Origin of the sequence: Streptomyces sp. NPDC006512, from assembly GCF_040611935.1 — a bacterium.
In the GTDB taxonomy this organism is placed as follows: domain Bacteria; phylum Actinomycetota; class Actinomycetes; order Streptomycetales; family Streptomycetaceae; genus Streptomyces.
In genome coordinates this window covers 1-55646 of sequence record NZ_JBEXPG010000023.1, presented here as the reverse complement: position 1 = coordinate 55646, position 55646 = coordinate 1, and the positions used below count along the sequence as shown (strand labels likewise).

The window sequence follows — 55646 nt, the reverse complement described above, 5'->3', positions numbered from 1 at the left end:
GGACTCGGCCTGATGGGAATGAGCGCCCACTACGGCGCCACCGACGACACCGAGTCGCTCGCCACCATCGACCGGGCCCTGGAACTGGGCGTCACCCTGATGGACACCGCCGAGGGCTACGGCCCCTTCCTCAACGAACAGCTGCTCGGCAGGGCCCTCGCGGGCCGCAGGGAATCCGCTGTCGTCGCCACGAAGACGGGCGTCGAGTTCACCGACGAAGGTTCCTTCCGCGGCCACAACGCCACCCCGGAGTACATCCGCAGCTCGGCCGACCGGTCCCTGCGCCACCTGGGCACCGACCACATCGACCTCTACTACCTCCACCGCATCGACCCGCAGGTCCCCGTGGAGGAGAGCGTCGGGGCCATGGCGGAGCTCGTCGCCGCCGGCAAGGTCCGCCACATCGGTCTGTGCGAGGCCGCGCCGGCGACCATCCGCCGCGCCCACGCCGTGCACCCCCTCGCCGCCGTGCAGACGGAGTACAGCCTCTTCGAGCGCGGCATCGAGCAGGACGGCGTCCGCGCCGCCCTCGACGAGCTGGGCATCGGCCTCGTCGCCTACTCGCCGCTCGGCCGCGGCTTCCTCTCCGGCGCCGTCACCAGCCCCGAGGACTTCGCGGCCGACGACTTCCGCCGCACGGACCCCCGCTTCCAGGGTGAGAACTTCGACCGCAACCTGGCCGTTGTCGACCTGCTCCGCAGCCTCGCCGCCGAGAAGGGCGTCACCCCCTCGCAGCTCGCCCTGGCCTGGACGCTGCGCCAGGGCGCGGTGCCCATCCCGGGCACCAAGCGCCGCCGGTACCTGGAGGAGAACGTCGCCGCCACCGCCGTGGAGCTCTCCGACGCGGACCTCGCCCGCATCGACGCCGTGGCCCCGCTGGGCGTGGCCTCCGGCGACCGCTACGCCCCCGAGCTGATGAAGGGCCTGAACGGCTGACGGGTCCCGGGCGCACGGCGCGGACCGTACGGCCGATCAGGGGCGGAGCGGCACTCCTTCGAGGGAACCGCCCGCTCCGGGAGGGGCGGTGCGGCCGCATGCTGCCGATGAGAGGGAGACGGCCCCGGCTCGGGGCCGTGCGGCGCACCGGTGCGCCGTCACGGCAGTTGCGAGGAGATGTACGCGTGATGCGAGTGTGGAAGAGTGCGGGTCTCGCCCTGGTGGTCGGCATGGCGGTCCTGGGCGGTGCGTCGGCGGCGTCGGCCGACGCCAAGGCCGAGGGGATCGCGGCGGGCTCGCCCGGCGTCCTGTCGGGCAACCTGATCCAGATCCCGGTCCACGTACCGATCAACATCTGCGGCAACAGCGTGAACGTGATCGGCGCGCTGAACCCGGCGGCCGGCAACATCTGCTTCAACAGCTGAGACCCCCCGGCCCCGGCTCCTCCCGTCCGCCCCCGTCCGGGCGGGTCCGGGAGGAGCCGGGGCCTCCTCATGCCGTCACCCTTCCGTCATCCGGCCCGCCCGTAGCGGACGTTATTGCTCCAAATGCGTTCCAGTCGTACGCGGGTGCCCGGACGGGGCGCGTGCCAGATCTTGTCGTGGCCTGCGTAAATGCCCACGTGTTCCACGGTGGAGCCCTGCGGGAAGAACACCAGATCACCCAATGCGCGTTTGTCGCGGGAAACGTGTGAGGTGTGCTCGTACTGCTGCTCCGCGGTGCGTGGCAGCTTCTTTCCGGCTTTCCGGAAGGAATACAGCATCAGGCCCGAGCAGTCGAACCTTTTCGGTCCCGTCGCGCCGCGCGCATAAGGGGCACCTTCCTTGGAGGCGGCCACGGCCACGGCTTTCACGCCGTACGACGTGGCCGCTCCGGCCGGTGACACCGGGCCGGCGAGGGTGCCCGCGGTCAGCAGGCACAGGAGCAGAAAAAGGCGAGGGGGACGGAATCCGGCGGTGCGTCGGACAACTCGGAGAGCCTGTCGGGCTTTACGGGAGTCGTTCCTGCAGACGGACATCGTGATACCTCCGCGTTCGGATGGACTGACGGTCGATCGGATACCTGGGAAGGTCCTGCTTTCTCGGATGTGGATCCTGGCGCGCAACGGCCGACAGTTTTCTCCGAAGCCGTCCGGAATTCAGGTCCGGACATGGGTACAGATGTATCGGTTCTGCAACAAATTCGCGAACATATGGAAAAACAACTGGTGGCGGCTGTCATTCAGCCGCGCCGCGGCGGGGGAGCGGCGGGGCTTCGACGGCCGCTCGGCCGGGCCCGGACGGGGGTCTCGGCGACGCTCCGGGCGGCCCCGCCCGCCCCGCCCGACCCGCCCGCCCCGGCCCGGTCGACGTGCCCCGCCCTGCCCGATCCCGCATCCTTCTCGGGGAAGGTGCGGCCGCCCGGGACGAGCGCCCGCGCCCGGAAGGAGCCGCCACCGTGCCCGGACCGCGCTTCTCGGCCCGCCGCTTCGTGGTGCCGGGCTGGATGCGCACCTACACGCCGTTCCTCGGGCGGGTCCTGGAACAGTTCGCGCGGGTCAACGTCCTGGACTGCGCCACCCGGCTGGCCGCCCAGGCCTTCCTCGGGGCCATCCCCGCCCTCTTCGTCATCGGCGCGCTCGCCCCCGACTGGATGCGCCAGGAACTGATCAAGACGATCAGCACGACCCTGGGCATGACCGACACCGCCCTCGACCAGATCCGCGCGGTGTACGCCGCCGGCGACACGGCGGCCGTCGCCAGCACCGGCGGGATCGGGATCGTCGTCACGCTGCTGTCCGCCACCGCCTGCAGCCGCGCCCTGCAGACCACCTGCGAGCGGTCCTGGCACCTGCCCAAGGCCGGAGCGCGCCTCGCCGCCTGGCGGTGGCTCGCCTGGCTCGCGGTGTGGCTGACCGCCCTGCTCTTCCAGGGGCCGGTCCAGGAGGCGTTCGGCGCGGGCCGTGTCGTCGGCGCGCTCGTCGCCGTGATCAGCGGCACCCTGCTGTGGTGGTGGACCCAGCACCTGCTGCTCGGCGGCAGGGTGCCGTGGCTGCCCCTGCTGCCCGGCGCGGTCCTGGTCGGCGTCGCGGAGCAGATCGTCACCTGGGGATCGCGGTTCTACATGCCCCGCGCCATCGACCGCAGTCTGGAGCAGTTCGGCGGCCTGGGGCTGGTCTTCGCCATGCTGTCGTGGCTGATCGGGTTCTTCGTCGTCGTCACCGTCTGCATCGCCCTGGGCTACGTACTGGCCCACGAACGGGGCCCCGCCCGCAGGCTCGGAACCCCGGAAGACCCCCGGGGCGGAGCCGGGACCAGGCCCGGCCCCGCCCCGGGGGCCCGATGACGAGGGAAGGGTGCGAAGTCGTCAGTGCTTCCGGTGGCGGAAGATGTCCTTCATCTTCTCCTTGGCCTGACGGGCGTCGCCCTTCACCTGGTCCCTGCGGCCTTCCGCCGCCAGCCTGTCGTTGCCCACCGCACGGCCCGCCGCTTCCTTGAGCTTGCCGAGGGCCTGCTCGGCCTTGGCCCGGCTCTTCTGGTTGTCCGACACAGCTGATCACTCCCTAAGGGGGTGGGAACCACGTACGCCCCCTCGTGTGGCCAGGATCCCGGACCTCAAACCCCGCTGGAACCCGGAGGCCCCGCCGGTTGCGGCGGGGCCGTACGGGGGTACAGGGCGGATGGGTACAGGACCGGCCGGAGGAGGAACCGTGGAACGGGACGTCCAGGTGAGGCAGATCGTGGCCAGACGCAGCGGATGGGCGGCGGAGCGCCTGCGGCCCCAGACCGAGCTGGGGGAGGACCTCGGGCTCGACGACGCCGCCGTCATCGGCGTCCTCGCGGACCTGAAGGCCGCCGGGTTCCGCGTCCAGGAAGGGGTGGACCTCGGCAGCCTCACGACCGTGCAGGCACTGACCGACGCGGTGACCCGCGTGCCGTGACCCGTACGGGGTGATCCGTACGCGGTGACCGCGCACCGTGGTTCGCCCGCCGTGGTCCACGGGCCGCCGCAGCCCGCTCCGCGGGGGCGGGCCGGCGGACTCAGGTGATGTGATCATCGGGCCGCCGAAATATGATGAAGGCTGTTTTCGCGCCAGAGCCCTGGAGGCGGACGTACCCCGGAGCGGTCCATGACCCCCCATCGGTCCCCGCGGTCGGCGACCGCCGACGATTTGCTGACGAGGCTCGGGCGCCTGACGGCCCAGGCCCGGGAAGGGGCCGAACTCCAGCAGGCGCGGGTGGAACTGGCCGAGGCGCTCCAGCGCGAGATCCTCCCGGCCTCCCTCCCCGCCGTCCCCGGGCTGCGCACCGCCGCCCGGTACACGCCCGCCCGCCACGGTCTGAGCGTCGGCGGTGACTGGTACGACGGGTTCGCGCTGCCCGGGGGAGCCCTGGGGTTCTCCATCGGCGACGTGGAGGGCCACGACGTGGAGGCGGCCGCCTTCATGGGGCAGGTCCGCATCGCCGTACGGGCCGTCGCAGCGGCCGCCGCCGACCCGGGCGAGGTCCTCAGCCGGGCCAACGACCTGCTGCTCTCGGTGGACTGCGATCTGTTCGCGACCTGCACCTTCCTCCGCTTCGACCCGGTCACCTGGGAGATCCAGACGGCCCGCGCCGGCCACGTGCCCGGGGTGTGGGCCACCGTCGACGGCCGGTACGGAGTCGTGGAGGACGAGGGGGGCCCGCCGCTCGGCATGCTGCCCGACGCCGAGTACCCCGTCACCCGGCGCCGGCTGACGACGGCGGGCTCGTACGTCCTGGTCACCGACGGGGTCGTCGAAGGACCCTCCTTCCCGATGGACGACGGACTCGCGCGGGTCGCCGGGGCCGCCCTGGCCGGTGCGGGCAGCGCCCCGGGGGACCTGGCCGCCGAGGTGATGAAGGTCGCCGACTCGACGGGCCACGAGGACGACGCCGCCGTCCTCGTCCTGCGTCACGAGGCCTTCGGAGCCGCCTCGGGCCACGACTCGCGCGGCCCCTAGGGCGGCAGGGTCCTCTCTGCCCGGCGGGGTCCGGCACGCGACGCGACTTTGTGGACGCTTTCCAGCGCGTGTCACGCTCCGCCGACGGCTCCGGCTGTTGTCTGATGCAGTGATGCGCACCGAGGGCTTCCGACGTCCGTTCCTCGCCGTGCTCCGGATCCTCGCCGTCGCCGCCGCCTATTTCGCGGGCGGACGGATCGGGCTGCTCCAGCAGGTGGTGATCGACGGTGCGGTGGTCACCCCGCTGTGGCCGCCCACGGGCATCGCCCTCGCCTGCCTGATCTGGATGGGGCTCCGGGTCTGGCCCGGCATCGCGCTCGGCGCGTTCCTCGTCATCCAGTCGCTCAGCCCCTTCTCCGCGGTCGGGCTCGTGATCGTCGCGGGCAACACCCTCGCCCCCGTCCTCGCGGTCCTGATGCTCCGCCAGGTCGGATTCCGCCGGGAACTGGACCGGCTCCGCGACGGCGTGGCCCTGGTCGTCCTGGGCGGACTGGCACCGATGCTGATCAGCGCGACCGCCGGAACCTGGCTGCTGACCCTCACCGGCAGCCTGCCGGACAGCGGGTTCTGGACGGTGTGGTGGACGTGGTGGGCCGGCGACGCGATGGGCGTGCTCGTCCTGACGCCGCTGCTGCTGATCGTGCACAAGGTCCACGTGTCCCAGGACCCCTACCGGTGGGCCGAGGCCGCCGCCCTGCTGGTCGCGGCCGTCGCCGTGACCCTCCTGGCGACCAGGACCCACCTGGCCCTGCTCTTCCTCGTGTTCCCGCTCCTCATCTGGGCGGCACTGCGCTTCCAGCTGGCCGGGAGCGCGCCCTGCATGCTGCTCGTGTCCGTACTGGCGAACGCGGCGGCGATCGCCCAGGCCGGCCCCTTCGCCGGCCTCAGCATCGTCGAGGGCATGGTCAACCTCCAGGCGCTCAACGGCAGCGCGGCCCTGACCTCGCTGCTGCTGTCGGCGCTCGTCACCGAGCAGAACACCATCCGCCTGCGCATCGAACAGGCCTGCCTGGAACTGGCCGAGGTCGTGGACCAGCTCTCCTCCGGCAAGACGGCCCCCCGCTGGCCCGCCCCCGGCGCGGACGGATCCCGCGCGGACGGTCCGTAGCCCCGGCCCGTCCAAGGGCCTGGCCAAGGGCCCGGCCGGGAACGGCCCGGAACACGTTCAGAGCCCCCCGCCCAGTCGGGCGGGGGGCTCTGAACGTGAGAACGGTGCCCACGTGGAGGGTCCGGACCGGGGGATCCGGGGGTGGTACAAGCCGGGGCCCCGTGGGCACTCGCGCAGGCGTCGGAGGCCCCGGCTCGAAGATGGGGACCGGGTCAGCTGTTGGCCGACACGTTGCCCGAGAGGACCGGGATGTTGCTGAGGATGTGCGAGAGCGGCTCGTCACCCTTGGCCTGGGTGGAGTTCTCGGCGCACTGCTGGTTCTGCGGGTTGGCCAGGACATTGATGTCCTGGACACCGACGTTCAGCGCGGCGACGAGCGACTGGGCGTTGATCTTGGCCGGCAGGCCGATGCAGGGCTTGTTCAGCGTGCCCTGGACGAGGCCGAGCTGCGGGCTCTGGTCGCCGTGGGTCGCCTGGTTGCCGTAGATCTGGGAGGCACCGTTGCCGTTGACGGTGTTGATCCCGTTGTCGTTGCCGATGGCCATGGCCGGAGCGGCAACGGCGGCGCCCGCGCCGACGATGGATGCGGTGGCGGCGGCGGTGGCCATCATCTTCTTGATCATCATGGTCCTTCTGTTGCACGAGTGCACGGTGGTGAGCGCACTGATCAACGTCCGGACCTGCGGCAGGTTCCGGGGCTTCACCCGATCGGCCGCAGACCTCCCGCCGCGCCCCGGCCCGTACCGGAACCCGTACTCAAGCCGCCGGGACGACCGAAGCCCGTATCGCCGCGGCCCACTCCTCCAGCAGCGCCGCGTGGCGCACCCGCTCGTCGTCACGGAGGCGGCCCTCGGCGCGGGCGAACAGGCAGCGGATGTCCGCGTTGATCGCGGAGAGGGGGCGTCCAGGTGTCGCGGAGTCAGGGGTCGGGCTCATGTGATCAAGAGTAGGCGGGGGGTACGACAGCCGACGCCCGTGTCCGTCATGCGGACGCTCCCGTCCGGCCCGGTGATCCCCTTCCGGGCCGTGGCGCCCCGGGGCCGGGGCGCCACGGCCGCCGTCGGGCCTCCCGGCGCGCCGCGCCCGCGCCCGTACGCTGGGCCCATGAAGATCGTCGACCTCGAACCCGGCGACCCGCGGCTGACGCGGGACCTGCTGCCGGTCCTGCTCGAACTGCGGCCCCACCTCACCGAGGACCTGTTCCTGGCGGTCCTCGCCGAGGGGCGGGGCCAGGGGCTGCGCTTCACCGCCGCGTACGACGAGGACGGGGCGTGCGTGGGCGCGGCCGGCTGGCGGACCGTCGCCAACACCCACCTGATCCGCAAGCTCTACGTGGACGACCTCGTCACCGCCTCCGCCGCCCGCTCCACCGGGGTGGGCCACGCGCTCCTCGCCCACCTGGAGGAGCACGCGCGGGCCGCCTCCTGCACCGCGCTCACCCTCGACTCCGGCACCCAGCGGACCGACGCCCACCGCTTCTACTTCCGCGAGCGGCTGGCCGTGACCGCCTTCAGCTTCGAGAAGACGCTGCGCTGAGGTCCCCGCGGACTCCAGGGCCACCGGCCACCGGATCGGCCCCGAACCGGCTGAAAACCGTCAGCGCCGGGAGAGCGCGGGCGGGGAACCGGCGGGTTCCGCGCATCCCGACCCATCCGAATCCGGCCCGGCGGCGAAGCACAGGGTGACAGGCCGCGGCCGGGCGGCGCGACACCGCACACCGGCCGCGCACGCCCCAGCGACCGGAAGGCGCCACTCCGTGACCCTCTCGACGCCCCGTGCCACGCGTGAGGACCAAGCCGTCCCCGGCCCCCGCATCCCGGCCGACCCCGAGGCGTGGCCCGACGTGGCGCGCAGCCCCGACACCCCGGCCGCCCACACCGCCGTCGCACGCCACCTCCTCCGGCGCGCCTTCCCCCGCCTCCCGCTGCGCGTACGCCTCGGCGACCAGGCGCCGGCCGGCCACGGCCCCGGACTGACCGTGCACGACCCGGACGCCTTCTTCCGCCGGATCGCGGCGGACGGCCTCATCGGCTTCGGCGAGTCCTACATGGCCGGCGAATGGGACAGCGACGACCTGCCCGGCCTCCTGACCGTCCTCGCCGCCCACGTGGACGAGCTCGTCCCCGCCCCGCTGCGGCGCCTGCGCGCCGCCTGGGTGCGGCGCAGGCCCGACGCGCAGCTGGGCACCCCGGAAGGCGCCCGGGAGAACGTCCACCGCCACTACGACCTGTCGAACGAGCTCTTCGCCCTCTTCCTCGACCCGTCCATGACCTACTCCTCGGCCGTCTTCACCGCCTTCCCCGCCCGCCACGAATCCCTGGAGACCGCCCAGCACCGCAAGATCGACCGGCTCCTCGACCTGGCCGGCGTCGGTCCGGACCGGCGGGTCCTGGAGATCGGCACGGGCTGGGGCGAACTCGCCCTGCGCGCCGCCGCCCGGGGCGCCGAGGTGGTGACGCTCACCCTCTCCGCCGAACAACGGGACCTGGCCGAGCGGCGGATCGCCGAAGCCGGACTGGCCGACCGGGTCACCGTCCGGCTCCAGGACTACCGGGAGGCGGAGGGCACGTACGACGCCGTCGTCAGCGTGGAGATGGTCGAGGCGGTCGGCGCCGACTACTGGCCGGTCTACTTCCGCTCGCTGCGCGACGCCCTCGCACCGGGCGGACGCATCGCCCTCCAGGCCATCACCATGCCGCACACCCGGATGCTCCTCACCGCCCGCACCCACACCTGGATCAGCAAGTACGTCTTCCCCGGCGGCCTGATCCCCTCCCGGCGCGCCCTCACCGAACACGCCGCCCGCGCGGGCCTCGACACCGTCTCCGACGAGGGCTACGGCGAGCACTACGCGGAAACGCTCCGCCTGTGGCGCGAACGGTTCACCTCCCGCGCCGACCAGGTGGCCGCCCTCGGCTTCGACCGAACCTTCCGCCGCATGTGGGAGCTCTACCTCGCCTACTCCGAAGCCGGGTTCCGCGCCCACTACCTCGACGTACGCCAGCTGCTCCTCATCGAAGGAGCCCGGTGAGCCCCGTGACCGGCAGCCCGGCCGGTCACACCCCGGGCACCCTCGGCGGCCGGCGCCGCCCGGCCGCCGCCGGCGGCACCCCGGCCGCGCTGCGCGTCCGGCGGGCACCGCCCCGGCCCGCCTGCGCGGTCCTCCTCCTCCACGGCGGCCGGGCGGACGGCATGGCGCCGCCCCCGCGCTTCGGCCTGCCGCGGCTGCGCATGCGGCCCTTCGGCACCGCCGTCCTGCGCGCCGCCCCCGCCGGCCGGATCCTGGTGGCCGACGTGCGCTACCGCCACCAGGGGTGGAACGGGGACCGGGCGGACCCCGTCCGGGACGCCCGGCGGGCCCTGCGGGAGCTGCGGCGCGCCGCCGGGCCCGTACCCGTCGTCCTGATCGGGCACTCCATGGGCGCCCGCGCCGCGCTCCGGGTCGCGGACGAGCCGCACGTCCGGGGCGTCGTCGCCCTCGCCCCGTGGTGTCCGCCGGGCGAACCGGTGGTCCACCTCCAGGACACCCGGATCGTCCTGCTCCACGACGAGCGGGACCGCGTCACCCGCGCCGAGGACACCTGGGAGTACCTGCGCCGCGCCCGCGCGTACGGCGTCAGGGCCGAGGGCGTCGCCATGTCCGGCGGAGGGCACGCCATGCTCCGCGGCGCCCGCGCCTGGCACCGCACCGCCACCACCGCGGCCCTCGCGTTCCTCGGCCCGGACGCCGCGCCGGGCACCGGCCGGTGACGGGCCCCGCCCATCCGTCCGGCGGTCAGGGCCGGATGCGTCCGGGCGGATCCGGCCCGGGCGCATCCGGTCGGCGGGCCAGCGCGGAAGTAGGGGCGGAAGCAGCCGTGCGGGCGGTCCCGCCGGAGGGACGGCGGAGCGGACGGAAGGACGGCGGCGCATGCGCGGAAACCGTGGAGGAAGCCGCTCCGTGATCGTGGTCGGCGCGGGGGCGGCGGGCCTCGCCTGCGCCGCGGACCTCGTCCGCGCCGGAGCCGAGGTGTCCGTGCTGGAGGCCTCCGACCGGGTCGGGGGCCGGATGCGCACCGACGTACGCGGCGGGTTCCTCCTGGACCGCGGCTTCCAGGTGTTCAACACCTCCTACCCCCAGGTGAAGCGCCGGCTCCGGCTCCGCGACCTGCGGCTGAGGCCGTTCACCCCCGGCGTGCTGGTCCACACCGGCACGGGACGCATCCGCTTCGGCGACCCGACCAGGCGGCCCGGCGAAGCCCTCGCCCTGCTGCGGGACGGCCGGCTGTCCCCGGCCGGCGCGGCCGCCGCGGGTGCGCTCGGCGCAGCCGGCCTGCTGCTGCCGGCCCGTCTCCTCAAGAGGCTCCCGGAGACCGGCACGCGCGCGGCCCTGCGCTCCTGGGGACTGCCCGACGGCCTGGTCGAAGAGGTACTGCGTCCGTTCCTCGCCGGGGTGTTCCTCGAAGACGGCCTGGAGACGTCGAGCCGGGTCTTCCAGCTGACCTGGCGAAGCTTCCTGCGCGGCACCCAGGCCCTTCCCGCCGCGGGCATCGGCGCCGTTCCGCGCCAACTCGCCGAGGCCGTCCCGGCGGACAGCCTGGAACTGGGCACCGCCGTCGCCCGGCTCGCCGAGGGCGGGGTGGTCCTCGCCGACGGCTCGTCGCGCGAGGCGGACGCCGTCGTCGTCGCCACCGACGCCGCCACCGCCGCGACCCTGCTGCCCGGGCACCCGGTGGCCCCGACCCGCACCGTGACCACGTACTACCACGCCACGCCCGCCTCCCCGCTGCGGGAACCGACCCTGCTGCTCGACGCGCGGCGCAGGTTCCTCAACAGCTGCGTCCTGACCGAGGTCGCCCCGTCCTACGCGAGCGACGGCCGCGCGCTGGTGTCCACCTCCGTCCTCGGTACGGGCGCCTCCGAGACCCCCGCGGACCTGCTGGCGGCCCTGACGGAGGCCTACGGCACCGACGCGGGCGCCTGGGAGCCCGTCGCCGCGGTCACGGTGGCGGGAGCGCTGCCCGTCATGCTCCCGCCGTGGCCCCTCAGCCGGCCGACCCGCGTCGCCGACGGGCTCCACCTGTGCGGTGACCACCGCGCGACCGGTTCGCTCCAGGGGGCCCTGGCGTCGGGCGCGCGCGCCGCCCGCGAAGTGCTCCGGGGCGCCTGACCCGTTCCGCCCGGATCCCGCCCCGCGCGACGGGCCGCACCCGGCGGGGGCAACGGGGCCCCGGCCCATCCTGGGCGTCGTGCGGGGTCGTGTCCATCCGTCATGACACCCATATCCCCGGCCTGTTCGCAGGTGGCAACATGAGGTCGCGCCGTGCCGGATCACCTGCCTGAATCCGCCGCGTGCCACACCGCCATCGCAAAGAACGAGAAGAAGGGGGACGGGTTGTGCCCGCTCCACGGATGCGCACGACGCCACTGCCCGGCATCGGCGTGCAGTACGACCTCACCACACGGGAACACCGCCACCTGTCGGTGATCGCGCACCGGGACGGAACCCGGACGGTGAACGTCTACCGGGCGGACGACCCGGACGCGTGCGCCCAGTCGCTGCACCTGACCGGAGCGGAGACGACCTCGCTGATCGACGCCCTCATGCCCGCGCACCACAGCCCGAACCTGCTGCACACCACCGACCTGGGCCTGGTCGCCGAACGCATCGAGCTGTCGGCGCACTCGTACTGGAACGGCCGCGTGCTCGGCGAGACCCGGATGCGCACCGAGACCGGGGTGTCGGTGGTGGCCGTCCTGCGCCGGGCCGAGGCCCGGCCCTCGCCCGCGCCCGACTTCCGCCTCGCCGGCGGGGACACCCTCATCGTGATCGGCACCCGCGAGGGCGTCGACGCGGCCGCCTCGATACTCGGACGGGAGTGATCCGCGCGTGCATTCCGCAGTTTTCCTGATCGAATTCGGTGCGATCATCCTCGGCCTGGGCCTGCTCGGCAGGCTCGCCGGCCGTTTCCACTTCTCGCCGATACCCCTGTACCTCCTGGCGGGCCTCGCCTTCGGCACCGGCGGACTGCTGCCGCTGGGAGCGAGCGAGGAGTTCGTCGCCATCGGCGCCGAGATCGGCGTCATCCTGCTCCTGCTGATGCTGGGCCTCGAGTACACCGCCAGCGATCTGGTGTCGAACCTCAAGACCCAGTACCCCGCCGGTCTCGTCGACTTCACCCTCAACGCCGTTCCCGGCGCGCTCGCCGCGCTGCTGATGGGCTGGGGCCCCGTCGCCGCCGTCGTGCTGGCCGGAGTCACCTGGATCTCCTCCTCCGGAGTCATCGCCAAGGTCATGGGGGACCTGGGCCGGCTCGGCAACCGCGAGACCCCGGTGATCCTCAGCATCCTGGTCCTCGAGGACCTGGCCATGGCCGTCTACCTGCCGATCGTCACCGCGCTCCTCGCGGGCGTCGGCCTCGCCGCCGGAAGCCTCACCCTGGCGATCGCCCTCGGCGTCGCGGGCGCGGTGCTGTTCGTCGCGGTCCGCTACGGCCGCCTGATCTCCCGCTTCGTCTCCAGCGACGACCCGGAGAAGCTCCTCCTCGTCGTCCTCGGCCTGACCCTGCTGGTCGCCGGCCTCGCCCAACAGCTCCAGGTCTCCGCCGCCGTCGGGGCGTTCCTGGTGGGCATCGCCCTGTCCGGTGAGGTCGCCGAGGGGACGCACACCCTGCTCAGTCCGCTGCGCGACCTCTTCGCCGCCGTGTTCTTCGTCTTCTTCGGCCTGCACACCGACCCCGCCAGCATCCCGCCCGTGCTGCTGCCGGCGCTCGCACTCGCCCTGGTGACCGCGCTCACGAAGATCGCCACCGGTTACTGGGCGGCGAAGCGCGCCGGGGTCGGGGTCAAGGGCCGGTGGCGGGCCGGCGGCACGCTCGTCGCCCGCGGCGAGTTCTCCATCGTCATCGCGGGCCTCGCCGTCACCGCCGGGATCGAGCCGGCCCTGGGGCCGCTCGCCACCGCGTACGTCCTGATCCTCGTCGTGGTGGGACCGCTCACCGCCCGCTACACGCAGCCCCTGGCCGCCTGGATCACGGGACTCCGCACGCCGCGTGCGCGCGTACTGGCCGCGGTGCCCTCCCCGGCGAAGTCCCCGGAACCGGCGCGGGACGGGGAGGCGCTGACGGACCGGGAGGTGGCGGTGGACCAGGACCCGGCCGGGCGGGCCTGAGTCCGGCGGTCCCGGGGCAGGATGGGGCATGACCGTCTTCCGATGCGCCGGCTGCGGTACGGACGTGACCGCCGACGTGCGCGAGGTGCCCCTGCCGCGCACCCCGGGCCCGCTGCCCTACGAGGCCGAGGGCGAGTGCCCGCCCCGCATCGCGCCGGGCGCCTTCGCCCGCGACCCGGAGCCCTCGGCCTTCGCCCGGACGCCCGACCCCTCGCGGACCTCGTACGGCCCGCCGGCCGGCGGGCCGCGCGGCGGCATCGTCATCGGCCACGGCGACGCCCGCGGGATGGTTCCCATCGCCGACCTCGGGCGCCGCGGCGGCTGTTGCGGCCCCGACGGCCTGGGCGGAGCGAACCTCGCCTGCGGGGGCTGCGCGGCGGAGCTGGCCATCGAGTCCGCCGACTGCTGGACGGTCCGGCAGATCGTCCTCGACCCGCGCCGCGTGATCGCCGGCCCCTGAGCCCCCGAACTCCGAGCCCGGGCACCGCGTACTGGTCCCGGGGCGTACTGGTCCCCGGGCATCGAGGTTAAGAATGCTTGACATCGTGTCGCGACTCCTTGACACTCCGGGTGTCTGGTTTTCTTGACATGGGGTGGTGGTGTGCGGTGGCGGTGGAAGAGAAACGCGCCTGGATCATGCTGGTGACCGCGGTGGCGTCGTACGCGGTCTACCTGGCGGTCGTCCTGGACCGGCCGGCGGGGGCGGCCCTGGCGCAAGCGCCCTACGCGGCGGCCCTGTTGTGGACGGTCGGCCTGTCCATCGCCGCCTCCGTAGCGGGGCACGTCACGGTGGCCGCCCTCGCGTCGGCGGAGGACGGCACCAAGGACCAGCGCGACCGGGAGATCCACCGCTTCGGCGAGTACGTCGGCCAGTCGTTCGTCGTCATCGGCGCGGTGGCCGGACTCCTGCTGGCCCTGGCCGGGGCCGCGCCCTTCTGGATCGCCAACGCGATCTACCTGGCCTTCGTCCTGTCGTCGGCCCTCGGTTCGACGGTCAAGATCGTCTCCTACCGGTTCGGCTTCCACCCGTGGTGAGGCCGACGCGGGTCACCAACACCATCCGCGCCCAGCGCTTCGCCCACGGCGAGATGACCCAGGCCGAACTCGCGCGCCGCATCGGCGTCAGCCGGCAGACGGTCATCGCCATCGAACAGGGCCGCTACTCGCCCTCCCTGGAGATGGCCTTCCAGATCGCCGCGGTCTTCGGCGTCCCGCTCGACAGCGTCTTCCAGTACGCGGGCGGCGCGGCCGGTCCGGCCGCCCCCGCCGCCGTCGCCCCCGCCACCCCAGCCCCTTCGGGCACCGAGGGAGAATCACCGTGAGAGCGATCGTCCACGACGTCTACGGGCCGCCCGGGGTACTGCGCCTCGACGACGTGCCCACGCCCGTGCCCGGCCCGGGCGAGGTGCTGCTGCGGGTCCACGCGGCCGGAGTCGACCAGGGGGTCTGGCACCTCATGGCGGGCCGGCCCTACCTGATCCGCGCGGCCGGCTTCGGCCTGCGGGCACCCAAGGACCGGATCAGGGGCCTCGACGTGGCCGGGCGGGTCGAGGCCGTCGGCCCCGGAGCCACCCGCTTCGCACCGGGTGACGAGGTGTACGGCATCTGCGCCGGCTCGTTCGCGGAGTACGCCTGCGCCAAGGAGGACCGCCTCGCCCACCGGCCCGCCGCCCTCACCGCCGAACAGGCGGCCGCCGTCCCGGTCTCCGCCGTCTCCGCCCTTCAGGCCCTGCGCGGAACCGGCCGGCTGCGCCCGGGTCAGAGCGTCCTGGTCATCGGGGCGGCGGGCGGCGTCGGGACGTACGCCGTCCAGCTCGCCAAGGCCCTCGGGGCCGCCCGCGTCACGGGCGTGTGCAGCGCCGCCAAGGCCGACCTCGTCCGCTCCCTCGGCGCCGACGAAACCGTCGACTACGCCACCGCCGACCCCGTGGACGGCACCCGGCGCTACGACCTGGTCCTCGACATCGCCGGGAACCGCCCCCTGCGGAGCCTGCGCCGGGCCCTCACTCCGCGCGGCACCCTCGTCATCGTCGGGGGCGAGAGCGAGGGCCGCTGGATCGGCGGCAACGACCGCCAGCTGCGGGCCCTGCTGCTGTCCCCCTTCGTCCGGCACCGCCTGCGGGCACTGGCCTCCGCCGTCCGCGCCGACGACCTCCTCGCCCTCGCCGAGTTCATCGACTCCGGGGCGCTCGTCCCGGCCCTGGACCGGACCTACACCCTGGCCGAAGTCCCGGACGCCATACGCCGGCTGAGGGAAGGCCGGGTCCGCGGCAAGGCCGTCGTCCGGCTCTGAGCCTTCCCGTTTGCCATTCCTAGGACCCCTAGGTTATATCTAGGGGTCCTAGGAACATGGGAGGGTGCATGGCGAGGGCCGGGCTGACGGCGGAACGGGTGACGATCGAGGGCGCCGCGCTGGCGGACGAGGTCGGGTTCGACCGGGTGACCATGTCGCAGGTGGCGCAGCGGCTCGGCGTGAAGGACGCGAGCCTCTACGCGCACGTCCGCAATCTGGAGGACCTGCGCGGACGGATCGCGCTGCTGGCGGCGGACGAGAAGACGATCCGCATCGCCGAGGCGACCGCCGGGCGGGCGGGCAAGGACGCGCTGGTCGCGTTCGCCGACGCCTGGCGGGAGTACGCCCACGCGCATCCGGGCCGCTACGCGGCGACGCAGACGGCGGTCCGGATCGACCCCGAGCTGGCCGCGAAGGCGGCCGGACCGCGGCGCGCGGTCGAGCTGACCTACGGCATGCTGCGCGGCTACGGACTGGCCGAACCCGACCTGACCGACGCCGTCCGGCTGCTGCGCAGCACGTTCCACGGGTTCGTCGCCCTGGAGGCCGCGGGCGGCTTCGCACACGAGCGCTCACCGCAACTGTCCTGGCTCCGCGCCCTGGACGCCCTGCACGCCCTCCTGGAGCGCTGGCCCCCGTCCCGAGAAGGAGACTCCTCATGACCGGTCCGACCATCGGCAGCCTGCGCGTGAACGGCGCGACCCTGCACTACGAAGTACGCGGCCACGGCCCGCTCCTGCTGCTGATCCCCGGCGGGGCGGGCGGTGCGGCCTCCTTCGACGGCATCGCCGACGACCTGGCCGCCGCGTACACCGTCGCGACCTACGACCCGCGCGGCATGTCCCGGAGCACGCTGGACGACCCCGAGGCCGAGCAGCACGTGGCGGAGCACGCCGACGACGCGTTCCGGATGCTGGAACTGTTGTCGCCCGGCGAGCCCGCCCGGGTGTTCGGCGCCAGCTCGGGCGCGATCGCCGCCCTGCACCTGCTCACCGCCCATCCCGACCGCGTGGAACGCGTCGTGGCGCACGAGCCGCCGGTGGTGGAGGTCCTTCCGGACGCCTCCGAACACCGCGCGTTCGTCGCGCGCGTGCGGGAGACCTTCCGGGCGCAGGGGCTCATGCCGGCGATGGCCGTGTTCGCCGACGGTCTGAAGAAGGACGGCGACACCACCGGGCCGAAGGCCGGGACGGCACTTCCGCCGCAGGCGGCGGCGCGGGCCGGGCGGACCATGGCCAACCTGCCGTACTTCGTCGGGCGCATCGTGCCCGGCTTCATGTCCTACGCCCCGGACGTCCGCCGGCTGGAGGCGCTGTCGGACCGGCTCGTGCTCGCCTGCGGCCAGGAGTCGCGGGGCGAGCTGCCCTACCGCCCGGCCGCCTTCCTGGCCGAGCGCCTCGGTACGGAACTCCTGCACTTCCCCGGCGGACACACCGGCCTGACCACGCATCCCGCCGAGTACGGCGAAATCCTCCGGAAGGCCTTCCGGGTCTGAGCGGCCCGGCACCGGGCCAAACCGGGAGCTGTGGGGGCGTGGGGTGCTTTCGGGACAACCTTCGCGGGATTCCGGTCACGTTGGGATATCGCCCGATCGCACAGGGTAGTGCCGCGGTTGTCGTGGGGGCCCGCCCCACGGCTGCCCCGCGAGCCGATGAGGACGAAGGAGTCACGTGCCCAGCCAGACCCAGCAAGTGGAAACGGCCTACGGAACGGTCGCCGGTCAGGTCGAGGACGGCATCGCCCGTTTCCTCGGCATCCCCTACGCCGCCGCCCCCGTCGGCACCCTCAGGTTCGCCGCCCCCGCCCCGCCGGAGCCTTGGGAGGGCGTGCGGGACGCCTTCGCCTTCGGCCCGACGCCTCCCAAGCCCTCCATCGAGGGCCAGTTGGGCGAGCTGATGCCCGACCCGTCCGTACCGGGCGACGAGTGGCTCAACCTCAACGTGTGGAGCCCCGACCTCGACCCCGACGCCGGACTCCCCGTCATGGTGTGGATCCACGGCGGCGCCTTCACCACCGGATCATCGGCGGTCACCGCCTACGACGGGGCGACCTTCGCCCGGGACGGGGTCGTCTGCGTCACCCTCAACTACCGCCTGGGCGTGGACGGTTTCGGGTACATCCCCGACGCCCCGCTCCCGGCCAACCGCGGACTGCACGACCAGATCTTCGCCCTGCGCTGGGTCCGGGACAACATCGCCCGCTTCGGCGGGAACCCCGGCGACGTCACCGTCTTCGGCGAGTCCGCGGGCGCCATGAGCGTGCTCACCCTGCTCGCGCTCGACCTCGGCCTCTTCCACAAGGCCATCGCGCAGAGCGGCACCGCGCACATCACCCAGACCCCGCACGACGCCGCGCTGGTCCTGAACGCCATCGCCGCCGAGGCGGGCGTCCAGCCCACCGCCGAGGCCCTCGCCGCCCTGCCGCTCGCCAACCTCGTCGCCGCCCAGAAGGCGGTCGGCGCCGACATCACCAACTCCGCGAACCCGGTGAAGTACGGGGAGACGACCATCGCCTCCTGCGGCATGTCGCTGATGCCCGTCATCGACGGAGAGCTGATCACGCAGCGCCCGATCGACGCGATCGCGGCCGGGAAGGGCGGCGACGTGCCCCTCCTCGCGGGCACCAACACCGAGGAGTTCAGGCTCTTCGTCGTGCCCACCCCGATGGTCTACTGGCTGGTTCCCCAGCAGTTCAAGAACCGCGTCGAGGCCTACGGCGTCCCCGCCGACTTCTACGACCAGTACAAGGCCAACAGCACGAGCGCCTACCCGCGCAACGCGCCCTCCGGGATCGCCGCGGCCGTCCTCACCGACCGGATGTTCCGGATCCCGACCTACCGGGTCGCCGAGGCCCGCGCCCAGTCGGGCGCCGCCACCTACCTGTACGAGTTCGGCTGGCGCTCGCCGGTCACGCCCAACACCATCCAGGTGAAACTGGGCGCGTGTCACAGCCTCGAGCTCCCCTTCGTGTGGAAGACCCTCGACGTCCCGGACACCCGCCCCATCACCGGCCCGAACCCGCCGCGGGACCTCGCCGAGGTGATGCACCGGCAGTGGGTCCAGTTCGCCGTGACCGGCCTGCCCGGCTGGGCCGCCTACGACACGGGCACCCGCCCGGTCATGACCTTCCGCCACGACAACGGAGAGGCCGACCGGGTCGTGGCCGACCCGCGCGAGGCCGAACGCAAACTGTGGGAGGGCGAACTCTCCGCCGGCTGACCCCGGCCGGGCTCCCCGGGCCTACGGCTGATCGAGCAGGCGGGCCGCCACCGCGCGCATCTCGACCTTGCGGATCTTCCCGGTCACGGTCATGGGGAACTCGTCCACGACGTGGACGTAGCGCGGGATCTTGAAGTGGGCGAGCCGTCCGTGGCAGTACGCGCGGACGGCTTCCGCGCTGAGCGGCTCGGCGCCCTCGCGCATCCGCACCCACGCCATCAGCTCCTCCCCGTACTTGGGATCGGGCACGCCGATGACCTGGACGTCCAGGACGTCGGGGTGGGAGTGGAGGAACTCCTCGATCTCGCGCGGGTACAGGTTCTCGCCGCCCCGGATCACCATGTCCTTGATCCGGCCGGTGATGGCGAGGTACCCCTCCCCGTCCATGACCGCCAGGTCGCCGGTGTGCATCCAGCCCTCCGGGTCGACGGCCTCCGCGGTCTTCTCCGGCTCCCCCCAGTAGCCGAGCATCACCGAGTAGCCCCGGGTGCACAGCTCGCCCGGGGTGCCGCGCGGCACGGTCCGGCCGGTCTCCGGATCGACCACCTTGACCTCCAGGTGCGGGCCCACCCGGCCCACCGTGGAGACCCTGCGCTCCACCGGATCGTCCGCACGGGTCTGCGTCGACACCGGAGAGGTCTCCGTCATGCCGTAGCAGATCGACACCTCCGTCATGCCCATGCGCCCGATGACCTCGTTCATCACCTCGACCGGGCACGGCGAACCGGCCATGATCCCGGTCCGCAGGCTCGACAGGTCGTACTCCTCGAAACCGGGTGCGGCCAGCTCGGCGATGAACATGGTGGGCACCCCGTACAGGGAGGTGCACCGCTGTGCCTCGACGGCCGCGAGGGTGGCCACCGGGTCGAAGGCGGGCGCCGGGATGACCATCGCGGCGCCGTGGCTGGTGCAGGCGAGGTTGCCCATGACCATGCCGAAGCAGTGGTAGAAGGGCACCGGGACGCACACCCGGTCCCGCTCCGTGTATCCGCACAACTCGCCCACGAAGAAGCCGTTGTTGAGGATGTTGCGGTGCGAAAGGGTGGCGCCCTTCGGGAAGCCCGTGGTGCCCGAGGTGTACTGGATGTTGATCGGCTCGTCCGGACTCAGGGCCGCCTGCGCCCGGACCAGCGCGGCGGGATCGGCCGCGCGCCCCCGGACGAACAGCGAGGTCCACAGCGGCCCGTCCAGCAGGGCGACGAACTCCAGCCCGGCGCAGCGCGGCCGGACCTCCTCGATCATCGCGGCGTAGTCGGAGGTCTTGAAGCGCTCCGCCGCGACGAGCAGCCGGATCCCGGACTGGCCCAGCACGTACTCCAGCTCGTGCGAACGGTAGGCCGGGTTGACGGTGACGAGGACGGCCCCGATCTTCGCGGTGGCGTACTGCACCAGCGTCCACTCGGCCCGGTTGGGGGCCCAGATCCCGACCCGGTCGCCCTTGACGATGCCGAGGTCCAGCAGCCCGAGCGCCAGGGCGTCCACGTCGGCCGCGAGCTCCGCGTACGTCCACGTGCGGCCCGCGGCCACGTCCACGAGGGCGTCGCGGTCCGGGAACCGCCGCACCGTACGGTCGAGGTCGTCCCCGATCGTGTCGTCCAGCAGCGGAACCTCCACGTTCCCGGACGCATAACTCGACGCGACGGACACACGTACCTCCTGGACTCGCTGCCGGCGTGCGCCCATGATCCTCTCCCGGACGCCCCGGGCCAACCCCCCGGTCCGCCGCGATCCCCTACAGGCCGAACCGGGCCGCGTAGGCCGCCGCTCCCGTCGCCGTGCCGCCCGCCCAGCCCACGTAGCCGTCGGGGCGGACGAGGAACACCCCGTCCCCGTAGGCCCCGTACGACGGGAACCGGACGGTGCGGACGCCGGGCAGCTCCGGCAGGGCGGCGCCGGCGCCGGCGCCGACGGCCAGCAGCGTCCACTGCGGGCCCCGGAACGCGTCGAAGAGCCGGACGCCGTCGCGCGAGCCGTCCGGGGCCCGGTCGCCGGCGCGCAGGGCGTCCTCGGGCAGCCCGGTGCGCGTCTCCACCGCCAGCGACGAGTCCCGGTAGCCGAGGCCGAGCTGACGGGTGGCCTCGCCGCGCCGGGCCTCGCCGCGGTGGATCCGGGTGGACAGGCCGAGCATTCCGGCCGCGACGGGCAGGCGTTCCTCCTCGTACGAGTCGAGCAGCGAAGCGGGCGCGCCGTCCCGCAGGACGGCGCCCAGCTTCCAGCCCAGGTTGTACGCGTCCTGGACGCTGGTGTTGAGGCCCTGGCCGCCCGCCGGGGAGTGGACGTGCGCGGCGTCGCCGGCGAGGAAGACGCGGCCGGCGCGGAACCGGTCGGCCATCGCGGCCCGCGGCCTGAAGTCGGAGGCCCAGCGCACCTCGGTCACCTGGGCGGGCGCGAGGTGCGAGCGGGCGGCGACCGCCTCGCGGATGCCGGCGGGGGAGAGGTCGACCTCGGCGGCCTCCGGGAACTGCGCCACCACCTGGAAGAGGTCCGTACCGGGCAGCGGGCAGACCGCGAGGTAGCCCCCGCCGTCGGCCGGCGGGAAGAGGTGCCAGTGGTCGCGGTCGAGCCCGGTGACGCGGACGTCCGCCACCAGCACGGGGTGGGGGTCGACGGTCTCACCGGTCATGCCGATGCCCAGGGAGCGCCGCACCGTGGACCTGCCGCCGTCCGCGGCGACGGCGTACCGGGCGCGGACGGGCGCTCCGGAGGCGAACGTGGCCGTCACCCCGTCCGGGTCCTGCGTGAGAGAGGTGAGCTCCCGGCCGAACGCGACCCCGCCGCCCAGCTCCACGAGGCGGGCGAAGAGGACCTCCTGCGTCCGCCACTGGGGCACCAGCCAGGGAGCGCCGTACGGCGCGCCCTCGTCGGGCTCGGCCTCGTCGAACATCCGGTGCTCGCCCTGACGGACACCGTCCTGCCAGACCATGCCGACCGGGTACGGGGCGCCGGCGGCCCGTACCGCGTCGTGCAGGCCGAGGTCGTCGAGCACCTCCAGGGTGCGGGGCTGGAGGCCCTTGCCGCGCGAGCCGGGGAAGAGGCCGCCGGCCCGCTCCACGACGAGGGCGCGGACCCCCCGCCGGGCGAGGTCGACGGCGAGTGCGAGCCCGGTGGGCCCGGCTCCGACGACGAGTACGTCCGTGTCCTGCCGCATGAAAATCTCCTTAACGCTGTTAAGTGCGATGCCCTCCGAGCGTGCACTTAACGGTGTTAAGCTGTCAAGCGTGGCAACGAGGAGAACCCCCAAGCTGGACAAGAGGCAGGCCGTCGACACGGCGCTGCGGCTGCTGAACGAGGTCGGCCTCGACGGCCTGACCCTGCGCGCGATCGCCAAGGAGCTGGACGTCCAGGCGCCCGCCCTCTACTGGCACTTCAAGAACAAGCAGGAACTGCTCGACGAGATGGCCACGGAGATGTACCGCCGGATGGCCGCCGGGCAGCAGCCCTCCCCGGACGCCACCTGGCAGGAGCGGCTCACGGCCTCCGGGCTGGGCCTGCGCGCCGCCCTGACCGGCTACCGGGACGGGGCGAAGGTCTACAGCGGCTCCCGCTTCACCGGCACCGAGCACGCCGTGCGGATGGAGGAGCACCTCCGCGCCTTCGTCGACGCGGGGTTCACCCCGTCCCAGGCCGTCCGGGCCCTCACGACGGCCTACTTCTTCACCCTCGGCTTCGTCGCGGAGGAACAGGGCGTCGTCCCCCTGCCCGGTGAACGCCGCGAGGGCTACGACGTCGACGAACGCGCGGCCCGCATGGCCGCGTTCCCCCTCGCGGCGGCGGCCGGCGCCGAACTCTTCGAGGACTACGATGCGGGGTTCGAGGAGGGCCTGCGCCTGCTGGTGGCGGGCATCGAGGCCCGCTACGGCGTCGCCTGACCCCGCCGTGCGTCAGACGGCCCGGTCCGCGTCGGCCTCGCGGTGCATGCCCGTGCACAGGGCCCAGATGATCAGCAGGTTGACGGCGATCAGCACCAGCGCCCACAGCGGGTAGTAGGGGAGCCAGAGGAAGTTGGCGATCGCGCCCAGGCCGGCGATGGCCACACCGAAGTACCGTGCCCACAGGGCTCCGGTGAGCACGGCGCAGCCCGCGACGACCAGGATGACGCCCAGGATCAGGTGGATCCAGCCCCAGGCCGTGAGGCTGAGCTCGAACACGTAGTGGCGCGTCATGAGGAACAGGCCGTCGCTGGCGATCGCCGAGATGCCCTCCAGGACGGCCATGATCCCGCCGAAGATCATCAGGGCTGCCGCGAGCACGGTCGTTCCGGAGACGGGCGCGTGCGTGGCGCTCGTGTGCGCGCGGCTTGCTTGGGGCCGGGTGGCGTCACTGGCCATATCGATCTCCTCGGGTGGCAGGGCCGGCCGAGCAGCCGGGACTGGCATGACCCCCCGATTCAGCGTTGCACAGGGGCTTTGCGTCGGCATTCCGGCCGGAAGGGGGCCCGCACCCGCACAGGTAATCGCGCAGATGTTCGATAGCGGGGGTATCCTGAGGACATGCACGCGCTCCAGGGATCCCTCTTCGACCAGACCGACGAGATCCGGCTCGGCCCGCTCGCCGGAGTGCGGCGCACGCACCTGGGGGCCGGGGCCTGGGTGGACCGGCTGCCCGGCTGGCTCACCGGGGCCGACGCCCTCTTCGAACGGCTCGCCGCCGAAGTGCCCTGGCACGCCGAACGGCGCCAGATGTACGACCGCGAGGTCGAAGTGCCCCGGCTGCTCGCCTTCTACGGGGACGGCGAGACCCTGCCCCACCCCGTCCTCACCGAAGCCCGCACCGCCCTCGGCCGGCACTACGCCGCCGAACTCGGCGAGCCCTTCGTCACCGCCGGACTGTGCCTCTACCGCGACGGCCGCGACAGCGTCGCCTGGCACGGCGACCGCACCGGCCGCTCCTCCAGCGAGGACACCATGGTCGCGATCCTCTCCGTCGGCGACCCGCGCGACCTCGTGCTGCGCTCCCGCGACGGAGGCGCCACCCTGCTCCGGCTGCCGCTCGGCCACGGCGACCTCGTCGTGATGGGCGGCTCCTGCCAGCGCACCATGGAGCACGCCGTCCCCAAGTCGGCTCGCGCCGTCGGCCCCCGGATCAGCGTCCAGTTCCGTACCCGAGGCGTCATGTGAGGACGCGGCGCGCCGCCCCGGGGGCCCCGCCGAGCTGAGGTGTCATGGGCGTGCGTCCGAACCGGCACCCCTCGAAGCGGAGGAACATGAGCCCCGTACCCGTCCGCGGCTGGTGGGCCGGACTCACGCCCGCCGCCGGGGCCGCCGTCATGGCCGCCGGCATCCTCTCCGTCGGCCTGGACCTCGTCGGCCGCACCTGGTTCTCCCTCGGCGTGCTGGCCGTCGCCGTCGTGCTGTGGCTCCTGCTGGCCGCCGACTTCGCGGTGCGGCTCGTCGCCGACCGGGGCCGCTTCAAAGCCGAGGCGTACACCCCGCCCGCCCTCACCGCCGTCGCCGCGACCGCCGTCATCGGCACCCGCGTCGCCCAACTCGGCCGGCCGGGCGCCGCCACCGCCCTGCTGGTGCTCGCCGCCGTCCTGTGGCCCGTACTGCTCTACACCGTCGTACGGCACTGGCGCCGGCGGATGCCCGGGGCCGCCTTCCTCGCCTGCGTCGCCACCCAGGGACTCGCCGTACTCGCCGCCAGCCTGGCCGCCGAACAGCGCCTCGCCTGGCTCGCCCGGGCCGCCCTGGCCTGCTTCTGCCTCGGGCTGCTGCTCTACGCCCTCGCCCTGCCCCGCTTCGACTTCCGGGAGGTCGTCAGCGGGGCGGGCGACCACTGGGTGGCCGGCGGAGCCCTGTCCATCACCGCCCTCGCGGGGACGAAACTCACCGCCTCGCCCGTCTGGACCGGCCCCGCGCACACCGCCCTGCGCACGCTCACCCTGGCCTGCCTCGCCGTCTCCCTCGTCTGGTACGCCGTCCTCCTCGCCGCCGAAGTGCGCAGCCCCCGCCCGCACTACGACACCCGCCGCTGGTCCACCGTCTTCCCGCTCGGCATGACCGCCACCGCCTGCCTGTCCGCCGCGACCGCGACCGGCGTCGGCTGGCTGCGCCCCCTGGGGGAGGTCCTGCTGTGGATCGCGCTCGGCGCCTGCGCCCTCACCTGCGCGGCCTTCCTCCTGTCCCGCCGGCCGGGCCGCCCCCGCCCGCCCCACGGCTCCGGCCCGCCGCGGGACTCCGGTACGGCGGGCCGGTGACGCCGCACGGCGCTTCCGGTGGCGGGCGGAGGGACCAGTCAGTAGGGTCCCCGGCATGGCGTACACGTTCCAGGTGGTCATCGACTCCAACGACCCGCACCCCCTCGCCGACTGGTGGGCGGACGCCCTCGGCTGGGAAGTGGAGCCCAGCGACGAACAGTTCATCCGCGGCATGATCGCGGCGGGCCACGCGACCGACGACGACACCACCACCCACCGCGGCACGCTCGTCTGGAAGATCGGAGCCGCGATCCGCCACCCCGAGGGACTGGAGCGGGCGCCCCGCCTCCTGTTCCAGCTGGTGCCCGAGGCCAAGACCGTGAAGAACCGGGTCCACCTGGACGTCCGCATCGGCGAGGACGACCCGCAGACCGTGATCGAACGCTTCCTCGCCAAGGGGGCCACCCGGCTCCACGAGGCCCACCAGGGCCCGTTCAACTGGACCACCCTCGCCGACCCCCAAGGCAACGAGCTCTGCGTCACGTACTGACGGGCACGTAAGCTGCCCGGCGTGAACGTCATCCTCTTCGGCGGAACCGGAATGATCGGGCGGGGCGTCCTGCGCGAGTGCCTGCGGGACGACGCCGTCACCGGCGTCCTGGCCGTCGGGCGCACCCCGCTGGGCGTCAGCCACCCCAAACTCCGCGAATCCGTCCAGCCGGACCCCACCGACCTGTCCGCCCTCGCCGCCGAGCTCCCCGGCTACGACGCCTGCTTCTTCTGCCTCGGTGTCTCCTCCGTCGGCATGAAGGAGGAGGCCTACCGCCGCGTCACCCACGACCTGACGCTCGCCGCGGCCCGCCCGCTCGCCGCGGCGAACCCCCGGCTCACCTTCGTCTACGTCTCCGGCGAAGGCACCGACAGCACCGAGCAGGGGCGCTCCATGTGGGCCCGGGTCAAGGGCAAGACCGAGAACGACCTGCTGGAACTCCCCTTCCAGGCCTACATGTTCCGCCCCGGCATCGTCCAGCCCGTACGCGGCGTCCCCTCCAAGACCCGCCTCTACCGCACCCTGTACGCCGTCACCGGGCCGCTGATCACGCTGCTCCGGCTGATCGCGCCGAACCTCGTCACCACCACCGAGGACCTCGGCCGCGCGATGATCGCCGTCGCCACCCCCGGCACCGAACACCCCGGCCGCATCCTGCGCCCCCAGGACATCAACCGCCTCGGCGCCGCGACGACCAGGCATAATTGACTACCGGGCATCCCCTCCCGCACCCGAGAATGAACCATCTCAAACCGGGAGGAACCCATGAGCCAGGACCACCTGACTCTGCATGACCTGGTGCCCGCTCAGGCACTGGCCGAGTCGATCGCAGCCGGGTACGTGACCCGCAAGCCGCACCCCGAGCTGCCGCTGTCGATCTACACCTACACGCGGTCGGCCCAGTACGAGGGCGTCTGGGACCAGGTCACCACGCGCTGCCGCGGACTCGTCGCCGACGACACCACCGGCGCGGTCGTCGCCCTGCCGCTGCCGAAGTTCTTCAACGTCGGCGAGCACGAGGCGGGCATGCCGTACGCGCCCGCCCTCCCGGACGAGCCGTTCGAGGTGTACGACAAGGTCGACGGCAGCCTCGCCGTGGTCTTCCACTACGCGGACCGCTGGCGCGTCGCCTCCAAGGGTTCCTTCGTCAGCACCCAGGCCACCTGGGCCCAGCACCGCCTCGACGGCAAGGACACCTCCGCGCTGCGCCCGGGCGTCACCTACCTCGCGGAGATCCTCTACCCGCAGAACCGCATCGTCGTGAACTACGGCGACCGCCGCGACCTCGTCCTCCTCGCCGCCTTCGGCCCGGACGGCACCGAGGTCCCGCTCGCCGAGGCCGCGCCCGACTGGGAGGGGATCGGCTCCGTCGTCACGGTGTGGCCCGCCATGCCCCTCGACGAGCTGATCGCGCTGACCGAGTCCAACACCATGCCCGGCGGCGCCGCGGCGACGGGCACCGACGCGGAGGGCTTCGTCCTGCGCTTCGCCTCCGGCGTGCGCGCCAAGGCCAAGCTGTCCGAGTACGTACGGCTCCACCGGGTGCTCACCGGCGTCAACGAGCGCGACATCTGGCGCAGCCACGGCATCCAGCGGTTCGCCGGCCTGCCCGTCAACCGGCTCGCCCAGGGCCTCAACTGCACCGCCGCCGAGGTCGAGGCCTCCGGCGGCAAGCCGCTGGACGCGCTGCTGGAGCAGGTGCCCGACGAGTTCGACGCCTGGGTGCGCGAGGTCATCGCACGCCTGGAGGAGCGGGCCGCGGCACACGAACGCGCCATCGACGAGGCCTACGCGGGCCTCGCGCACCTGGCCGGCGACCGAGGAGCCTTCGCCCGCGCGGTGAAGGAACTGCCGGACCGGGAAGTCCGCCCGGCCATGTTCCTGCGGCTCGACGGCCGGCCGACCGAACTCACCACCTGGCGCCGGGTCCGGCCGGAGGTGGCCGACTCGTACGCCACCGACGAGGAGGGCGCGGACGAGCCCACGGGCACCCGCCGACCCGCGCCCGCACCGCGCCCCGCCGCACCGGCCGCGGTCCGCCCGGCGGCGCCCGTCGTACGGCAGTCCGCCGCCCGCGAGACCGGTCCCGGGGACGCCGGGGACGGGGCGCCGGAGGCCGCGCTGCCCGTCGTACACGTCATGACGGGACTGCCCGCCTCCGGCAAGACGACCGCCGCGCGCGCCCTCCAGGCGCGGTCCGGCGGCCGCATGCGCCGGGTCAACCTGGACGACCTGCGGGCCATGCTCGACCTGCCGGACCCCGGGCGCCGTTCCCACGCGCACGAGCAGACCGTGCTGGAGATCCAGGACGCGGCGGTCCGCGCCGCCGTCGAGGGCGGCTTCGACGTGGTCGTCGACAACACCCACCTCACCAAGAACATCCCCAAGCGGCTCAAGGCGGCCGTCGGCGGCCTCGCCACCTTCGTCGTGCACGACTTCACCGACGTACCCCTGGAGGAGTGCCTGCGCCGGGACGCCGCCCGGGAACGCCAGGTCGGCGAGGAGATCATCCGGATCCTCGCGGACAAGCACCAGAAGGCCCGCAAGGGCGGCTGGCGGCTCACGGCGGAGTGGATGAACGGCGGCTCCGACGGCGCGGCCGTACCCGCCGTACGGACGTACGTCCCCGACCCGGCGCTGCCCCCGGCCGTGCTCTGCGACATCGACGGCACCCTCGCGCTGCTCGGCAACCGGGGCCCGTACGACTTCTCGCGCTGCGAACTCGACCTGATCAACGAGTCGGTACGGCACGCGCTGGACGCCTTCCGGCGCGCCGACGGCGACGCGATCGTGCTGCTGTCGGGGCGCAGCGAGGAGCACCGCCCGCAGACGGAATCCTGGCTGCGGACGCACCGGGTGCCCTACGACGAGCTGTGGATGCGGGCCGCCGGGGACTCGCGCCGCGACGACATCGTGAAGGCGGAGCTCTTCGACGCGCACGTCCGCGACCGCTACGCGGTCCGGATGTCGCTCGACGACCGGGACCGGGTGGTGGCGGTCTGGCGCCGGATGGGCCTGCCGACCTGGCAGGTCAACTACGGCGAGTTCTGACGGGTGACGAAGCGATGACGGTCCTGATCGTGGACGCCGCGAACGTCGTGGGGTCGGTGCCGGACGGCTGGTGGCGGGACCGGCGCGGCGCCGCCGAGCGGCTGCGCGACCAACTCGCGCTGCGGGACCGGGGCGAGGAGATCATCCTCGTGGTCGAGGGCGCCGCCCGCGGCGTCCCGTCCGTGCCCGGCGTACGGGTGGACGAGGCGCCCGGGAGCGGGGACGACCGGATCGTCGAGCTGGCCGCGGCCCATGCGGGCCGCGGCTGCGTCGTCGTCACGGCGGACCGGGAACTGCGCGAGCGGGTGCGGGCCCACGGCGCGGAGTGCGCCGGGCCCCGCAGCGTACGCCCGGAGGCGTGATCCGGAGGGTGCTCCGGACGTCCCGGAGGGTCAGAGGCGGCACCACTTCACGGGGGTGATGTCCTTGACGTACCGGGCGGAGACCCAGGCCCGCTTGCGCTCGGCGCGGACCCCGTCGCCGCTCGCCGAGTCGTCGCCGCCGTCGACGCCCTCGAGTCCGTCGTCGCCGTTGACGGGCTCGTTGCCGTTCATGTCCTCCTTGCGGTCCTTGCCGTCGAGGAGGTACCAGAGGTCGTTCCCGTCGACCTTCTCACCGCGCAGCTTGCACGCGAGCGCCAGCTTCTGGTTCGGGTACACCTTGCCCAGCTCGTACCCGCGCGTGCTCGGCTTGCTGCGCACCTTCAGCGGGCCGCGGGAGACGACCTTGCCCAGGGCGTGCCGCGGCTTGGGGTAGACGACGGGACCGTTGAGCTCCGCGTCGTCGTGGACCACGTGCTCCTGTGCGGGCCCGTCGGCGACCGGACCCTCGTCCGCGACGGCGGCGCCCGCACCGACCAGGCCGAGCACCAGGCTTCCGGCGGCGAGGGCGAGGACGGTCCTGGGGGGCTTCAGCATGAGCCGGCTCCTCTACGAAGACTTCCGCCCGGCCGCGACGCGCGGCCCGGGGCGGCAACCATGCGGCTGCCAGGGACGACTATGGCGAGGCGACCGCTCCGGGCCCCGCCGACGCACCGCCCTTTAGCCCGATATGCCCAATCCGCGCCCGCCGCCGTAGGGGCGGGGTCCGGTGGACCACCTCCTCCGCCCACCGGACAACTGGCCCTCCTACTCAGGTGATTGGGCTCACGTACTCAGGAAACCCGGCCCCCCGGTGGCTACCGTGTGAGCGACAGGGGGAACCACGGCGGTTCAGGGGGCGGACATGCGGCGTGCGCGGGCGATGACGGGGGCACTGGGCGGGACGCTGGCCGCGTCACTGTTCCTGGCCGGATGCGGCACGGACGCCGGCGGGACGGGACCGGGGCCCGGCCCCTCGGGGACGGCCGCCACCGCCCCGCCCGCCACGACGCCGGCACCGGCGCCCTCCGGGTCGACGCCTCCCGGGACGCTGCCCACGGCGTACGCCTTCACCCCCGACCCGGCGCGCGTCCCGCGCACCGCCGAGGAGGCGCGGCGGTTCACCCGTGCGGCGGCACTGGACCCCGACTCCTGGTCGGCCGGCATGGTCCGGCACGAACCGTACGAGGGCGGCGGCGACTGGCCCGTCCTGTCCGCGGACTGCGCCTGGTCGCGCGGATCCCTGCCCGACGGCGTGCTCGACACCTACACCCGGAAGACCGACGTGCCCGCCAAGGACGGCAAGGGCCGCGTCCTCGGCTCGGTGACCCTCACCGTGCACCGCGACGCCGACGCCGCGGACCGCGACATGCAGGACACGGTGCAGCAGAGCTTCCGCTGCCCCGACCAGAACCTGGGCGGCGGCCAGAACCTCCGCGGCCTGATGTCCATGCACCAGCCCAAGGAGTCGGTCCTGAACGCCGACGCCTCGATGTTCGAGTCCGGGAAGTTCACCTCGGAGGAAGCGGGCGGCGCCGGCGCACCGCAGGGCTACGTGTGGACCAAGTCCCGGATCGGGCCGGTGGTGATGGCGCTCTCCGTCAAGGGCGCCCAGGGCTACGAGATCCGCGACCTCCTCCTGCTGGCCGCCGAGGGCGGAGCCAAGGCCCTGTACCGCATCGAACTGGAGCTGAAGTGAGCACCGCCGACGCACGGGTCGGGAGCGCCCGCTGATGCAGCCGCTGCACGCCGCCGATCCCGCCCGGATCGGCGGCTACCGCATCCTCGGCCGCCTCGGCGCGGGCGGCATGGGCGTCGTCCTGCTCGGCCGCACCGCGGGCGGGGCCCTCGCCGCCGTCAAACTCGTCCGCGCCGAGTACGCCGACGACCCTGCCTTCCGCGTCCGCTTCCGCCGCGAGGTGGCCATCGCCCGCCGGGTGCGCAGCCCGTGGGCCGTACCGGTCGTCGACGCCGATACCGAGGCCCCGGCGCCCTGGCTGGCCACGGAGTTCGTGCCGGGGCCGCCGCTCAGCGACGCCGTCGCCCGGGCCGGCGGGCTGCCGCCCGACAGCGTGCGCTTCCTCGGAGCCCGGCTCGCGGAGGCCCTCGGCGCCGTCCACGGAGCCGGACTGGTGCACCGCGACGTCAAACCGGCGAACGTCCTGCTCGCCACCGACGGACCCCGGCTCATCGACTTCGGCATCGCCCGGGCCCTGGACGACACCGTGCTGACCGCCACCGACGTGGTCATCGGCTCCCCGGGCTTCCTGTCCCCGGAACAGGCCCAGGGGGGCCACATCGGTCCGCCCAGCGACGTCTTCGCGCTGGGCTGCGTCCTGGCGTACGCGGCCACCGGGCGGCGGCCGTTCGGATCCGGCCCGGTCGAGGCCATGCTCTTCCGCACCGTCCACGACACCGCCGACACCACCGGGATCCCGCACGACCTGCTGCCCGTCATCGCCGCCTGCCTGGCCAAGGCCCCCGGCGACCGGCCCACGGCCGACGGACTCCGCCAGGCCCTGACCGGGGACGCTCCCGGACCCTGGCTGCCCGCGCCCCTGCTCCAGCTGATCGCGGAACGCTCGGCGCGGATGCTGCAGCTGCCCGACATCGAACCGACCCGGCAGACGGCCCCCGTGACCGCGCCGGGAACCGCCCCCGAGCCCCCGGCGGCGCCCGGGGGCGGGGCCCCGCCGGGAACCGCCCCCGCGGACCGCTCCCCGCGCCGCCGGGCCGTCCTCGGGGCCGCCGCCCTGACCCTGACGGCCGGCGGCGGCGCGGCGGCCTGGCTCGTACGCCGCCGCTCCGACCCTCCCGAAGGGCGGGGCGCCCACCCCGAGCGGCCCGTCCTGGCCATCGGCCTCCAGGCCGACCTGAGCGGCCCCGGCCGGGCCGTCGGCGAGGCCCAGCGCGACGGCGCCCGGCTGGCCGTGGCGGAACTCACCGCCCGCACCGAACTGCCCTTCGCCTTCCGGCTGTCGGAGGCCGACGACCGGGGCGCGGCCGGGCCGGCCGCCGAGGCGGCCGCGGGCTTCGCCGCCGACGCGTCGGTGGTGGCCGTGCTGGCGGCCACCGGCGGTCCGGCCGTCGCCGCCGTGCTGACCCGCTACGACCAGGCGGGCCTGCCCCTCCTCAGCGCCTCCGACGGGGACACCACCCACATCAACCGCGTCTTCACCTGCCTGCGGCCCAACGACGCCTACCAGATGCGGCCCGTCGTGGAGTACCTGACCGGCCGCGACCGGGGCACCACGCTGATCGTGGACGACGGCACCCCGTACGGCTGGCAGACCACCCGCGCCCTCAGCGAGGCACTGCGCGCCGGCAAACGCCCCGTGACCCCGGCGACGGTGGCCGCCGACGCCGACCACGCGGCGCTCGCGCGCGACGCGGTCCGGGCCGGGCCCGGCGCGGTGCTCTACGGCGGCGGCCCCGCCGGCGCGGCCCGCCTCGCCCGCGCCCTCGCCGGGGCCGGGTACGAGGGCCGGGTGATCGGCACCCGGGCGGTGCACGACCCGCGGTTCCTGACGGAGGCGGCCGGGAGCGCCGAGGGCTGGCTGCTGGTCTCCACCGCCGTCGACCCCGCCGCCTCGCCCGCGGCCCGTGCCTTCGACGTCGCCTTCCGGGCCCGGCACGGCGGCCCGGCCCCGCTGCACGCGGCCGAGGCGTACGACGCGGTGCACCTCCTGGCCCGGTGCGCGCAGGGGCTGGGCCCGAGCCGGGTGGGCCGCGGGGACCTGCTCGCGACGGTGCGCGGGACGACGTACGAGGGGGTGTCGAAGAAGTACGCCTTCGAGGCGGCGAACGGCACCTTCACCGGGGAGGGCGGCCTGTACTTCTACGAGGTGGCCTCCGGGCGGTTCCGGCTGCTGGGCGACCGCCCGACGGTCTGGCCCGCGTGAGACGCCGGCCGGGGCGTGGAGTTCGAGCCGAAGCACGAGCACCCTTTCGGGGGACTCCCGTTCGCCCGGCGCGTGGCTAGCATTCTCGTAGGTGCTTGTCGTGCAATCCCATATGGGATTGCGTGATCATGCACGTCCGACGAGGAGGGGACGGACCATGCAGTTACGCAATGGGGTCGTGGCGAGCGAGATTCCCGACGTGACCTGGGTGAAGAGCAGCGCCAGCGTGGGCAATGGCAACTGCGTCGAAGTCGCCGCACTGGACGGCGGCGGCGTGGCCGTGCGGAATTCGCGTTTCCCCGACGGGCCGGCGCTGGTGTTCACGGCGGCCGAGATCGAGGCGTTCGTCGACGGAGTGAAACGGTCGGAATTCGATCAGCTGACTGGATGACGGCCAAATCCTAGGCCAAAGCTTGGAAGTGTGAGTGGCGAGACTCCATTCTGATGACCGGGACCTGTCTCAGTCGCATAGGAGTTCACATGCCCGCTCTCCCCGAGCCGCTGCCCGATCAGGTCGCTCCCGTACTGCCGTTGGGGAGAGAGCCGGGCCGGGCGGCGGCCGGCCGCGTACTGGGCCAGGCCCTCCGGGGGTTCCGTGAGGAGCGCGGCCTCACCCTGCGGGACGTGGCCCCGGTCATCCGCGGCTCCGTTTCGAAGATCAGCCGACTGGAGCGGGGCGAGAGTCCACCCAAACCCAGGGACGTCCTCGACCTGGCCCGGCACTACGGGCTGGACGCCGAGGAGACGCGCACGCTGGAGCGGCTCCTGGAATTCGCCCAGGACTGCGAGTGGTACGAGCAGTTCAGCGACGTGACACCCGGCTACCTCAGGCGCCTGATCCAGCTGGAAGGCGACGCCGAGGAGATCTGTCTCTACGAGAACCTCGTGGTCCCCGGCATCCTCCAGACCTCCGACTACGCGGCGCACATGGTCAGGGCCGTGATGCCGAGCGCCGCGCCCGAGGAGATCGTCCGCGTCGTGCAACTGCGGACCCAGCGCCGCCTGCGGCTCATGGAGGGCGACGTCCCGCGGCTGACCGTGCTCCTCGACCAGGGCGTGCTCAAGCGCCGCTGCGGCAACGCCGAGGTGATGCGCGAGCAGTTGACGTACCTGCTGAACGCCGGTGACACCGCCAAGGTCAACATCCGCATCCTGGACATGACCTCGGGCTACGTCGCCGCCCCGCCGTACCCGATCACCCACCTCAAGTTCCGGGACGGCGGCCCGGCCGAGCTCGCGTACGTCGAGCACATCAACGGCGCGAACTACGTGACCCGGCCGCGGGCCCTGGACGACCACCGCAACGCGCTGAGCAACCTGCGGGTCGCGGCGGCCTCCAGGGACCGGAGCCGGGAACTGATCGTCGAGGCGCTGGACGCCTTCCGCTGACCCGGGTCAGCGCAGGCGGCCCACTCCGCCCCACTCGACCCAGTCCTTCGGCCGGAGCCCGGCCGGGGGAGGGGTGCTGTCGGGACGCCAGTCGACCACGTCGACGAGGCGCGGTTCGAGGATGTCGAGACCGTCGAAGTACCGCTCCACCTCGTGGGTTTCACGTACCCGGCCCCAATGGCCGTGCGTGCTCACGTCCATGAGGCGGGTCACGTCCTCGCGCACGACGGGATCGTCACTGACGAGCTGGCAGATCACCATGAAGCTGCCCGGCGGCAGCATGGCCGCCGTCCGGCGCACGACCGCCGCGGGATCCCGCGCGTCGTCGGTGTCCGGGATGCAGTGCAGGACCGACACGAACAGGGCGGCGATCGGCGCCTGCCAGTCCAGGAACGGGTCCGTGAGCTGCCGGATCCGCTCGGTGTCGCGCATGTCCTGCGAGATGACGAGGGTGCCCGCGTTGTCGTGGAGGGTGGTCTGGGCGTGCGCGAGGACCATCGGGTCGTTGTCGACGTACGCGACCTTGCAGCCGGGGTCGACGCGCTGGGCCACCTCGTGGACGTTGTCCTGGGTGGGGAGGCCGGACCCGTGGTCGAGGAACTGCCGGATGCCGTAGTCCTCGACGAGGGTGCGCACGACCCGGGTGAGGAACGCCCGGTTGTTGCGGGCCAGGAGCTGGGTGCTGGGCGCGATCTCCAGCAGCTTGGCGCAGGCCGTGCGGTCGCTGTCGTAGTTCTCGACGCCGCCCAGGAGCCAGTCGTACATCCGCGCCACGCTCGGTGTGTGCATGTCGATCACGGGTGGCTGGGGGTTCTGCCCTAAGTCCATGTGCCCTCCTCGCGGCCCTCGCGGGCCTGTGCCGTGGAACCGGCCCATGGTAGGGAGCCCCCACCCCGCCTGCCAATCACCCGTGAAGACCCCCTCGGGACCGTATGACGTGCGCAAATCGAACGGACGTGCTGTGGGGGGTGGCGGGTCTGCGGATGCGCCGGGCCGACGACGGCGCCAGAGTGGGCGCATGGGTATCGAAGACTACGGCGGCGGGCCCGGAGCCCAGCAGACCGGTGTACTGGTGGTCACGACCAACGACGTTCCCGGCTACCGGGTCGAGCAGGTCATCGGGGAGGTGTTCGGGCTCACCGTGCGCTCCCGGCACCTGGGCAGCCAGATCGGCGCGGGCCTGAAGTCCATGATCGGCGGCGAGCTGAAGGGTCTGACCAAGACCCTCGTCGAAACCCGCAACCAGGCCATGGACCGGCTCATCGAGCAGGCCAAGGCGCGCGGCGGCAACGCGGTGCTGATGATGCGCTTCGACGTCACCGAAGCCGCCGACGTCGGCACCGAGGTGTGCGCCTACGGAACGGCCGTCGTCCTGGTGCCCGCCTCCTGACCCGCCCCGCACCCCGGGATCACCGTGGGTCCGGGAACCGGAAGTCCAGGACGGCGACGCGCTTTGTCCATGGGCCCCGGGCCGTGCGGTCCGCAAGCTGACAGGTCAGTGAGCGGACCGCACGGCTCCGGCAGTCGTGCGCGCCTCCGCGCCAGGTCGCCAGGTGGACGGGGCCTGGGAAGCGCCGACTCCCGGAGGCCCGATGCCCACCCCCCTCTGGCCGGCCGCAGCCGCGGTCGCCGGCCTCGTCGCCACCCTGCTCGTCTCCCCGCCCGTGGCGCCCGCCCCGCCCGCCGCCGGCCCGGTGACGATCACCTCGGCCGAGCTGTCCGTCACCGTCGACAGCGCCTTCCCCCGCGTCGTCGGCTACACGCGGCGCGCCACCGGGGACGTCCTGCACGGCAACGAGGACCCGCTGAGCACGCTCCTCGTCAACGGGACCGCCCACACCCCCACGGTCACCTCCACCCCCTCGGCCTCCGCCGTGGACTACGTGCTGACCTTCTCCGGAGTCACCGTCAGGTCCCGCCTCTCGGTGACCGGTCCGGTCGTCGAGTTCAAGGTCACCGCCATCGAGGACACCCCCGCCCTGCGCGTGCGCAGCCTCGCCGTCCCCGACCACACCCTGGTCAGCGTCCGCAGCGACCAGCCGGGCGCCGCGCTGTCCACGGCGACCATGCACACCGCCACCACCGGCACCGGGGACACGTTCACCCCGGTCACCGGATCCACGCCGGTGGACCCCGCCGCCACCACCGTCATGTACGGGATGCTCAACACCGGCCGGCTGGCCGCCGCCATCGACTCCAACTCCCTCTACGACCAGCCGTCGGGCGGCACCGCCCGCGAGAACGGCCGCATCGCCAAACGGGTCACCGACAAGGGCTCCTACCGCCGCGCCGGCCTGTGGAGCGGCGCCTGGCTCCACCGGGCCCAGGGCGCCGCCGACGGCGACACCGAGCCCCTCCCGTACGCCAGGATCGCGATCACCGCCGACCGCAACGCGGACGCCGCCGTCGACTGGCAGGACGCGGCCATCGCCTACCGCGACATCTGGACCCCGCCCACCGGCTGGCAGGACACCGCGCGGCGGGCCGTCCAGCGCATCCCCTTCAACTTCGCCTCCCAGGCCACCCACCCCTTCGCGCAGACCCTCGACGAGACCAAGCGCGTCGCTCTCGCCACCGACGGCCTGGGCCAGTTCGTCCTGCTGAAGGGCTACGCCTCCGAGGGCCACGACTCGGCGCACATGGACTACAAGGACATCGGCGCCAAACTCGGCGGCGCCGCCGGCCTGGGCGCCCTCACCACCGCCGGGCAGGCCTACAACGCCGACTTCGGCGTCCACGTCAACGCCACCGAGGAATACCCGGTCTCGGCGACCTTCGACCCCGCCCGCCACACCGGCGGCCTCGGCTGGGACTGGCTCGACCAGTCGTACTACGTCGACACCCGCGAGGACGGCCAGTCCGGCCGGCGCCTGGGGCGCCTGAAGGACCTCAAGGCGGCCGCGCCCGGACTCGACTTCCTCTACGTCGACGTCTGGTACGGCGACGGCTACGTCTCCCGCAAGCTCCAGCGCGAGATCTCCGGACTCGGCCTCCAGCTCGCCACCGAGTTCCCCCAGACCCTCACCGAACAGTCCCTCTGGCACCACTGGGCCACCGACGTCGACTACGGCGGCAGCGACCTGAAGGGCGTCAACTCCACCATCGCCCGGTTCGTCGCCAACCACGCCAAGGACGACTGGATCGCCCGCCACCCGCTGCTCGGCGGCGCCGAGATCACCGCCTACGAGGGCTGGCAGGGCGAGAAGGACTACCCCGCCTTCCTGAACACCACCTTCGGGGTGAACCTGCCGACCAAGTACCTCCAGGAGTCCCCGGTCGTGAGGTGGACCGCGGACAGCGTCACCCTGGCCAACGGCACCGTCGTGACCACCGCGGGCGGCAAGCGCCGGATCACCACCGGCGGCCGCACCGTCCTCAGCGGCTCCGCCTACCTCCTGCCGCGCGACGGCAAGCTCTACCACTGGAACGACGCCGGCGGCTCCACCACCTGGACCCTCCCGGCCGGCTGGAGCGCCCCCAAGCTCTACCGGCTCACCGACACCGGCCGTCAGCTGGTCGGCGACCTCACCGTGGGTGCCGGAAACCAGGTCACCGTCAACGCGGCCGCCCGCACCGCCTACGTGGTCACCGCGGGCGCCGCACCCGCCCAGCCCGCCCCGAACTGGGGCGAGGGCACCCCCGTCAAGGACCCCTCCTTCTACGCCGGCGACCTGAACGCCTGGACCGTCACCGGGACCGGCGCCTCCGTCGCCCGCAACGCCCACGGCCAGCAGGAGCTCACCTTCGCCGCCGGAGCCGCAGGCGCCGTCTCCCAGCGGCTCACCGGCCTCACCCCCGGCACCCACGCGGCCTCCGTGTGGGTCTCCACCCCCGCCGGGCGGGCCGCCACCCTCAGCGTCACCCCGGCCGGCGGCGGGTCCGCCGCCTCCGTGTACGCGGACTCCTCACCGCTCGTCAACACCCTGGGCGGCAGCGAGAAGAACGGTACGAGGATGCAGCGGATGAAGGTGTTCTTCGACGTCCCGGCCGGGCAGTCCACCGCCACCCTCGCCCTGTCCGCCGCCGCCGGATCCGGCACGGTGTACCTGGACGAGGTACGCGTGGTGCGTTCCGCGCGCACCCCGCTGAACGGCCACTGGTTCGCCGAGGACTTCGAGAACGTCGACGCCGGCTGGGGCCCCTTCGTCTTCGGCGGCGCCGGCGGTTCGGCCACCGATCCCCGCACGCACATCGCGCAGCGCAACACGCCCTACACGCAGGCGGGATGGAACGGGAAGCTCGTCGACGACGTGATCGGCGGCCGGAACTCCCTCAAGTCGCACGAGGAGCGGACCGGCCTGGTGTACCGCACCCTGCCGCAGACGCTCCGCCTCACCCAGGGGCGTGCGTACAAGGTGACGTTCACCTACGAGAACGGCTTCGCCGGCGACTACCAGTTCGTCACCGGCGCGGGCACGACCGAGAACGTCACCGCGCTCGGCCAGGCCCGCACCCCGACCACCTTCACCAGGACCTTCACGGCCGGGGCCGACGCCTGGATCGGCGTACGCAAGATCACCCCGGAAGGCTCCCACAACGAGGCCGACCTCGTCCTCGACGACCTGACCGTCGACGACCTCGGCCCGGCCGGCGGCGAACTCCTCCTCCCGCAGGGCCAGATGCGCGTCAGCTCCGTCGACAGCCAGGAGACGGCCGGAGAGGACGGCAGCGCCGCCCACGTCCTCGACGGCGACGCCGCCACCATCTGGCACACCCAGTGGTACGCGACGACCGCCCCGATGCCGCACGAGATCACCCTCGACCTCGGCGCCCCGTACAACGTCTCCGCGCTGCACTGCCTGCCCCGGCAGACGCAGAGCAACGGACGCATCGCCGACTACCAGGTGTTCACCTCCACCGACGGGGTGAACTGGGGAACGCCCGCGGCCTCCGGCACCTTCGCCGACGGCGCCGCCCAGCAGGACGTCACCTTCGCCCCGAGGACCGCGCGCCACGTCCGCCTCAAGGCCACGCGGGAGGTGGGCGGCAACCCCTGGACCTCCCTCGCCGAACTCAACGTCGGCCACCGGCCCTGAGGAAGGCCCCCGGCCGGCCCCCGCCCCCAGTACGGTGAACTCCCGACACGAGGAGGCGCCATGACCCGACGCGAGTCAGCGGCAGAGGTGTTCGACGCACTGGGGGAGCGGTACGAGGACCTGTTCGGACAGGTGCCCGGCCAGCTCGAAGCCCTCGACCGGCTCGTGGAGCGGCTTCCCGCCGGCGCCCGCGTCCTGGACGTCGGCAGCGGCACCGGCCGGCCCACCGCCGAGAGGCTCGCCCGGGCCGGCCACGCCGTGACCGGCATCGACGTCTCGGCGGCCATGGTCGAAACGGCCCGCGCCCGGGTCCCGGGGGCCCACTTCGAACAGGCCGACGTACGCACCTACGCGCCGGAGCCGGCCGGGTACGACGCCGTGTGCTCCTTCTTCCCGCTGCTGGTCATGGACCAGCCGGACGTCGCCGCCGCGCTCGGCCGCATGGCGTCGTGGGTCGCGCCGGGCGGGTACTTCGTGATGGCCACGGTGCCGGGGGACATCAGGGGCCTGGACATCGAGTGGATGGGCCATCCGGTCACCGTCAGCAGCCTCTCCACCGAAGAGCACCTCAGGCTCCTCGCGGAAGCGGGCCTGGAGGTACTGCGCCACCACACCGCGTCGTTCACACCCGCCGACCCCCTCGCGGGACCCGAGGAGCACCTGTTCTGCTTCGCCCGGCGGCCCGCCTGAGCGAGGGACCGTAGTGGTCAGGGAAGCGGGGGCCGGACGGACTGGGCGCGGAAGCGGACCGGCGCCATGCCGACGCGGCGGCTGAACAGGCGGCTGAAGTACGCGGGGTCCTCGTAGCCCACGCGCCGGGCGATGCCGGCCACCGGCAGGTCGGTGCGGGCCAGGAGTTCCTTCGCGCGGCTCAGCCGGATGCCGAGGAGGTACTCCTTGACCCCCTCGCCGGTGGTGCGGCGGACCGCCCCGCGCAGTTCGGGCAGGGAGATGCCCAGCCGCGCGGCGTGTTCCGCGACCGGGATCGGCAGCAGCGCGTCCCGGGTCAGGGCCTCCATCACCGCGTCACCGTGCCGCGACACCCCCGCGCTCGCGTATCGCAGGGCCACCAGCAGGGCGTGCACGGCCGCCGCGGCCTCCACCTCCAGCAGCGGCCCGCCGCGCCGGGCCGCCCGTACGATCCCGTCGACCACGTGACGCACCCCGGCCGTCCCGCTCAGCGGCACCAGCGGCCGGTCGGGGGTCACGTATCCGAGGTCGGTGTACGCCTCCACGCCGGGGCCCGCGAAGTCCACGAAGCACTCGTCCCAGCCGCCGCTGCCGGGGCCGTAGTGGTGCTCGACGCCCGGTACCAGCCAGAGCAGGGCGGGGGCGGTCACCGGCTGCGGCGGGCGACCGGCGTGCGCGAACCACCCCCGCCCGCGGGTGACGACGACGGCCACGTGATGGTCCAGCGCCCGGGGGCCCACCACCGGAAGCTCCCCCTCCTGCACCCCCACGCCGAGACAGACCAGGCCGAGCCGGCGATGGCCCGCGGTCGGCGAGAAGTACCGCATCCAACTGCTGTACGGGGGCGTCGGCATCTGCGGATTGTGATCCACGGGGCCGGTGTGCTCAAGGGGCACCCGGGCGCCTCCCCGCGTCCGGTCGGAGGGCTTCGCCCTGCCGGGCACGGTCCTGCGGGAGCTCCCGCACGGTCAGCCACATGATCATCGGCGTTGACAACGGCCGCCCGCCTGCGTGTAATGGGGGCCGGTGTCGCGTGACTCCGGCCAGAGAGCAGTGGGCCGGCCGGTGATCGGGCGAACACCCCCACCCCTGAGGAAGCGCCTTGAGTCAGAACTCCGCGCCCCGCAGCTGACGTCGTACGGCCGCACGCCGGCCCCACGTCACTCCCGCACACCTGCGCCCGGCACGCGCCGCGGCCCCGCCGCGCCGTCCGGTGCCACCCCCGCGTCTCTTCCGCACGCCCCGCCCCCGCCTCCGGCCGTCCCGCCGGGCCGGGCGGCGTGCCGTGCCCTGCCCCGAGAGGGAAACACAGTCGTGCCCACGTCGTTCAACCAGTCCGTCATCGAGGAGTTCCGCGCCCGCCGGGGGAAGGTGGGAGGCCCCTTCGAGGGCTCGGACCTGCTCCTGCTGACCACCACCGGAGCCCGGTCGGGAGCCGAACGGACCACCCCGCTCGGCTACGTCCGCCACGGAGACGGGCTGCTGGTCGTCGCCTCCAACCTCGGCGCCCCCCACCACCCCGACTGGTACCACAACCTCCTCGCCCACCCCCAGGTCCGGGTGGAGCTCGGCGCCGACACCTTCGAAGCCCTCGCGGTCCCGGCCGAGGGGGCCCGGCGCGACGAACTCTTCGCCCACGTCCTCGAAGCCGAACCCGGATACGGCGAGTACCGGGACCGGACCGACCGGACCCTGCCCGTCGTGGTCCTCGGCCCGGCCGACCCCGACGGGTGGCAGGCTCCCGGAGAGGTCCGCGACCTCGCGGGCAAGATCATGGAGGTCCACACCTGGCTGCGGGCCCAGCTGCGTCACGTGAGCGCCGAAACCGACGCCCACTTCGCCGCCCGGGCCTCGCACACCGGCCCGGGCGAACCGCCGCCGCCGGGGCTCGGCCTGCAGATCCGCCAGCGCTGCCTGGCGTTCTGCCGGGCCCTGGAGTTCCACCACGTCAGCGAGGACGACCACCTGTTCCCCGGGATGGCCCCCCACCACCCGCACCTGGCCGGCACGTTCGCACGCCTGCGGGAGGAACACCGGAAGCTCGCGGTCGTCCAGGGCGAGCTCGTGGGCCTGCTGGACGGCCTCCACATCGCGGAACCGGAGCGGTTCCGCGCCGAACTGGCCCGGATGACGGCCGAACTGACCGCGCACCTCGACCACGAGGAGGCGGAACTCGTCCCGCTGCTGGCCGAGGTCCCCTGGCCGCCGCAGCCGCCGGGCCGCGGCTGAACGGAGCCGGACGGGGAGCGGGGAACCCCTCGCGGGTCCGCGCGAAAAGTTTTTCGGAAACAGTGGCAACCGATCGCGCACTCGCGCGTCGTGCGGGGGTGAAGGGCGAAGTTCCGCGCCCTCGACCCGACCGTGGAGAACCACTGTGAAGAACCTCAAGCGCGTCCCCCTCTCCGCCCGCCGGGCGGCCCTCGTCGTCGCGGCCGCCACGGGCGCGGCCGTCGTCCTCGGCGGGCCGGCCGTCGCCGCGCAGGGGGCGGCCGTCGCCGCGGCGCCCGCCGCCACCGCGACGCCGAGCGCCGCGCCCAGCGCCCAGCCGACCGCTCCGTCGAGCGCCAAGCCGAGCCCGGCCCCGACCAGCCCGGCGGGCGCCAAGCCGAGCGCGGTCCCGGCGAGCCCGTCGACCGCCAAGCCGACCCCGGTCCCGTCGAGCCCGGCGGGCGCGAAGCCGACCCCGGTCCCGACGAGCCCGGCGGGCGCCCAGCCGAGCGCAGAGCCCTCCGCCGCCCCCGGCGGATCCGAGCTCGCGCATACTGGCTCCTCGGCGACCACCGTCGCCCTCGGCGCCGGCGCGGCCGGGCTCATCGCCGTCGGCGGGGGAGCCCTGTACGCCGTGCGGCGCCGCGCCGCCAACTGAGGACACCCGTGCTCGACCTCGCACCATCCATCAGCCCCCTCACGCCCGGGTTCGCCCGGGCGTGGCGGGGCTTGTGGTGGTGGCTCTCGCGCCGCGAGCGTTCCGCCCCGCCGGCGGGTCCCGGCACGCGCCCGTACGCGTACACGTACGGCGGCGCCCGGACCTTCGGCGACGACGGGACGCCCGGCGCGGAGGAGCCGCCGCCCCCGCCCACCGTCAGCGAGCTGTACCACGCGCACCGGCTGGGCATGGTCCGGCTGGCGGTGCTCCTCGTCGACGACCCGGCCACCGCCGAGGACGTGGTCCAGGACGCCTTCACCGCCCTGTACCGCCGGTACGGGGAACAGATCACGGAGGTGGACAACGCGCTGGGCTACCTGCGCACCGCCGTGGTGAACACCTCGCGCTCCGTGCTGCGCCGCAGGCGCACCGCCCGGGCCTGGGTGCCGCCGATGACGGCCGACGTGCCCTCCGCCGAGGCCTCCGTCGTGCTGGGCGAGGCGCACCGGGAGGTGCTGGCCGCGCTCGGCAAGCTGTCCCCGCGCCGCCGCCAGGTGCTGGTGCTGCGCTACTGGGCCGATCTGAGCGAGGCGGAGATCGCCACCACCCTCGGCATCAGCCGGGGAGCGGTGAAGTCGAACGCCAGCCGTGGTCTGGACGCGCTGGAGAAGGTTCTGGAGGGCCGGGTATGACGGGTACGACGGACGGGGAGCAGCGCCGCGGCGAACGTCCCGTGGAGCACCGCCTGCGACAGGCACTGGCCGCGCGGGCGGACGAGGTGACCGTCGTCGGGCTGCGGCCCGCCGATCCGCCGGGTCCGCACCTGCGGCGGCTGTCCGTGCGCGCGCTGTGGCGGCGCCGCTCGGTCTGGGCCTTCGCGGGGCTGTCCGGGCTGGCCGCGGCGGCCCTGGCCGGCTACCTCGTACTCGGACCCGACCAGCTGCCGCCCCGGCCGGTGCCGCCCGCGGCGCCCCCCGAGCTCACCACGCCGACGCCGACCCCGACTCCGACCCCTGCGCCGGGCCTGCCGTCGGGATCCCCCCTGCCGAGTCCGGCCCCGTCGAGCCCCGCGTCGCCCGCGGGGAACGCCACGCCGTCCAGGCCCCCGTCGACCGCCGCCGGGGTGCCCGCCCCCACGCCGACCCCGTCCCGGCCCCCCGCGACCACCCCGGTGAGGTCGGCGCCGCCCGCCGGCGCCACACCGCTGCCGGGTGGACCGTCGGCGGCCGTGAGCGCCCCGGCCCCGTGACCGGCTGAAACGGACGGAAACCGTCAGGCGCGGATCGTGCCCGTGTCCTCGATCGCCTTGACCAGCGGGGCCAGTTCGGGATGGCCGGCCGCCTCGTCCAGGGCCTCGCGCAGGGCCGCGTCGTTGGTCGGCCGGGCCCGGGCCAGCAGGGCCAGGCCCGCTTCGCTGACGTCGGTGTAGATGCCCCGGCGGTCGGTGTCGCAGATGTAGCGGTTGAGCAGCCCGCGGTCCTCCAGCCTGCTGACCAGCCGGGTCGTCGCGCTCTGGCTGAGCACGACCGAGTCCGCGACCTGGTGCATGCGCAGGTGCCCGCCGGGGCCGCTGTGCTGCCGGCTGAGCACGTCCAGCAGCGAGTACTCGCGCACGCTCAGCCCGTGGCCCGACTGGAGCGCCCGCTCGATGTGCGCCTCGATGCGGCCGTGGAGGAGGGAGAGGGCGCACCAGCCCTGGGCGAGGGCGGTCAGTGCGCTGTCCGTGGCCGTCATGGCTCCTCCGTCGTTGCCGGTGGCGTCGTCTCGTCGCCGCGTACCGCCAGGATAGGCCACCGACGCAATAGCCCGCGCTTGCAAATATCCCGCGTCTGCAATTAATGTGGACGAAGGCAAACGGCGAACGCAAGATCGACCGTCGTCCGCCGCCCCGCGCCACGAGCGCCCCGCCCCCACCCCCCACTCGAACCCTGAAGGGCACCTCCCTCATGCCTCTCGCGCTCCTCGCCCTCGCCATCGGGGCCTTCGGGATCGGCACCACCGAATTCGTGATCATGGGCCTGCTCCCCGAGGTCGCCGCCGGCTACGGCGTCACGATCCCCACCGCGGGCCTGCTGGTCACCGGCTACGCCCTCGGCGTCGTCCTCGGCGCCCCGCTGATGACCGTCCTCGGCACCCGCCTCCCCCGCAAGCGCATGCTGATGCTGCTCATGGGCCTGTTCGTCGTCGGCAACGTGCTCTCCGCCCTCGCCCCCGCCTTCGGCGTGATGCTCGCCGGGCGCGTGGTCGCCTCCCTGGCACACGGCGCCTTCTTCGGCATCGGCTCGGTGGTCGCCGCCGGACTCGTCGCCCCCGAGAAGAAGGCCGGCGCCATCGCCATGATGTTCACCGGCCTCACCGTCGCCAACGTCGTCGGCGTCCCCCTCGGCACCCTTGTCGGACAGCACCTCGGCTGGCGCGTCACCTTCCTGATCGTCGCCGCCCTCGGCGTGGTCGGCCTGCTCGGCATCGCCCGCCTCGTCCCCGAACTGCCGCGCCCCGAGGGCGTGCGGATCCGCCACGAACTGGCCGCGTTCCGCAACGTCCAGGTCCTGCTCGCCATGGCGATGACCGTCCTCGGCTTCGGCGGAGTCTTCGCCGCCATCACCTACATCACCCCGATGATGACGAACGTCGCCGGCTTCGCCGACACCTCCGTCACCTGGCTCCTCGTCCTCTTCGGCCTCGGCATGGTCGCCGGGAACCTCGTCGGCGGCCGCTTCGCCGACCGCGCGCTGATGCCGATGCTGTACGTGTCCCTGGGCGCACTGGCCGTCGTACTGGCCCTGTTCACCCTCACCGCCCACACCAAGGCGGGCGCCGCGGCCACCATCGTCCTCATCGGCGCCCTCGGCTTCGCGACCGTACCCCCGCTGCAGAAGCGGGTCCTGGACCAGGCCGCCGGCGCCCCCACCCTGGCCTCCGCCGTCAACATCGGCGCCTTCAACCTGGGCAACGCCCTCGCCGCCTGGCTCGGCGGGCTCGTCATCGCCGCGGGCCTCGGCTGGACCGCGCCCAACTGGGTCGGCGCCGCCCTCGCCGCCTCCGCCCTCGTCCTCGCCGTCCTCTCCGGAGCCCTGGAGCGCCGTACGGCACGCCGCGCGCCGGCGGACACCGGCCGCGCCGCACCGGCCGCAGCCCCCGCGCCCGTCCCCGCCCACCACTGACCCACCCGCACCCCCCTTCCCCCCCCAGGAGTCCCGCATGTCCAGCACCGCCACCCGCACCGCCGTCACCCCCCTGACCAGCGAGGACGCCGACCTGCTCGTCGCCGCCGCCCGCACCGCCGCCGAAACGGCCGGGGTCGCCGTCAGCGTCACCGTCCTCGACGCGGGCGGCCACCTGCTGGCCTTCCGCCGCGACGACCGCGCCGTACTGATCTCCGGCGAGACCAGCACCCGCAAGGCCTTCACCGCCCTCCAGCTCGACGCCCCCACCGCCGACCTCGTCGACGCCGTCCAGCCCGGCGGGCTCTTCCACACCCTGCCCACCGCCCTCGACCGGCCGCTGCTCTTCATCGCGGGCGGCCTGCCCGTCCACCGCGACGGCCGCCTCATCGGGGCCGTCGGCGTCGGCGGCGGCGCCCCCGACCAGGACCACGGCTTCGCCGCCACCGCGCTCGCCGCACTGGTCTGAACCCCCCGGCTCGCGCGCCCGTGTCTCCCGTGCCAGGTTGGTACGGGGGACACGGGCACACCATGAGACAGACGAGCGGCACGTTCGGGAGAGGCAGGACCATCGCGACGGCAACGGCCGCCGCCCTGGTCACCCTCGCCGTGCCCGCCTGCTCCGCCTCCACCGGAGCCGCGCCCGCGGCCCCCAGCCCCAGCCCGGCCGTCTCCACGGGCGGCCCGGCCGCCACCACCCCGGCGAGCGAAGCCCCCACCCCGCCGCCCCCGCCGCCCGCCTCGTACCCGCTGTCCACCGCTCCGAGCACCGTCCCGGCCGTACGGGAACACGTGCCCGCCCGGGGGCCCGGCTGGAAACCGGCCGCCGGCGCGCGGGTGGTCGTGAACCCCGCCGACAGCGCGGCCCTGTCCGACGAGGGCAAGCTCCTCGCCGGTGAACTGCGCCTGGGATACGCCGAGTCCGACGAGGCGAAGCCCGGTGACGTCGAACTCGACCTCGCCGCCAAGGGGTCCGGGCCTGCGGAGTCCTACACCCTCACCGTCCAGAACGGACGCGTCCGGATCACCGGACCCGACGAGGCGGGCGTCTTCTACGGCACCCGCACCCTCAAACAGGCGATACGCGGAGCCGGTTCGGCCCCCGAGGGCACCGTCAAGGACGCCCCCGCCAAACCGCAGCGCGGCCTCAACCTCGACATCGCGCGCAAGCACTTCGCCCCCGAGTGGATAGAGGACCGGCTGCGGGAGATGGCCGACCTGAAGCTCAACCAGCTCGGCCTGCACTTCTCCGACGACCAGGCCTTCCGGATCCAGTCCGACAGCCATCCCGAGATCGTCTCCACCCCGCACCTCACCAAGGCCGAGGTCCGCCGGATCACCGCGCTCGCCGCCCGGCTGCACATCGCCGTCGTCCCCGAGATCGACTCGCCGGGCCACCTCGGCGCCGTCCTGCGCGCCCACCCCGGCCTGCAACTGCGCGACGTACAGGGCCGGGCCGTCAAGGGAGCCGTCGACATATCCGACCCGGCGGCGGCCAAACTGATGGACGAACTGCTGCGCGAGTTCATCCCGCTGTTCCCCGCCGGAGCCTGGCACCTGGGGGCCGACGAGTACCAGGCCCTGGTCGTCCGCGACCCGCAGGCCTCCTTCCCCCAGCTCGCGGCGGCCGCCCGGCAGCGTTACGGACCGTCCGCCCGGGTCCAGGACCTGGCGACGGGCTGGCTGAACGACCGGGCCGCGGTGGTCCGCCCGTCGGGCAAGGCCCTCAAGGCGTGGAACGACGGATTCTTCAGCGGGGGAGTGGTCGCGGCGGCGCCCGACATCCAGGCCGAGTACTGGACGGGCAAGGAGATCGGCGCGCGGCCGCCGCTGGCGTACCTCGACGCGGGCCGCAAGGTCGTCAACCTCAACGACGAGTACCTGTACTACGTGCTCGGCGAACCGAACCAGTTCACGTACCCCACCGGCCGCCGCATCTACGAACAGTGGACCCCCCTGGTCCTGCGCGGCACCACGGCCGTCCCCGCCCGCTACGACGCGCAGGTCCTCGGCGCCCGGCTGGCCGTCTGGGCCGACCTGGCCGGGTCGCAGACACCGGCCCAGGTCGCCGCCGGCATCCGGCTCCCGCTGGCGGCCCTCTCCCAGAAGGTGTGGGACTCCCGTCCCCCGCAGCGGCCCTGGCCCGAGTTCCAGTCCCTCGCCGAGCGCCTCCGGACTCCTTAGGGGGCGCCGCCGTCCCGGGCGGCCTCCGTCCCTTCCCCGGGATCGGGCGCTCATGCGTCCTCCGGTCGGATTCAGTCGAACGGGGGAGGCGCGCGGTGCGGGGGGCGCGGGCGCCTCGCTAGCGTGGGCCGCCGGATCTCAACGGAGGCGCGCGTGGACGCAGGGGACCTGTCGACGGGAGCCACAGACGCCGGCCGGGGCGGGCGGGCGCCGGGCCCGGCCGCGGACTTCGGCGCGGCCCTGCGTCAGGTCAGGACCGAACGCGGGCTGTCGCTGTCCGCGCTGGCGCGGCTCATGCACTACAGCAAGGGCTACCTCAGCAAGATCGAGAACGGTACGAAGCCGCCCACGGCCGATCTGGCCCAACGCTGCGACGAGGCCCTCGGCGCGGGCGGCGCGCTGGCCCGCCTGGTGCCGGACGCGGTACCGCAGGCGCGGCGGCCGGAGGCCGCGGCGGCGGCGTGCCCGTACCGGGGGCTGGCGGCGTTCGGCACCGGGGACGCCGACTGGTTCTTCGGCCGCGAGCGGGCCGCCTCGGCGCTGCTGGACCGGCTGGCCGGGCAGGCGGGCAAGGGCCCGCTGGCGGTGGTGGCCCCTTCGGGCGCGGGCAAGTCCTCGCTGCTGCGGGCCGGTCTGGTACCGGCCCTGCGCGGGGGCGGTGGAGGCCCGTTCGGCGTCGCCGCCCCCCGGGTCGTACTGTGCACGCCGACCGCCCACCCGATGCGGGAACTCCAACGCGTCCTAACCCCGCCGGCCCAGCCCCCGCCAGCCCCACCGCCCCCCGACGAAGCCCCGGCCCAGGTTCCGGGCCCGGCTCCGGCTCCGGGCCCAGCCCAGGCCCCGGCCCCGGGCCGGGGCTCGGCTCCGGGCATGGCTTCGGGCTCGGCTCCAGCCCCGGGCTCGGGCTCTGCTCAGGGGGCGGCTCCGACCCACGACCAGGGCCTGGCCCCGACCCAAGTCCCGGCCCAAGGCCAGGGCTCGGCCCCGCCCCAGGTCCCTGGGTCAGCCCCGGGCCCGGCGGCGCCCCAAGCTCCGCCTCACCCCCCGGGCTCAGCCCTGGATCCGGGCCCGGCCACGACCTCGGCTCCGGCCCAGGCCCCGGCCCATGGCCCGGGCGCGCCCCCGACCCGGGACCTGGGCTCAGCCTCGGATCCGGGCCCGGCCTCGGCCCCGGCTCAGGACTCGGCCCCCACCCAGGCCCCGGTCCGGGGTCCGGCCCATGCACCGGGTCAGGGGCGAGGGCAGGGCTGGGATTCGGCTCGGGGCCAAGGCCAGTCCCAGGCTCCAACCCAGGCCCAGGGCCCGGCCCATGCCCCGACGTCGGCCCCCACCCCCGCCGCCGTACCGGAACCGCGGCCGGGGGCCGGAGCCCGGCCACCGGAAGTGCCGTTCCGGCCCGACGGGCAGGTCGGGTCGGTGAAGGGGGCAACGCCGGACGGCCGCGACGCGCGTCCCGGATCGCTCGTACGTGACGGACAGGCCGGATCGGATGCGTCGGTCGGATCGGAGGATCCCACCGTCACTGCCGGACCCGCCGGACCCGCCGGACCCGCCGGACCCGCCGGACCCGCCGGACCCGCCGGACCTGCTGGCCCCACCGTCACTGCCGGACCCGCCGGACCCGCCGGACCCGCCGGAACCGGTGGACCCGCTGGAATCGCCGGACCCGCACGACCCGCCGGCCCAGCCGGAACCGGTGAGCCTGTTGGCCCCGCCGGCCCTGTTGGCCCCGCTGGCCCCGCCGGCACCGCTGGACCCGCCGGAATCGCCGGACCCGCCCGAACCGGTGGACCTGTTGGCCCCGCCGTACCCGCCGGACCCGGTGGACCTGCTGGCCCCGCCGTACCCGCTGGAACTGCCGTACCTGCCGGAACTGCCGGAACTGCCGGCCCCGCTGGACCAGGTAGCCCCGCTGCGCCCGGTGGCACCGCTGGCACCGGACGGGTGGGCGGAGGTGCTGGGGTGGGTGGTGGTGGGGTCGGGGAGGGGCGGATCGTGTTGGTGGTCGACCAGTTCGAGGAGGTGTTCACGCTGTGCCGCGACGAGGGCGAGCGGCGGGCCTTCATCGCGGCGCTCACCGAGCTCTCCGGCGGCAGCGCCGACACCCCCGCGCTGGTGGTGCTGGGCCTGCGCGCGGACTTCAGCGGCCGCTGTCTGGCCTACCCCGAGCTGGCCGACGTGTTCGCGCACGGCCTGTTCGTCCTCGCCCCCATGACCCCGGAGGAGCTCCGCGCGGCCATCACCCGCCCCGCCGAGCGGGCCGGGCTGCTGCTCGAACCGGGGCTGGTGGAGCTGCTGGCGCGCGACGCCGGGGCGGAGGACGGGACCCCGGCGGGATCGGCGGGGGCCCTGCCGCTGCTGTCGCACGCGCTGCTGGTGACCTGGGGCGCCCGCTCCGGCCGCACCCTCACCGTCGCCGGGTACGAGGCGACGGGCGGCCTGCGCGGCGCGGTGGCGCGCACGGCCGAGGACGTGTTCACCGGCCTGGACGCGGCCGGGCAGGAGGCGGCCCGTCGCGTCCTGCTGCGGCTGGTGCAGTTCGGGGACGGGGACGGGGACGTGGAGACCCGGCGCAGGGTCGCGCCCGACCGGCTGCTGGCCGGCCTGCGGGACTCGCGCTCGGCCGGCTCCGCCCTGGACGCCTTCGTACGGGCCCGCCTCGTGACGGCCGGGGCGACGGCCGGCGAGTCCGCGGTACGGATCACCCACGAGGCCCTCTTGCGGGCGTGGCCGCGGCTGCGCGAGTGGATCCACTCGGACCGGGCGGGGCTGCTGCTGCGCCAGCAGCTCGCCGACGCGGCGGCGGCCTGGGTCCGCGGCGGCAGGGACGCGGAACTCCTCTACCGGGGCGGCCGGCTGGCGGCGGCGGAGGAATGGGCGGAGCGGCAGGACGGCCGTGATCCGCCGGGCCCCTGGGAGGGGGAGTTCCTCGCGGCGAGCCGAGCCGAGGAACGCGGCCGGCGGCTGCGCTCCCGGCGGCGGGCGAGGACCCGGCGCCGGCTGCTGGCGGCGTTGGGCGTCCTGCTGGTCGTGGCGCTGGGCGCCGGCGGCCTGGCCTTCCACCAGTGGTCGCGGGCGGTGGAGGAACAGCGGACCGCGCAGTCGCGGGAGCTGGCGGTTCGGTCCGGGGCGATGGCCTCCGGGCAGCCGGAGGCGTCGATGCTGCTCGCGGCGGAGGCGTACCGGACCGCGCCCACGACGGAGGCGCGCGGCGCGCTGCTCAGTACGCAGGCGCAGGCCTTCACCGGCCGGCTGTCCGGGCACACCGGCCCGGTGAACGGCGTGGCCTTCGCCCCGGACGGCCGGCTGCTCGCGACGGCCAGCACCGACGGCACCGTACGGCTGTGGGGCGGAGCCGGCCACCGGTCGGCGGTGGCGACGCTCACCGGGCACGGCGCGCCGGTGCTGGGGGTGGCCTTCGCACCGGACGGCCGGCTGCTGGCGTCGGCGGGCGCGGACGGGGCCGTACGGCTGTGGCGGCTGCCCGAGCGCCAGCCGGCGGGCACGCTCTACGGGCACGGCGGCGGCGTCCGCTCGGTGGCCTTCTCACCCGACGGAACGACCCTCGCCTCCGGGGGCGTCGACGCGACGGTACGCCTGTGGGACACGGCGACCGGGCGGCTCAGGAGCACGCTGCGCGGACACACCGACGCGGTGCACGGGGTCGCGTTCTCCCCGGACGGGCGGCGGGTCGTCTCGGGCGCCGCCGACCGCACCGTCCGGCTGTGGGAGGTGGCCGACGGGGGCGAGGCCGCCCCTGCGGAGGTACTCGAAGGCCACGGCGACGGGGTCCTCGGGGTCGCGTTCGCACCGGACGGCCGCAGCGTCGCCTCGGGCGGCGCGGACCGGACCGTCCGGATCTGGGACGTCTCCGGGCCGGGCCGGCCCACCGGGACCGAGGTGCTGCGCGGGCACAGCGACGACGTCAACGCCGTCGCCTACACGCGGGACGGCACCACGGTCGTCAGCACGAGCGGCGACGGGACGGCCAAACTGTGGGACACGGCCGGCCACCGGATCACCCAGGTCCTCGCGGGGCACACCGACTACGTGCTCGCCGTGGCGGTCGGCCCCGACGGCCTGCTGGCCACCGGGGGTTTCGACCAGTCCGCGGTGGTGTGGGACCCGGGCCGGACCTCGCTGGTGGTCCGGCCCTTCGCCGAGGTGTGGCAGGCGGCCTTCGCCCCGGGCGGGCGGCTGCTCGCCTCGGCGGGCGCGGACCGGGCAGTCCGCCTGTGGGACCCCCGGCAGCGCCGGCTCGTCGGGACGCTGACGGGCCACCAGGGGGCCGTCTTCGCGGTCGCGTTCTCCCCCGACGGGCGGCTCGTGGCCTCGGCGGGCGCGGACCGCACCGTCAGACTGTGGGACTGCGCCCGGCGCACGCTCCTCGCCACGCTCACCGGGCACGGCGGGTCCGTGTTCGCGGTGGCCTTCTCACCGGACGGCCGGACCCTCGCCTCCGCCAGCGCGGACCGGACGGTGAAACTGTGGGACACCGCCCGCCACGTGCAGCTCAGCACCCTGACCGCGCATCAGGACTTCGTCAACGCGGTCGCGTTCAGCCCCGACGGCCGGCTCCTGGCCTCCGGGAGCGACGACCTGACCGTGCGGCTGTGGGACGTCGCCGCGCGCTCGGCGCGGTCGGTCCTGCACGGGCACGCGGGCGCCGTGCGGAGCGTCTCGTTCAGCCCGGACGGGCGGCGGCTCGCGAGCAGCGCCAACGACGGCACGGTCCGGGTCTGGGATCCGGCGTCGGGACGTCCGGCCGCCACCCTCACCGGACACACCGGCGCGGTCCGCGCCGTGTCCTTCGGCCCGGACGGCAGGGTGCTGGCCTCCGGCGGCATCGACGGCACCGTGCGGCTGTGGGACGCGGTCGGGTTCCGGCCGGTCGCCACCCTCGCGGGACACGGCGGGGCCGTGTGGGGAGTGGCCTACGACCCGTCCAGCGGCCGTCCGGCGAGCAGCGGGACGGACGGCACGGTCCGCTTCTGGTCCGTCGACCCGGGCGAACGCACGGCCGCGATCTGCACCCTGATCGGCGATCCGACGCCGGCCCGGTGGCGCTCCCTGCTGCCCGGACGCCCGTACCGGCCGCCTTGCGCCGCGGCAGCGGCCGCCGCCGCGCCGCGGGGCTGACGGCTGCTCAAAACGCCTGGTGGGAGGGGGTTTCCCGGGGGTTTCCCGTTTCCCGTCGAGGTGGGCGACCCGTGGATCCTCGACACGCGGGGGTGGCGGGGCACAGTCTCGGAGTGCCCGCTGGACGGCCGGTCCGTGCTCACGAGGACGAGCACGACGAGGAGTACGCCGGCGAGCGGCACGACGAGTACGCGGCGCGACGAGTACCAAGACGAGCACCTCGACGAACACGACGACACCGCGGGACACCGCGACGGGGACGGGGGAAGGGACATGGGGATGCGGAGAACGAGGGGGGCGGCGGTGGCGGCGGTGGCCCTCCTGGCCGTGTGGGGAGGTGCTTCCGGCGCCCCGGCGGCCGCGGCGCCGCCGTCGAAGGCGGCGGCGGGGTCCTGCGGGGTGCTCGCGCCGGGGGCCGCCGCGGTGGCGGAAGGGGCCGTACGGGCCGCCTGCGAGCAGATCGGCGTCTGGTACACGTGGGGCGGCGGTCACGGACCCCAGCCGGGGCCGACGTACGGTCAGGTCGACCCGAGCGACCCGGACAGCGCGCACGATCCGGAACGGCTGGGCTTCGACTGCTCCGGACTGGTCCGGTACGCCTACGCCCGCGCCGCCGGCGGCGACCCGCTGGCCGGCAACTCGTACCACCAGTTCCACTCGCCGCAGGTGAAGCAGCGTTTCACGGCTGCCCAGGGGACCGCGCCGCTGCTGCCGGGGGACCTGCTGGCCTGGGGGTCCGGGGGTTCCGTCCACCACATCGCGATCTACCTGGGCGCGGGGAAGATGGTCGAGGCCCGGGAGTCGGGCACCCGGATCACTGTCAGCGACGTACGGCTGGGCGGGGACTACGCGGGAGCCGTCCGCATCGCCGCGGCGGCGGCACCCGGCACCTTCAGCACCTGGGGCACCGATGTGTGGACCCACGAGGAGCCTTCCACGACGAGTGCGCGGGTCCACAAGTTCCCCGGCCCGACCACCGTGCGCATCGAGTGCCAGAAGCACGCCCAACCGGTGACGGCGGAGGGCTACACGAACGACGCCTGGTCCTACCTGCCCGAGTACGCGTCGTGGATCACCAACATCTACATCAAGGGCCCCGCCTGGCTGGACGGCGTACGCACCTGCCCCTGAGCACCGCTCACGCCCACGACCACGCACGCCCTGACCGTGCACACGACTGACCGCGCACACCCATCACCCGGCTCCCGAGGGAGCCCTTTCGAGGAGGAAGCATGTCCGCACGCAAGAAGATCGCCCTGGGTCTCGCCGCCGCCGCACTGGCGGGCGGCATGGCCACCGTGACCGGCCCCGCCGCGGCGACGCCCGCCACCGGGACGAGCACGGCCGCCGAATGCGGCGTCCGCTCCGACGCCAAGCTGTGGTGTGGCAACCGCGTCGGCGCCAAGGGGTACGCCCACCGCCGGTACAACACCAACGAGGTACGGGGGCCGCTGAACACCGGCTTCAGCTGGTTCCAGTGCTGGGGCCGCGGCGACCAGCACGCCGGCGGCAACAACGTCTGGTACTGGACCAAGCTGGACAACGGCCAGTGGGGCAACGTCCCGGCCGTGGACGTCCACACGTCGGTCGACCCCGCCCCGGGCCTGAACCAGTGCTGACGCTCTGAACGGCCGCCCCTCCCCGCCAGGAGGGGCGGCCTTCGCGCGTCGCCCGCGGGCGGCGGTGTCACGGAGGTCCGGGACGGGCAACGGCTCGATCCCGGGTCGGTGACGAACGGGATCGGGCCATCGCCCTGGCCGGATCCCCGCGCTACGTTGACGCGACGCTTCAGCGCGGCAGAGGGAGACGACGATGCGAGCAGGACGAGGACGGCGGACGGTCCTGGGTGCCCTGGCCCTGTGCGGGGTGCTGGCGCTCACCGGCTGCCAGGGCGACGACGGCGACGACGGCACGTCGCCCGGTACGCCCCCCACCGCCCCCGCGGCGCCCTCCGCCACCGCCTCGAAGCCCGCCGGCAGCCCGGCGGCGACGCCGAAGCCGGCAGCGACCCCGACCGCCACCGCGACCGCGTCCACCGGGGCGACGGCGCCCGGTGCGGGGGCCACGCCCGCCAAGAAGCCGGGGCTCCCGGCCCCCGGGGCCGGCTGCGACCACAAGATGCCGATCTCCCCTGACGAGGTGGCCGTGAACCGGTACACCCCCGAGGGCGGCTTCCACAGCCTGATCGTCAAGCACGGCAACTGGGGCTGCGGCGCACCCGGCACCGACGGGGCGCCCTTCGAGACCGTGGGCAAGGAGACCTTCATCCCGATCGCCGCCGACGCCAAGATCACCGCCGTCACGCCGATCGTCGCGAGCACCGAGAACCAGAAGATCACCCTTCAGCAGCTCATCGACTGGCTCGTGGCCCACCCCGACCAGGGCCTGGTCTTCCGCTACCACCTGGGAGCCGACGTGAGCTCCGGCGAAGGGCCCGCGATCGACACCCTGGACCAGGTCTTCACCCCCTGAACGGGAGACGGCGCGGCGGTGCCCCCGGCCCGGGCCGGGGGC

General features: G+C 74.2%; 54 protein-coding genes and 2 pseudogenes (1 of these 56 running past the window's edge). 45 read left to right on the top strand and 11 right to left on the bottom strand.

Features of this window, described 5'->3' with window-relative positions; genetic code table 11:
- Positions 1 to 936, top strand: the 3' portion of a protein-coding gene (locus ABZZ17_RS17935) for an aldo/keto reductase (RefSeq protein ID WP_356877016.1). It extends 48 nt beyond the left edge of the window; the window shows 936 of its 984 coding nt (coding positions 49-984); the start codon falls outside the window, past its left edge; its stop codon occupies positions 934 to 936.
- 188 nt (positions 937 to 1124) lie between these two features.
- Positions 1125 to 1361 (top strand): chaplin, encoded by a 237-nt coding sequence (locus ABZZ17_RS17930; protein ID WP_356877014.1) that lies wholly within the window; start codon positions 1125 to 1127, stop codon positions 1359 to 1361.
- An 86-nt stretch (positions 1362 to 1447) separates the two neighbouring features.
- Here ABZZ17_RS17930 and ABZZ17_RS17925 read toward each other — a convergent pair whose 3' ends face one another.
- Positions 1448 to 1954 (bottom strand): C40 family peptidase, encoded by a 507-nt coding sequence (locus tag ABZZ17_RS17925; RefSeq protein ID WP_356877012.1) that lies wholly within the window; start codon positions 1952 to 1954, stop codon positions 1448 to 1450.
- A gap of 419 nt (positions 1955 to 2373) precedes the next feature.
- Between ABZZ17_RS17925 and ABZZ17_RS17920 the strand changes: the two genes are divergently transcribed.
- Entirely contained in the window at positions 2374 to 3261 is an 888-nt protein-coding gene (locus ABZZ17_RS17920; RefSeq protein WP_356877010.1) for a YhjD/YihY/BrkB family envelope integrity protein, read from the top strand.
- 21 nt (positions 3262 to 3282) lie between these two features.
- On the opposite strand, the gene ABZZ17_RS17915 is transcribed toward ABZZ17_RS17920, so the two are convergent.
- Complete coding sequence (locus ABZZ17_RS17915; protein ID WP_356877008.1) at positions 3283 to 3465, bottom strand: CsbD family protein; 183 nt, start codon at positions 3463 to 3465, stop codon at positions 3283 to 3285.
- Positions 3466 to 3625: 160 nt separating this feature from the next.
- On the opposite strand from ABZZ17_RS17915, the gene ABZZ17_RS17910 reads away from it, so the two are divergent.
- The 3 genes from ABZZ17_RS17910 (at position 3626) to ABZZ17_RS17900 (ending at position 6005) form a co-directional block, all read left to right on the top strand.
- Positions 3626 to 3856 carry a phosphopantetheine-binding protein gene (locus ABZZ17_RS17910; RefSeq protein ID WP_356877006.1) on the top strand — a complete coding sequence of 77 codons (231 nt, stop codon included), beginning with the start codon at positions 3626 to 3628 and terminating at the stop codon, positions 3854 to 3856.
- Positions 3857 to 4045: 189 nt separating this feature from the next.
- On the top strand, positions 4046 to 4897 hold the full coding sequence (locus ABZZ17_RS17905) for a PP2C family protein-serine/threonine phosphatase (protein ID WP_356877004.1): 852 nt from the start codon (positions 4046 to 4048) through the stop codon (positions 4895 to 4897).
- Between the two features lie 109 nt (positions 4898 to 5006).
- Entirely contained in the window at positions 5007 to 6005 is a 999-nt protein-coding gene (locus ABZZ17_RS17900; protein WP_356877116.1) for an MASE1 domain-containing protein, read from the top strand.
- A gap of 212 nt (positions 6006 to 6217) precedes the next feature.
- Here ABZZ17_RS17900 and ABZZ17_RS17895 read toward each other — a convergent pair whose 3' ends face one another.
- Both ABZZ17_RS17895 and ABZZ17_RS17890 read right to left on the bottom strand, forming a co-directional pair.
- Positions 6218 to 6628 (bottom strand): rodlin, encoded by a 411-nt coding sequence (locus ABZZ17_RS17895; protein WP_356877114.1) that lies wholly within the window; start codon positions 6626 to 6628, stop codon positions 6218 to 6220.
- A gap of 133 nt (positions 6629 to 6761) precedes the next feature.
- The gene (locus tag ABZZ17_RS17890) at positions 6762 to 6941 is read right to left on the bottom strand and encodes a hypothetical protein (RefSeq protein WP_356877002.1); all 180 of its coding nucleotides are present in this window, start codon (positions 6939 to 6941) and stop codon (positions 6762 to 6764) included.
- Positions 6942 to 7109: 168 nt separating this feature from the next.
- Between ABZZ17_RS17890 and ABZZ17_RS17885 the strand changes: the two genes are divergently transcribed.
- From ABZZ17_RS17885 to ABZZ17_RS17825, 13 genes and pseudogenes are all read left to right on the top strand, one after another.
- A complete protein-coding gene (locus tag ABZZ17_RS17885) occupies positions 7110 to 7541 on the top strand; it encodes a GNAT family N-acetyltransferase (RefSeq protein ID WP_356877000.1) in 432 nt (143 codons plus the stop codon).
- 220 nt (positions 7542 to 7761) lie between these two features.
- Positions 7762 to 9036 (top strand): cyclopropane-fatty-acyl-phospholipid synthase family protein, encoded by a 1275-nt coding sequence (locus tag ABZZ17_RS17880; protein WP_356876998.1) that lies wholly within the window; start codon positions 7762 to 7764, stop codon positions 9034 to 9036.
- Positions 9033 to 9755, top strand: coding sequence for an alpha/beta hydrolase (locus ABZZ17_RS17875; protein WP_356876996.1), 723 nt, complete (start codon positions 9033 to 9035; stop codon positions 9753 to 9755). Before ABZZ17_RS17880 ends, ABZZ17_RS17875 begins: the two co-directional genes overlap by 4 nt.
- Before the next feature lie 160 nt (positions 9756 to 9915).
- Positions 9916 to 11154 (top strand): FAD-dependent oxidoreductase, encoded by a 1239-nt coding sequence (locus ABZZ17_RS17870; protein ID WP_356876994.1) that lies wholly within the window; start codon positions 9916 to 9918, stop codon positions 11152 to 11154.
- 242 nt (positions 11155 to 11396) lie between these two features.
- Entirely contained in the window at positions 11397 to 11867 is a 471-nt protein-coding gene (locus ABZZ17_RS17865) for a TrkA C-terminal domain-containing protein (RefSeq protein ID WP_356876992.1), read from the top strand.
- 7 nt (positions 11868 to 11874) lie between these two features.
- Positions 11875 to 13155: a cation:proton antiporter gene (locus ABZZ17_RS17860; protein ID WP_356876990.1), complete on the top strand. Its 1281-nt coding sequence runs from the start codon at positions 11875 to 11877 to the stop codon at positions 13153 to 13155.
- A gap of 28 nt (positions 13156 to 13183) precedes the next feature.
- The gene (locus ABZZ17_RS17855) at positions 13184 to 13615 is read left to right on the top strand and encodes a hypothetical protein (RefSeq protein WP_356876988.1); all 432 of its coding nucleotides are present in this window, start codon (positions 13184 to 13186) and stop codon (positions 13613 to 13615) included.
- Between the two features lie 152 nt (positions 13616 to 13767).
- Positions 13768 to 14190 (top strand): hypothetical protein, encoded by a 423-nt coding sequence (locus ABZZ17_RS17850; RefSeq protein ID WP_356876986.1) that lies wholly within the window; start codon positions 13768 to 13770, stop codon positions 14188 to 14190.
- A 23-nt stretch (positions 14191 to 14213) separates the two neighbouring features.
- Positions 14214 to 14384, top strand: a pseudogene (locus tag ABZZ17_RS17845) (helix-turn-helix transcriptional regulator); the annotation flags it as partial.
- An 89-nt stretch (positions 14385 to 14473) separates the two neighbouring features.
- Positions 14474 to 15448, top strand: coding sequence for an NAD(P)-dependent alcohol dehydrogenase (locus tag ABZZ17_RS17840; protein WP_356876984.1), 975 nt, complete (start codon positions 14474 to 14476; stop codon positions 15446 to 15448).
- A gap of 68 nt (positions 15449 to 15516) precedes the next feature.
- Positions 15517 to 16110 (top strand): WHG domain-containing protein, encoded by a 594-nt coding sequence (locus ABZZ17_RS17835; protein ID WP_356876982.1) that lies wholly within the window; start codon positions 15517 to 15519, stop codon positions 16108 to 16110.
- Complete coding sequence (locus ABZZ17_RS17830; protein ID WP_356876980.1) at positions 16107 to 16943, top strand: alpha/beta hydrolase; 837 nt, start codon at positions 16107 to 16109, stop codon at positions 16941 to 16943. The genes ABZZ17_RS17835 and ABZZ17_RS17830 overlap by 4 nt, the downstream gene beginning before the upstream one ends.
- Before the next feature lie 175 nt (positions 16944 to 17118).
- Positions 17119 to 18666, top strand: coding sequence for a carboxylesterase family protein (locus tag ABZZ17_RS17825; protein WP_356876978.1), 1548 nt, complete (start codon positions 17119 to 17121; stop codon positions 18664 to 18666).
- Between the two features lie 21 nt (positions 18667 to 18687).
- On the opposite strand, the gene ABZZ17_RS17820 is transcribed toward ABZZ17_RS17825, so the two are convergent.
- Positions 18688 to 20349, bottom strand: a complete 1662-nt coding sequence (locus ABZZ17_RS17820; RefSeq protein WP_356876976.1) for an AMP-binding protein — start codon at positions 20347 to 20349, stop codon at positions 18688 to 18690.
- A gap of 49 nt (positions 20350 to 20398) precedes the next feature.
- On the bottom strand, positions 20399 to 21814 hold the full coding sequence (locus ABZZ17_RS17815; protein WP_356876974.1) for an FAD-dependent monooxygenase: 1416 nt from the start codon (positions 21812 to 21814) through the stop codon (positions 20399 to 20401).
- Between the two features lie 70 nt (positions 21815 to 21884).
- Here ABZZ17_RS17815 and ABZZ17_RS17810 point away from each other — a divergent pair, with 70 nt between their 5' ends.
- Positions 21885 to 22535 (top strand): TetR/AcrR family transcriptional regulator C-terminal domain-containing protein, encoded by a 651-nt coding sequence (locus ABZZ17_RS17810; RefSeq protein ID WP_356876972.1) that lies wholly within the window; start codon positions 21885 to 21887, stop codon positions 22533 to 22535.
- Positions 22536 to 22547: 12 nt separating this feature from the next.
- Here ABZZ17_RS17810 and ABZZ17_RS17805 read toward each other — a convergent pair whose 3' ends face one another.
- Positions 22548 to 22994: a hypothetical protein gene (locus tag ABZZ17_RS17805; RefSeq protein ID WP_356876970.1), complete on the bottom strand. Its 447-nt coding sequence runs from the start codon at positions 22992 to 22994 to the stop codon at positions 22548 to 22550.
- 162 nt (positions 22995 to 23156) lie between these two features.
- Here ABZZ17_RS17805 and ABZZ17_RS17800 point away from each other — a divergent pair, with 162 nt between their 5' ends.
- The 6 genes from ABZZ17_RS17800 (at position 23157) to ABZZ17_RS17775 (ending at position 28765) form a co-directional block, all read left to right on the top strand.
- Positions 23157 to 23783: an alpha-ketoglutarate-dependent dioxygenase AlkB gene (locus ABZZ17_RS17800; protein WP_356876968.1), complete on the top strand. Its 627-nt coding sequence runs from the start codon at positions 23157 to 23159 to the stop codon at positions 23781 to 23783.
- Positions 23784 to 23869: 86 nt separating this feature from the next.
- Positions 23870 to 24862 carry a tellurite resistance/C4-dicarboxylate transporter family protein gene (locus ABZZ17_RS17795; RefSeq protein ID WP_356876966.1) on the top strand — a complete coding sequence of 331 codons (993 nt, stop codon included), beginning with the start codon at positions 23870 to 23872 and terminating at the stop codon, positions 24860 to 24862.
- 55 nt (positions 24863 to 24917) lie between these two features.
- Positions 24918 to 25352, top strand: coding sequence for a VOC family protein (locus ABZZ17_RS17790; RefSeq protein WP_356876964.1), 435 nt, complete (start codon positions 24918 to 24920; stop codon positions 25350 to 25352).
- Positions 25353 to 25373: 21 nt separating this feature from the next.
- The gene (locus ABZZ17_RS17785) at positions 25374 to 26060 is read left to right on the top strand and encodes an epimerase (RefSeq protein ID WP_356876962.1); all 687 of its coding nucleotides are present in this window, start codon (positions 25374 to 25376) and stop codon (positions 26058 to 26060) included.
- Between the two features lie 57 nt (positions 26061 to 26117).
- Positions 26118 to 28403, top strand: coding sequence for an AAA family ATPase (locus tag ABZZ17_RS17780; protein ID WP_356876960.1), 2286 nt, complete (start codon positions 26118 to 26120; stop codon positions 28401 to 28403).
- Between the two features lie 14 nt (positions 28404 to 28417).
- Entirely contained in the window at positions 28418 to 28765 is a 348-nt protein-coding gene (locus ABZZ17_RS17775; protein WP_356876958.1) for an NTP pyrophosphohydrolase, read from the top strand.
- Between the two features lie 30 nt (positions 28766 to 28795).
- Here the strand turns inward: ABZZ17_RS17775 and ABZZ17_RS17770 are convergent, their stop codons facing one another.
- On the bottom strand, positions 28796 to 29320 hold the full coding sequence (locus ABZZ17_RS17770) for a hypothetical protein (protein WP_356876956.1): 525 nt from the start codon (positions 29318 to 29320) through the stop codon (positions 28796 to 28798).
- 307 nt (positions 29321 to 29627) lie between these two features.
- On the opposite strand from ABZZ17_RS17770, the gene ABZZ17_RS17765 reads away from it, so the two are divergent.
- From ABZZ17_RS17765 to ABZZ17_RS17750, 4 genes are all read left to right on the top strand, one after another.
- Positions 29628 to 30461, top strand: coding sequence for a hypothetical protein (locus ABZZ17_RS17765; protein WP_356876954.1), 834 nt, complete (start codon positions 29628 to 29630; stop codon positions 30459 to 30461).
- 34 nt (positions 30462 to 30495) lie between these two features.
- Positions 30496 to 32664, top strand: coding sequence for a bifunctional serine/threonine-protein kinase/ABC transporter substrate-binding protein (locus ABZZ17_RS17760; protein ID WP_356876952.1), 2169 nt, complete (start codon positions 30496 to 30498; stop codon positions 32662 to 32664).
- Between the two features lie 157 nt (positions 32665 to 32821).
- Positions 32822 to 33055, top strand: a complete 234-nt coding sequence (locus tag ABZZ17_RS17755; protein WP_356876950.1) for a DUF397 domain-containing protein — start codon at positions 32822 to 32824, stop codon at positions 33053 to 33055.
- Between the two features lie 89 nt (positions 33056 to 33144).
- A complete protein-coding gene (locus ABZZ17_RS17750) occupies positions 33145 to 34053 on the top strand; it encodes a helix-turn-helix transcriptional regulator (protein WP_356876948.1) in 909 nt (302 codons plus the stop codon).
- 6 nt (positions 34054 to 34059) lie between these two features.
- On the opposite strand, the gene ABZZ17_RS17745 is transcribed toward ABZZ17_RS17750, so the two are convergent.
- On the bottom strand, positions 34060 to 34881 hold the full coding sequence (locus ABZZ17_RS17745) for an SAM-dependent methyltransferase (RefSeq protein WP_356876946.1): 822 nt from the start codon (positions 34879 to 34881) through the stop codon (positions 34060 to 34062).
- A gap of 190 nt (positions 34882 to 35071) precedes the next feature.
- Here ABZZ17_RS17745 and ABZZ17_RS17740 point away from each other — a divergent pair, with 190 nt between their 5' ends.
- The 3 genes from ABZZ17_RS17740 (at position 35072) to ABZZ17_RS17730 (ending at position 39779) form a co-directional block, all read left to right on the top strand.
- Positions 35072 to 35443 carry a YbjQ family protein gene (locus tag ABZZ17_RS17740; protein WP_356876944.1) on the top strand — a complete coding sequence of 124 codons (372 nt, stop codon included), beginning with the start codon at positions 35072 to 35074 and terminating at the stop codon, positions 35441 to 35443.
- A gap of 202 nt (positions 35444 to 35645) precedes the next feature.
- Positions 35646 to 39089 carry an endo-alpha-N-acetylgalactosaminidase family protein gene (locus tag ABZZ17_RS17735; protein ID WP_356876942.1) on the top strand — a complete coding sequence of 1148 codons (3444 nt, stop codon included), beginning with the start codon at positions 35646 to 35648 and terminating at the stop codon, positions 39087 to 39089.
- 60 nt (positions 39090 to 39149) lie between these two features.
- The gene (locus ABZZ17_RS17730) at positions 39150 to 39779 is read left to right on the top strand and encodes a methyltransferase domain-containing protein (protein WP_356876940.1); all 630 of its coding nucleotides are present in this window, start codon (positions 39150 to 39152) and stop codon (positions 39777 to 39779) included.
- A 17-nt stretch (positions 39780 to 39796) separates the two neighbouring features.
- Here the strand turns inward: ABZZ17_RS17730 and ABZZ17_RS17725 are convergent, their stop codons facing one another.
- Positions 39797 to 40633 (bottom strand): AraC family transcriptional regulator, encoded by an 837-nt coding sequence (locus ABZZ17_RS17725; protein WP_356876938.1) that lies wholly within the window; start codon positions 40631 to 40633, stop codon positions 39797 to 39799.
- 460 nt (positions 40634 to 41093) lie between these two features.
- Here ABZZ17_RS17725 and ABZZ17_RS17720 point away from each other — a divergent pair, with 460 nt between their 5' ends.
- The 4 genes from ABZZ17_RS17720 to ABZZ17_RS17705 all read left to right on the top strand — a co-directional run bounded on the left by ABZZ17_RS17720 (position 41094) and on the right by ABZZ17_RS17705 (position 43894).
- Complete coding sequence (locus ABZZ17_RS17720; RefSeq protein ID WP_356876936.1) at positions 41094 to 42008, top strand: nitroreductase/quinone reductase family protein; 915 nt, start codon at positions 41094 to 41096, stop codon at positions 42006 to 42008.
- Positions 42009 to 42153: 145 nt separating this feature from the next.
- A complete protein-coding gene (locus ABZZ17_RS17715) occupies positions 42154 to 42645 on the top strand; it encodes an LAETG motif-containing sortase-dependent surface protein (protein ID WP_356876934.1) in 492 nt (163 codons plus the stop codon).
- Between the two features lie 8 nt (positions 42646 to 42653).
- Positions 42654 to 43337: a SigE family RNA polymerase sigma factor gene (locus tag ABZZ17_RS17710; RefSeq protein ID WP_356876932.1), complete on the top strand. Its 684-nt coding sequence runs from the start codon at positions 42654 to 42656 to the stop codon at positions 43335 to 43337.
- The gene (locus ABZZ17_RS17705) at positions 43334 to 43894 is read left to right on the top strand and encodes a hypothetical protein (RefSeq protein ID WP_356876930.1); all 561 of its coding nucleotides are present in this window, start codon (positions 43334 to 43336) and stop codon (positions 43892 to 43894) included. Before ABZZ17_RS17710 ends, ABZZ17_RS17705 begins: the two co-directional genes overlap by 4 nt.
- Positions 43895 to 43917: 23 nt before the next feature.
- Here ABZZ17_RS17705 and ABZZ17_RS17700 read toward each other — a convergent pair whose 3' ends face one another.
- The gene (locus tag ABZZ17_RS17700; protein WP_356876928.1) at positions 43918 to 44379 is read right to left on the bottom strand and encodes a MarR family transcriptional regulator; all 462 of its coding nucleotides are present in this window, start codon (positions 44377 to 44379) and stop codon (positions 43918 to 43920) included.
- 212 nt (positions 44380 to 44591) lie between these two features.
- Here ABZZ17_RS17700 and ABZZ17_RS17695 point away from each other — a divergent pair, with 212 nt between their 5' ends.
- The 8 genes and pseudogenes from ABZZ17_RS17695 to ABZZ17_RS17660 all read left to right on the top strand — a co-directional run bounded on the left by ABZZ17_RS17695 (position 44592) and on the right by ABZZ17_RS17660 (position 55604).
- On the top strand, positions 44592 to 45809 hold the full coding sequence (locus ABZZ17_RS17695) for an MFS transporter (protein WP_356876926.1): 1218 nt from the start codon (positions 44592 to 44594) through the stop codon (positions 45807 to 45809).
- Between the two features lie 37 nt (positions 45810 to 45846).
- Positions 45847 to 46278, top strand: a complete 432-nt coding sequence (locus ABZZ17_RS17690) for a heme-binding protein (protein WP_356876924.1) — start codon at positions 45847 to 45849, stop codon at positions 46276 to 46278.
- 62 nt (positions 46279 to 46340) lie between these two features.
- On the top strand, positions 46341 to 47993 hold the full coding sequence (locus ABZZ17_RS17685) for a glycoside hydrolase family 20 protein (protein WP_356876922.1): 1653 nt from the start codon (positions 46341 to 46343) through the stop codon (positions 47991 to 47993).
- Between the two features lie 123 nt (positions 47994 to 48116).
- Positions 48117 to 48728 (top strand): annotated as a pseudogene (locus ABZZ17_RS17680) (helix-turn-helix transcriptional regulator); the annotation flags it as partial.
- 1260 nt (positions 48729 to 49988) lie between these two features.
- The gene (locus tag ABZZ17_RS17675) at positions 49989 to 53132 is read left to right on the top strand and encodes a WD40 repeat domain-containing protein (RefSeq protein WP_356877112.1); all 3144 of its coding nucleotides are present in this window, start codon (positions 49989 to 49991) and stop codon (positions 53130 to 53132) included.
- Between the two features lie 279 nt (positions 53133 to 53411).
- Positions 53412 to 54263 (top strand): NlpC/P60 family protein, encoded by an 852-nt coding sequence (locus ABZZ17_RS17670; RefSeq protein WP_356876920.1) that lies wholly within the window; start codon positions 53412 to 53414, stop codon positions 54261 to 54263.
- 101 nt (positions 54264 to 54364) lie between these two features.
- Positions 54365 to 54751, top strand: a complete 387-nt coding sequence (locus tag ABZZ17_RS17665) for a hypothetical protein (RefSeq protein ID WP_356876918.1) — start codon at positions 54365 to 54367, stop codon at positions 54749 to 54751.
- Between the two features lie 193 nt (positions 54752 to 54944).
- Positions 54945 to 55604, top strand: a complete 660-nt coding sequence (locus tag ABZZ17_RS17660) for a hypothetical protein (protein WP_356876916.1) — start codon at positions 54945 to 54947, stop codon at positions 55602 to 55604.
- The last annotated feature ends 42 nt before the right edge of the window (positions 55605 to 55646 follow it).

Coding starts and splice junctions, on each gene's coding strand:
- ABZZ17_RS17930 (WP_356877014.1), top strand. CDS start 1,125: ATGCGAGTGTGGAAGAGTGCGGGTCTCGCCCTGGTGGTCGGCATGGCG.
- ABZZ17_RS17925 (WP_356877012.1), bottom strand. CDS start 1,954: ATGTCCGTCTGCAGGAACGACTCCCGTAAAGCCCGACAGGCTCTCCGA.
- ABZZ17_RS17905 (WP_356877004.1), top strand. CDS start 4,046: ATGACCCCCCATCGGTCCCCGCGGTCGGCGACCGCCGACGATTTGCTG.
- ABZZ17_RS17895 (WP_356877114.1), bottom strand. CDS start 6,628: ATGATCAAGAAGATGATGGCCACCGCCGCCGCCACCGCATCCATCGTC.
- ABZZ17_RS17890 (WP_356877002.1), bottom strand. CDS start 6,941: ATGAGCCCGACCCCTGACTCCGCGACACCTGGACGCCCCCTCTCCGCG.
- ABZZ17_RS17885 (WP_356877000.1), top strand. CDS start 7,110: ATGAAGATCGTCGACCTCGAACCCGGCGACCCGCGGCTGACGCGGGAC.
- ABZZ17_RS17870 (WP_356876994.1), top strand. CDS start 9,916: ATGCGCGGAAACCGTGGAGGAAGCCGCTCCGTGATCGTGGTCGGCGCG.
- ABZZ17_RS17865 (WP_356876992.1), top strand. CDS start 11,397: ATGCGCACGACGCCACTGCCCGGCATCGGCGTGCAGTACGACCTCACC.
- ABZZ17_RS17855 (WP_356876988.1), top strand. CDS start 13,184: ATGACCGTCTTCCGATGCGCCGGCTGCGGTACGGACGTGACCGCCGAC.
- ABZZ17_RS17835 (WP_356876982.1), top strand. CDS start 15,517: ATGGCGAGGGCCGGGCTGACGGCGGAACGGGTGACGATCGAGGGCGCC.
- ABZZ17_RS17830 (WP_356876980.1), top strand. CDS start 16,107: ATGACCGGTCCGACCATCGGCAGCCTGCGCGTGAACGGCGCGACCCTG.
- ABZZ17_RS17820 (WP_356876976.1), bottom strand. CDS start 20,349: ATGGGCGCACGCCGGCAGCGAGTCCAGGAGGTACGTGTGTCCGTCGCG.
- ABZZ17_RS17815 (WP_356876974.1), bottom strand. CDS start 21,814: ATGCGGCAGGACACGGACGTACTCGTCGTCGGAGCCGGGCCCACCGGG.
- ABZZ17_RS17805 (WP_356876970.1), bottom strand. CDS start 22,994: ATGGCCAGTGACGCCACCCGGCCCCAAGCAAGCCGCGCGCACACGAGC.
- ABZZ17_RS17800 (WP_356876968.1), top strand. CDS start 23,157: ATGCACGCGCTCCAGGGATCCCTCTTCGACCAGACCGACGAGATCCGG.
- ABZZ17_RS17795 (WP_356876966.1), top strand. CDS start 23,870: ATGAGCCCCGTACCCGTCCGCGGCTGGTGGGCCGGACTCACGCCCGCC.
- ABZZ17_RS17790 (WP_356876964.1), top strand. CDS start 24,918: ATGGCGTACACGTTCCAGGTGGTCATCGACTCCAACGACCCGCACCCC.
- ABZZ17_RS17780 (WP_356876960.1), top strand. CDS start 26,118: ATGAGCCAGGACCACCTGACTCTGCATGACCTGGTGCCCGCTCAGGCA.
- ABZZ17_RS17775 (WP_356876958.1), top strand. CDS start 28,418: ATGACGGTCCTGATCGTGGACGCCGCGAACGTCGTGGGGTCGGTGCCG.
- ABZZ17_RS17770 (WP_356876956.1), bottom strand. CDS start 29,320: ATGCTGAAGCCCCCCAGGACCGTCCTCGCCCTCGCCGCCGGAAGCCTG.
- ABZZ17_RS17765 (WP_356876954.1), top strand. CDS start 29,628: ATGCGGCGTGCGCGGGCGATGACGGGGGCACTGGGCGGGACGCTGGCC.
- ABZZ17_RS17760 (WP_356876952.1), top strand. CDS start 30,496: ATGCAGCCGCTGCACGCCGCCGATCCCGCCCGGATCGGCGGCTACCGC.
- ABZZ17_RS17755 (WP_356876950.1), top strand. CDS start 32,822: ATGCAGTTACGCAATGGGGTCGTGGCGAGCGAGATTCCCGACGTGACC.
- ABZZ17_RS17750 (WP_356876948.1), top strand. CDS start 33,145: ATGCCCGCTCTCCCCGAGCCGCTGCCCGATCAGGTCGCTCCCGTACTG.
- ABZZ17_RS17745 (WP_356876946.1), bottom strand. CDS start 34,881: ATGGACTTAGGGCAGAACCCCCAGCCACCCGTGATCGACATGCACACA.
- ABZZ17_RS17740 (WP_356876944.1), top strand. CDS start 35,072: ATGGGTATCGAAGACTACGGCGGCGGGCCCGGAGCCCAGCAGACCGGT.
- ABZZ17_RS17735 (WP_356876942.1), top strand. CDS start 35,646: ATGCCCACCCCCCTCTGGCCGGCCGCAGCCGCGGTCGCCGGCCTCGTC.
- ABZZ17_RS17730 (WP_356876940.1), top strand. CDS start 39,150: ATGACCCGACGCGAGTCAGCGGCAGAGGTGTTCGACGCACTGGGGGAG.
- ABZZ17_RS17725 (WP_356876938.1), bottom strand. CDS start 40,633: ATGCCGACGCCCCCGTACAGCAGTTGGATGCGGTACTTCTCGCCGACC.
- ABZZ17_RS17705 (WP_356876930.1), top strand. CDS start 43,334: ATGACGGGTACGACGGACGGGGAGCAGCGCCGCGGCGAACGTCCCGTG.
- ABZZ17_RS17700 (WP_356876928.1), bottom strand. CDS start 44,379: ATGACGGCCACGGACAGCGCACTGACCGCCCTCGCCCAGGGCTGGTGC.
- ABZZ17_RS17695 (WP_356876926.1), top strand. CDS start 44,592: ATGCCTCTCGCGCTCCTCGCCCTCGCCATCGGGGCCTTCGGGATCGGC.
- ABZZ17_RS17690 (WP_356876924.1), top strand. CDS start 45,847: ATGTCCAGCACCGCCACCCGCACCGCCGTCACCCCCCTGACCAGCGAG.
- ABZZ17_RS17685 (WP_356876922.1), top strand. CDS start 46,341: ATGAGACAGACGAGCGGCACGTTCGGGAGAGGCAGGACCATCGCGACG.
- ABZZ17_RS17670 (WP_356876920.1), top strand. CDS start 53,412: ATGCGGAGAACGAGGGGGGCGGCGGTGGCGGCGGTGGCCCTCCTGGCC.
- ABZZ17_RS17665 (WP_356876918.1), top strand. CDS start 54,365: ATGTCCGCACGCAAGAAGATCGCCCTGGGTCTCGCCGCCGCCGCACTG.
- ABZZ17_RS17660 (WP_356876916.1), top strand. CDS start 54,945: ATGCGAGCAGGACGAGGACGGCGGACGGTCCTGGGTGCCCTGGCCCTG.